The 53,615-nt window shown below is 71.1% G+C and carries 64 protein-coding genes, 1 other RNA gene and 1 pseudogene; 46 read left to right on the top strand and 20 right to left on the bottom strand.

The features are described from left to right. Positions 1 to 122 precede the first annotated feature (122 nt). From VGK78_RS07705 to VGK78_RS07680, 6 genes are read left to right on the top strand one after another with little or no spacing between them, the layout of a single operon-like run. A complete protein-coding gene (locus VGK78_RS07705) occupies positions 123 to 2,381 on the top strand; it encodes a GAF domain-containing protein (protein ID WP_331527005.1) in 2,259 nt (752 codons plus the stop codon). 4 nt (positions 2,382 to 2,385) lie between these two features. Next, positions 2,386 to 2,766, top strand: a complete 381-nt coding sequence (locus VGK78_RS07700) for a response regulator (protein WP_331527004.1) — start codon at positions 2,386 to 2,388, stop codon at positions 2,764 to 2,766. Further along, positions 2,763 to 3,902 (top strand): response regulator, encoded by a 1,140-nt coding sequence (locus VGK78_RS07695; RefSeq protein WP_331527003.1) that lies wholly within the window; start codon positions 2,763 to 2,765, stop codon positions 3,900 to 3,902. The genes VGK78_RS07700 and VGK78_RS07695 overlap by 4 nt, the downstream gene beginning before the upstream one ends. After that, on the top strand, positions 3,899 to 5,488 hold the full coding sequence (locus VGK78_RS07690) for a peptide ligase PGM1-related protein (protein WP_331527002.1): 1,590 nt from the start codon (positions 3,899 to 3,901) through the stop codon (positions 5,486 to 5,488). The genes VGK78_RS07695 and VGK78_RS07690 overlap by 4 nt, the downstream gene beginning before the upstream one ends. Position 5,489: 1 nt before the next feature. Further along, positions 5,490 to 6,128 (top strand): histone deacetylase, encoded by a 639-nt coding sequence (locus VGK78_RS07685; protein ID WP_331527001.1) that lies wholly within the window; start codon positions 5,490 to 5,492, stop codon positions 6,126 to 6,128. After that, complete coding sequence (locus tag VGK78_RS07680; protein ID WP_331527000.1) at positions 6,106 to 7,488, top strand: NAD(P)-binding protein; 1,383 nt, start codon at positions 6,106 to 6,108, stop codon at positions 7,486 to 7,488. The genes VGK78_RS07685 and VGK78_RS07680 overlap by 23 nt, the downstream gene beginning before the upstream one ends. A gap of 21 nt (positions 7,489 to 7,509) precedes the next feature. Here VGK78_RS07680 and VGK78_RS07675 read toward each other — a convergent pair whose 3' ends face one another. Further along, positions 7,510 to 8,391: a LysR family transcriptional regulator gene (locus VGK78_RS07675; RefSeq protein ID WP_331526999.1), complete on the bottom strand. Its 882-nt coding sequence runs from the start codon at positions 8,389 to 8,391 to the stop codon at positions 7,510 to 7,512. A gap of 74 nt (positions 8,392 to 8,465) precedes the next feature. Here VGK78_RS07675 and VGK78_RS07670 point away from each other — a divergent pair, with 74 nt between their 5' ends. The 5 genes from VGK78_RS07670 to VGK78_RS07650 all read left to right on the top strand — a co-directional run bounded on the left by VGK78_RS07670 (position 8,466) and on the right by VGK78_RS07650 (position 12,957). Further along, the gene (locus VGK78_RS07670) at positions 8,466 to 8,978 is read left to right on the top strand and encodes a cysteine dioxygenase family protein (protein ID WP_331526998.1); all 513 of its coding nucleotides are present in this window, start codon (positions 8,466 to 8,468) and stop codon (positions 8,976 to 8,978) included. Positions 8,979 to 9,068: 90 nt separating this feature from the next. Then, positions 9,069 to 11,861 (top strand): LuxR family transcriptional regulator, encoded by a 2,793-nt coding sequence (locus VGK78_RS07665; protein ID WP_331526997.1) that lies wholly within the window; start codon positions 9,069 to 9,071, stop codon positions 11,859 to 11,861. A 106-nt stretch (positions 11,862 to 11,967) separates the two neighbouring features. Next, entirely contained in the window at positions 11,968 to 12,249 is a 282-nt protein-coding gene (locus VGK78_RS07660) for a hypothetical protein (RefSeq protein ID WP_331526996.1), read from the top strand. Beyond that, positions 12,249 to 12,656 carry a hypothetical protein gene (locus tag VGK78_RS07655; protein WP_331526995.1) on the top strand — a complete coding sequence of 136 codons (408 nt, stop codon included), beginning with the start codon at positions 12,249 to 12,251 and terminating at the stop codon, positions 12,654 to 12,656. Before VGK78_RS07660 ends, VGK78_RS07655 begins: the two co-directional genes overlap by 1 nt. Before the next feature lie 55 nt (positions 12,657 to 12,711). Further along, positions 12,712 to 12,957 (top strand): hypothetical protein, encoded by a 246-nt coding sequence (locus tag VGK78_RS07650; protein ID WP_331526994.1) that lies wholly within the window; start codon positions 12,712 to 12,714, stop codon positions 12,955 to 12,957. A gap of 30 nt (positions 12,958 to 12,987) precedes the next feature. Here the strand turns inward: VGK78_RS07650 and VGK78_RS07645 are convergent, their stop codons facing one another. Then, the gene (locus tag VGK78_RS07645; protein ID WP_331526993.1) at positions 12,988 to 13,395 is read right to left on the bottom strand and encodes a GFA family protein; all 408 of its coding nucleotides are present in this window, start codon (positions 13,393 to 13,395) and stop codon (positions 12,988 to 12,990) included. Then, complete coding sequence (locus VGK78_RS07640) at positions 13,379 to 13,810, bottom strand: VOC family protein (RefSeq protein ID WP_331526992.1); 432 nt, start codon at positions 13,808 to 13,810, stop codon at positions 13,379 to 13,381. The genes VGK78_RS07645 and VGK78_RS07640 overlap by 17 nt, the downstream gene beginning before the upstream one ends. A 306-nt stretch (positions 13,811 to 14,116) precedes the next feature. On the opposite strand from VGK78_RS07640, the gene VGK78_RS07635 reads away from it, so the two are divergent. From VGK78_RS07635 to VGK78_RS07605, 7 genes are read left to right on the top strand one after another with little or no spacing between them, the layout of a single operon-like run. Beyond that, the gene (locus tag VGK78_RS07635) at positions 14,117 to 15,370 is read left to right on the top strand and encodes a CpaF family protein (RefSeq protein ID WP_331526991.1); all 1,254 of its coding nucleotides are present in this window, start codon (positions 14,117 to 14,119) and stop codon (positions 15,368 to 15,370) included. Next, a complete protein-coding gene (locus VGK78_RS07630; protein WP_331526990.1) occupies positions 15,370 to 16,224 on the top strand; it encodes a type II secretion system F family protein in 855 nt (284 codons plus the stop codon). Before VGK78_RS07635 ends, VGK78_RS07630 begins: the two co-directional genes overlap by 1 nt. Next, positions 16,221 to 17,162 (top strand): type II secretion system F family protein, encoded by a 942-nt coding sequence (locus VGK78_RS07625; RefSeq protein ID WP_331526989.1) that lies wholly within the window; start codon positions 16,221 to 16,223, stop codon positions 17,160 to 17,162. The genes VGK78_RS07630 and VGK78_RS07625 overlap by 4 nt, the downstream gene beginning before the upstream one ends. A gap of 47 nt (positions 17,163 to 17,209) precedes the next feature. Further along, entirely contained in the window at positions 17,210 to 17,404 is a 195-nt protein-coding gene (locus VGK78_RS07620; RefSeq protein WP_331526988.1) for a hypothetical protein, read from the top strand. Between the two features lie 3 nt (positions 17,405 to 17,407). Next, on the top strand, positions 17,408 to 17,791 hold the full coding sequence (locus VGK78_RS07615) for a TadE/TadG family type IV pilus assembly protein (protein WP_331526987.1): 384 nt from the start codon (positions 17,408 to 17,410) through the stop codon (positions 17,789 to 17,791). Continuing rightward, the gene (locus VGK78_RS07610; RefSeq protein WP_331526986.1) at positions 17,788 to 18,246 is read left to right on the top strand and encodes a hypothetical protein; all 459 of its coding nucleotides are present in this window, start codon (positions 17,788 to 17,790) and stop codon (positions 18,244 to 18,246) included. The genes VGK78_RS07615 and VGK78_RS07610 overlap by 4 nt, the downstream gene beginning before the upstream one ends. Beyond that, positions 18,227 to 18,670: a pilus assembly protein TadG-related protein gene (locus tag VGK78_RS07605; protein WP_331526985.1), complete on the top strand. Its 444-nt coding sequence runs from the start codon at positions 18,227 to 18,229 to the stop codon at positions 18,668 to 18,670. Before VGK78_RS07610 ends, VGK78_RS07605 begins: the two co-directional genes overlap by 20 nt. A 12-nt stretch (positions 18,671 to 18,682) precedes the next feature. Here VGK78_RS07605 and VGK78_RS07600 read toward each other — a convergent pair whose 3' ends face one another. Next, on the bottom strand, positions 18,683 to 18,874 hold the full coding sequence (locus tag VGK78_RS07600) for a hypothetical protein (protein WP_331526983.1): 192 nt from the start codon (positions 18,872 to 18,874) through the stop codon (positions 18,683 to 18,685). Between the two features lie 130 nt (positions 18,875 to 19,004). On the opposite strand from VGK78_RS07600, the gene VGK78_RS07595 reads away from it, so the two are divergent. Continuing rightward, complete coding sequence (locus VGK78_RS07595; RefSeq protein ID WP_331526982.1) at positions 19,005 to 19,211, top strand: hypothetical protein; 207 nt, start codon at positions 19,005 to 19,007, stop codon at positions 19,209 to 19,211. A 65-nt stretch (positions 19,212 to 19,276) separates the two neighbouring features. Continuing rightward, the gene (prfB, locus tag VGK78_RS07590) at positions 19,277 to 20,392 is read left to right on the top strand and encodes a peptide chain release factor 2 (RefSeq protein WP_331526981.1); all 1,116 of its coding nucleotides are present in this window, start codon (positions 19,277 to 19,279) and stop codon (positions 20,390 to 20,392) included. A gap of 103 nt (positions 20,393 to 20,495) precedes the next feature. Here prfB and VGK78_RS07585 read toward each other — a convergent pair whose 3' ends face one another. The 4 genes from VGK78_RS07585 to VGK78_RS07570 all read right to left on the bottom strand — a co-directional run bounded on the left by VGK78_RS07585 (position 20,496) and on the right by VGK78_RS07570 (position 24,627). Further along, positions 20,496 to 21,200 carry a hypothetical protein gene (locus tag VGK78_RS07585; RefSeq protein ID WP_331526980.1) on the bottom strand — a complete coding sequence of 235 codons (705 nt, stop codon included), beginning with the start codon at positions 21,198 to 21,200 and terminating at the stop codon, positions 20,496 to 20,498. After that, positions 21,193 to 21,696 (bottom strand): SigE family RNA polymerase sigma factor, encoded by a 504-nt coding sequence (locus tag VGK78_RS07580; RefSeq protein WP_331526979.1) that lies wholly within the window; start codon positions 21,694 to 21,696, stop codon positions 21,193 to 21,195. The genes VGK78_RS07585 and VGK78_RS07580 overlap by 8 nt, the downstream gene beginning before the upstream one ends. An 85-nt stretch (positions 21,697 to 21,781) precedes the next feature. Next, positions 21,782 to 24,205, bottom strand: a complete 2,424-nt coding sequence (locus tag VGK78_RS07575; RefSeq protein ID WP_331526978.1) for a hypothetical protein — start codon at positions 24,203 to 24,205, stop codon at positions 21,782 to 21,784. Next, positions 24,205 to 24,627: a cyclic nucleotide-binding domain-containing protein gene (locus VGK78_RS07570; RefSeq protein ID WP_331526977.1), complete on the bottom strand. Its 423-nt coding sequence runs from the start codon at positions 24,625 to 24,627 to the stop codon at positions 24,205 to 24,207. The genes VGK78_RS07575 and VGK78_RS07570 overlap by 1 nt, the downstream gene beginning before the upstream one ends. Positions 24,628 to 24,742: 115 nt before the next feature. On the opposite strand from VGK78_RS07570, the gene ftsE reads away from it, so the two are divergent. From ftsE to VGK78_RS07525, 9 genes are all read left to right on the top strand, one after another. Then, positions 24,743 to 25,432: a cell division ATP-binding protein FtsE gene (gene ftsE, locus VGK78_RS07565; RefSeq protein WP_331526976.1), complete on the top strand. Its 690-nt coding sequence runs from the start codon at positions 24,743 to 24,745 to the stop codon at positions 25,430 to 25,432. Positions 25,433 to 25,491: 59 nt separating this feature from the next. After that, the gene (ftsX, locus tag VGK78_RS07560) at positions 25,492 to 26,400 is read left to right on the top strand and encodes a permease-like cell division protein FtsX (RefSeq protein ID WP_331526975.1); all 909 of its coding nucleotides are present in this window, start codon (positions 25,492 to 25,494) and stop codon (positions 26,398 to 26,400) included. 56 nt (positions 26,401 to 26,456) lie between these two features. Further along, on the top strand, positions 26,457 to 27,734 hold the full coding sequence (locus VGK78_RS07555; RefSeq protein WP_331526974.1) for a peptidoglycan DD-metalloendopeptidase family protein: 1,278 nt from the start codon (positions 26,457 to 26,459) through the stop codon (positions 27,732 to 27,734). Positions 27,735 to 27,783: 49 nt separating this feature from the next. Then, the gene (gene smpB, locus VGK78_RS07550) at positions 27,784 to 28,263 is read left to right on the top strand and encodes an SsrA-binding protein SmpB (RefSeq protein ID WP_331526973.1); all 480 of its coding nucleotides are present in this window, start codon (positions 27,784 to 27,786) and stop codon (positions 28,261 to 28,263) included. Between the two features lie 13 nt (positions 28,264 to 28,276). Beyond that, positions 28,277 to 29,161 carry an amidohydrolase family protein gene (locus VGK78_RS07545; protein ID WP_331526972.1) on the top strand — a complete coding sequence of 295 codons (885 nt, stop codon included), beginning with the start codon at positions 28,277 to 28,279 and terminating at the stop codon, positions 29,159 to 29,161. Positions 29,162 to 29,216: 55 nt separating this feature from the next. Beyond that, positions 29,217 to 29,586: a transfer-messenger RNA gene (ssrA, locus tag VGK78_RS07540) on the top strand. A gap of 159 nt (positions 29,587 to 29,745) precedes the next feature. After that, positions 29,746 to 30,189: a YciI family protein gene (locus tag VGK78_RS07535; RefSeq protein WP_331526971.1), complete on the top strand. Its 444-nt coding sequence runs from the start codon at positions 29,746 to 29,748 to the stop codon at positions 30,187 to 30,189. Between the two features lie 2 nt (positions 30,190 to 30,191). Next, positions 30,192 to 31,397 (top strand): RNA polymerase sigma factor, encoded by a 1,206-nt coding sequence (locus tag VGK78_RS07530; protein WP_331526970.1) that lies wholly within the window; start codon positions 30,192 to 30,194, stop codon positions 31,395 to 31,397. A gap of 37 nt (positions 31,398 to 31,434) precedes the next feature. Further along, entirely contained in the window at positions 31,435 to 31,857 is a 423-nt protein-coding gene (locus tag VGK78_RS07525; protein WP_331526969.1) for an HIT family protein, read from the top strand. A 6-nt stretch (positions 31,858 to 31,863) separates the two neighbouring features. Here the strand turns inward: VGK78_RS07525 and VGK78_RS07520 are convergent, their stop codons facing one another. Genes VGK78_RS07520 through VGK78_RS07505 form a run of 4 tightly spaced genes read right to left on the bottom strand, consistent with a single transcriptional unit; the run spans position 31,864 to position 34,111 of the window. Then, a complete protein-coding gene (locus tag VGK78_RS07520; RefSeq protein WP_331526968.1) occupies positions 31,864 to 32,334 on the bottom strand; it encodes a hypothetical protein in 471 nt (156 codons plus the stop codon). 11 nt (positions 32,335 to 32,345) lie between these two features. Continuing rightward, positions 32,346 to 32,927 (bottom strand): hypothetical protein, encoded by a 582-nt coding sequence (locus tag VGK78_RS07515; protein WP_331526967.1) that lies wholly within the window; start codon positions 32,925 to 32,927, stop codon positions 32,346 to 32,348. A gap of 30 nt (positions 32,928 to 32,957) precedes the next feature. Further along, positions 32,958 to 33,593 (bottom strand): zf-HC2 domain-containing protein, encoded by a 636-nt coding sequence (locus VGK78_RS07510; RefSeq protein WP_331526965.1) that lies wholly within the window; start codon positions 33,591 to 33,593, stop codon positions 32,958 to 32,960. Further along, positions 33,590 to 34,111, bottom strand: a complete 522-nt coding sequence (locus VGK78_RS07505) for a sigma-70 family RNA polymerase sigma factor (protein ID WP_414690647.1) — start codon at positions 34,109 to 34,111, stop codon at positions 33,590 to 33,592. The genes VGK78_RS07510 and VGK78_RS07505 overlap by 4 nt, the downstream gene beginning before the upstream one ends. 112 nt (positions 34,112 to 34,223) lie before the next feature. Here VGK78_RS07505 and VGK78_RS07500 point away from each other — a divergent pair, with 112 nt between their 5' ends. The 5 genes from VGK78_RS07500 to VGK78_RS07480 all read left to right on the top strand — a co-directional run bounded on the left by VGK78_RS07500 (position 34,224) and on the right by VGK78_RS07480 (position 37,680). Beyond that, complete coding sequence (locus tag VGK78_RS07500) at positions 34,224 to 34,433, top strand: RNA polymerase subunit sigma-70 (RefSeq protein WP_331526963.1); 210 nt, start codon at positions 34,224 to 34,226, stop codon at positions 34,431 to 34,433. Positions 34,434 to 34,483: 50 nt separating this feature from the next. Further along, the gene (locus tag VGK78_RS07495) at positions 34,484 to 35,206 is read left to right on the top strand and encodes a Clp protease N-terminal domain-containing protein (RefSeq protein ID WP_331526962.1); all 723 of its coding nucleotides are present in this window, start codon (positions 34,484 to 34,486) and stop codon (positions 35,204 to 35,206) included. Positions 35,207 to 35,293: 87 nt separating this feature from the next. Continuing rightward, complete coding sequence (fabG, locus tag VGK78_RS07490; protein WP_331526961.1) at positions 35,294 to 36,064, top strand: 3-oxoacyl-ACP reductase FabG; 771 nt, start codon at positions 35,294 to 35,296, stop codon at positions 36,062 to 36,064. Next, entirely contained in the window at positions 36,054 to 36,569 is a 516-nt protein-coding gene (locus VGK78_RS07485) for a hypothetical protein (RefSeq protein WP_331526960.1), read from the top strand. Before fabG ends, VGK78_RS07485 begins: the two co-directional genes overlap by 11 nt. A gap of 97 nt (positions 36,570 to 36,666) precedes the next feature. Further along, on the top strand, positions 36,667 to 37,680 hold the full coding sequence (locus VGK78_RS07480; protein ID WP_331526959.1) for a DUF3048 domain-containing protein: 1,014 nt from the start codon (positions 36,667 to 36,669) through the stop codon (positions 37,678 to 37,680). On the opposite strand, the gene VGK78_RS07475 is transcribed toward VGK78_RS07480, so the two are convergent. Continuing rightward, positions 37,670 to 38,365: a TetR/AcrR family transcriptional regulator gene (locus VGK78_RS07475; RefSeq protein WP_331526958.1), complete on the bottom strand. Its 696-nt coding sequence runs from the start codon at positions 38,363 to 38,365 to the stop codon at positions 37,670 to 37,672. The genes VGK78_RS07480 and VGK78_RS07475 overlap by 11 nt on opposite strands. Positions 38,366 to 38,446: 81 nt before the next feature. On the opposite strand from VGK78_RS07475, the gene modA reads away from it, so the two are divergent. Continuing rightward, complete coding sequence (gene modA, locus VGK78_RS07470) at positions 38,447 to 39,202, top strand: molybdate ABC transporter substrate-binding protein (RefSeq protein ID WP_331526957.1); 756 nt, start codon at positions 38,447 to 38,449, stop codon at positions 39,200 to 39,202. Positions 39,203 to 39,244: 42 nt separating this feature from the next. Then, positions 39,245 to 39,625 carry a TOBE domain-containing protein gene (locus VGK78_RS07465; protein WP_331526956.1) on the top strand — a complete coding sequence of 127 codons (381 nt, stop codon included), beginning with the start codon at positions 39,245 to 39,247 and terminating at the stop codon, positions 39,623 to 39,625. 88 nt (positions 39,626 to 39,713) lie between these two features. On the opposite strand, the pseudogene VGK78_RS20335 reads toward VGK78_RS07465, so the two are convergent. Continuing rightward, positions 39,714 to 39,830 (bottom strand): annotated as a pseudogene (locus VGK78_RS20335) (hypothetical protein); the annotation flags it as partial. On the opposite strand from VGK78_RS20335, the gene VGK78_RS07460 reads away from it, so the two are divergent. Genes VGK78_RS07460 through VGK78_RS07440 form a run of 5 tightly spaced genes read left to right on the top strand, consistent with a single transcriptional unit; the run spans position 39,829 to position 43,991 of the window. Then, on the top strand, positions 39,829 to 40,362 hold the full coding sequence (locus VGK78_RS07460; protein WP_331526955.1) for a hypothetical protein: 534 nt from the start codon (positions 39,829 to 39,831) through the stop codon (positions 40,360 to 40,362). The pseudogene VGK78_RS20335 and the gene VGK78_RS07460 sit on opposite strands and share 2 nt — an antisense overlap. Positions 40,363 to 40,400: 38 nt before the next feature. Then, positions 40,401 to 40,958 (top strand): YqgE/AlgH family protein, encoded by a 558-nt coding sequence (locus VGK78_RS07455; RefSeq protein WP_331526954.1) that lies wholly within the window; start codon positions 40,401 to 40,403, stop codon positions 40,956 to 40,958. A gap of 14 nt (positions 40,959 to 40,972) precedes the next feature. Continuing rightward, positions 40,973 to 41,248 carry a DUF3039 domain-containing protein gene (locus VGK78_RS07450; protein WP_331526953.1) on the top strand — a complete coding sequence of 92 codons (276 nt, stop codon included), beginning with the start codon at positions 40,973 to 40,975 and terminating at the stop codon, positions 41,246 to 41,248. Next, positions 41,245 to 43,035, top strand: a complete 1,791-nt coding sequence (locus VGK78_RS07445; RefSeq protein WP_414690645.1) for a DEAD/DEAH box helicase — start codon at positions 41,245 to 41,247, stop codon at positions 43,033 to 43,035. The genes VGK78_RS07450 and VGK78_RS07445 overlap by 4 nt, the downstream gene beginning before the upstream one ends. A gap of 26 nt (positions 43,036 to 43,061) precedes the next feature. Next, complete coding sequence (locus tag VGK78_RS07440; protein ID WP_331526952.1) at positions 43,062 to 43,991, top strand: helix-turn-helix domain-containing GNAT family N-acetyltransferase; 930 nt, start codon at positions 43,062 to 43,064, stop codon at positions 43,989 to 43,991. Here the strand turns inward: VGK78_RS07440 and VGK78_RS07435 are convergent. Next, the gene (locus tag VGK78_RS07435) at positions 43,933 to 44,400 is read right to left on the bottom strand and encodes an Lrp/AsnC family transcriptional regulator (RefSeq protein ID WP_331526951.1); all 468 of its coding nucleotides are present in this window, start codon (positions 44,398 to 44,400) and stop codon (positions 43,933 to 43,935) included. The two genes, VGK78_RS07440 and VGK78_RS07435, sit on opposite strands and share 59 nt — an antisense overlap. Before the next feature lie 81 nt (positions 44,401 to 44,481). On the opposite strand from VGK78_RS07435, the gene hppD reads away from it, so the two are divergent. Beyond that, a complete protein-coding gene (hppD, locus tag VGK78_RS07430) occupies positions 44,482 to 45,708 on the top strand; it encodes a 4-hydroxyphenylpyruvate dioxygenase (protein ID WP_331526950.1) in 1,227 nt (408 codons plus the stop codon). A gap of 350 nt (positions 45,709 to 46,058) precedes the next feature. After that, positions 46,059 to 46,358 carry a DUF3303 domain-containing protein gene (locus tag VGK78_RS07425; RefSeq protein ID WP_331526949.1) on the top strand — a complete coding sequence of 100 codons (300 nt, stop codon included), beginning with the start codon at positions 46,059 to 46,061 and terminating at the stop codon, positions 46,356 to 46,358. A 94-nt stretch (positions 46,359 to 46,452) separates the two neighbouring features. Here the strand turns inward: VGK78_RS07425 and VGK78_RS07420 are convergent, their stop codons facing one another. Beyond that, positions 46,453 to 47,721 carry an MFS transporter gene (locus tag VGK78_RS07420; RefSeq protein ID WP_331526948.1) on the bottom strand — a complete coding sequence of 423 codons (1,269 nt, stop codon included), beginning with the start codon at positions 47,719 to 47,721 and terminating at the stop codon, positions 46,453 to 46,455. A 139-nt stretch (positions 47,722 to 47,860) separates the two neighbouring features. On the opposite strand from VGK78_RS07420, the gene VGK78_RS07415 reads away from it, so the two are divergent. After that, positions 47,861 to 49,672, top strand: a complete 1,812-nt coding sequence (locus VGK78_RS07415; protein WP_331526947.1) for a bifunctional metallophosphatase/5'-nucleotidase — start codon at positions 47,861 to 47,863, stop codon at positions 49,670 to 49,672. A gap of 27 nt (positions 49,673 to 49,699) precedes the next feature. Here the strand turns inward: VGK78_RS07415 and VGK78_RS07410 are convergent, their stop codons facing one another. Continuing rightward, positions 49,700 to 50,116: a MarR family winged helix-turn-helix transcriptional regulator gene (locus VGK78_RS07410; protein WP_331526946.1), complete on the bottom strand. Its 417-nt coding sequence runs from the start codon at positions 50,114 to 50,116 to the stop codon at positions 49,700 to 49,702. Between the two features lie 48 nt (positions 50,117 to 50,164). Between VGK78_RS07410 and VGK78_RS07405 the strand changes: the two genes are divergently transcribed. After that, positions 50,165 to 50,713 (top strand): DUF1697 domain-containing protein, encoded by a 549-nt coding sequence (locus VGK78_RS07405; protein WP_331526945.1) that lies wholly within the window; start codon positions 50,165 to 50,167, stop codon positions 50,711 to 50,713. A 15-nt stretch (positions 50,714 to 50,728) separates the two neighbouring features. Here the strand turns inward: VGK78_RS07405 and VGK78_RS07400 are convergent, their stop codons facing one another. The 3 genes from VGK78_RS07400 to VGK78_RS07390 are packed head-to-tail and all read right to left on the bottom strand — an operon-like array spanning position 50,729 to position 53,426. Beyond that, entirely contained in the window at positions 50,729 to 51,304 is a 576-nt protein-coding gene (locus VGK78_RS07400) for an isochorismatase family protein (RefSeq protein WP_331526944.1), read from the bottom strand. A gap of 9 nt (positions 51,305 to 51,313) precedes the next feature. Next, positions 51,314 to 52,090, bottom strand: a complete 777-nt coding sequence (locus tag VGK78_RS07395; protein ID WP_331526943.1) for an alpha/beta hydrolase family protein — start codon at positions 52,088 to 52,090, stop codon at positions 51,314 to 51,316. Positions 52,091 to 52,097: 7 nt separating this feature from the next. Then, the gene (locus VGK78_RS07390; protein ID WP_414690644.1) at positions 52,098 to 53,426 is read right to left on the bottom strand and encodes a nicotinate phosphoribosyltransferase; all 1,329 of its coding nucleotides are present in this window, start codon (positions 53,424 to 53,426) and stop codon (positions 52,098 to 52,100) included. Between the two features lie 6 nt (positions 53,427 to 53,432). Between VGK78_RS07390 and VGK78_RS07385 the strand changes: the two genes are divergently transcribed. Continuing rightward, positions 53,433 to 53,615: ATP-dependent Clp protease adaptor ClpS (locus VGK78_RS07385; protein ID WP_331526941.1), on the top strand; the 183-nt coding region annotated here is incomplete at its 3' end.

The following is a 53,615-nucleotide window of genomic DNA, read 5'->3' as shown; positions in this document are numbered from 1 at the left end:
GCATGGGCGCGGCTCGTGCCAGTTCCTCCGCCGGGATGGTTGCCGACCACATTCCGTGTGCGGAACACTTTGACGTTGTCGTCCCGGTGTGGGGGGCCTCGGGCGGCACGGGGAGGCAGGCGATGAGCGATCGCCCGGAGCAGGTCAGCGTCAGCCGCGAGGAGCACGAGCAGCTCCGACGGGACTTCGCAGCACTCCAGGAGCAGTTCGAGGCCGCCGACGGCGTCCTGGCGGCCATCGGTCGTTCGGGCACCGACCCCGATGCGGTGCTCAGCACGATCGTCGAGAGCGCCCGCAGTCTGTGCCGGTCACAGGCCGCCTATCTCTGCGTCCTCGAGGGTGAGTTCTACCAGCTGATCAAGTCGGTCGGGGTGAGCGAGGAGTCGATCAGGTTCATCGCCGAGCACCCGATGTCGGTCGACCGCGAGACGCTCGGCGGTCGGGTCGGACTCGAGCGACGGACCCAGCAGATCCCGGACGTGCTGGACGATCCTGACTACGGGCGGTTCGACCTCCAACGGATCGCCGGATACCGGACCACCATGGGGGCGCCGATGATCCTCGACGACGAGGTCGTCGGGACCCTGACGGTGTGGCGCAACGAGGTCAGCCCTTTCGACGACCGTGAGATGGCGATCGTCACAGCGTTCGCCGGTCAGGCCGCGATGGCGGTCAACGGCGTGAAGCTCGTGCAGCAGCTGGAGGCGCGCGGCGCGGAGCTCGCGAAGCGCGTCGACGAGCTCGAGGCCCTGCGCGCGGTGGGCGAAGCCGTGAGCTCGAGCCTCGACGTGGACCGCGTGCTCTCCACCATCGCCATGCACGCCGTCGAGCTCTCCGGCACCGACGGCGGCTCGATCATGGAGTACTCCGAGCGCGACCGCTCGTTCCGGGTCCGAAGCGTCTACCAGACCCAACCCGAGGTGGTGGAGCGACTGCGATCCGTCCGGATCGACCTCGACGCGACGCTGGTCGGGCGGGCGGCCCGGGAGCGTCGTCCGATCGTCGTCTCCGACCTGACGGCGGTCGACCTCGACCCGCACCTGCGGATCCTCCACGACGCCGGCTGGCGGTCGCTCGTCGCCGTGCCGATGCTGCGGGAGGACCAGATCGTCGGGTCCTTGATCGTGCGCCGCAAGGAGACCGGGGACTTCACCGAGGAGACCGTCGACCTCCTGGAGACGTTCGCCAGCCAGTCCGCCCTCGCCCTGCTCAACGCACAGCTCTTCGCCGAGCTGAAGGAGCAGAGCGTGGAGCTGGAGCTGGCGAGCCGGCACAAGTCCGAGTTCCTGGCGAGCATGTCGCACGAGCTGCGCACGCCGTTGAACGCCGTCCTCGGGTTCTCGGAGGTGCTGCTGGAGCGGATGTTCGGCGACATCAACGAGCGGCAGGAGGAGTACCTCCGCGACATCCACGGATCCGGCAAGCACCTCCTGGAGCTGCTCAACGAGATCCTCGACCTGTCCAAGGTCGAGGCCGGCCGCATGGAGCTCGACTACTCGACGTTCGACCTACGCGCGGTGATCGACGGTGCCGTCGCCATGCTCCGCGAGCGGGCCGCGGTCCACGGGATCGCGATGAACGTCGAGATGGGCGACGGCGTCGAGGAGGTGTACGCCGACGAGCTCCGGCTCAAGCAGGTGGTGCTCAACCTGGTCACCAACGCCGTGAAGTTCACCCCGGACGGCGGGTCGGTGACCGTCCGAGCCCTGCGCGACGGCGCCGACGTCGAGATCACGGTGACCGACACCGGGATCGGCGTGCCGGAAAAGGACCGGGAACGGATCTTCGAGTCCTTCCAGCAGGGTGGCCGCGGCAGCTCGCGCGAGGAGGGCACGGGTCTCGGCCTCACCCTCTCGCGCCGCATCGTCGAGCTGCTCGGCGGCCGGATGTGGCTGGAGACCGAGGTCGGCCGGGGGAGCACGTTCGGGTTCTCCATCCCGATCGGCACCACCCAGCAGACCTCGGCCGGGGACGACGTCGTCGCGCCGGCCGGCCGGGTCGTCGTGATCGAGGACGACCGGCCCTCGCTGGACCTGTTCGACGCCTACCTGTCGGGAGCCGCGCTCGAGGTCGTCTCCGCGCGGGACGGCCAGTCCGGTCTCGCCGCGGTACGCCGTACCCGCCCGGACGCCGTCCTGCTCGACATCCGACTGCCCGGCATCGACGGCTGGGCGGTGCTCAAGGCGCTGAAGGCGGACCGGGCGACCAGCGACATCCCCGTGATCGTCGTGTCGATCGTCGACGAGCAGATGCGAGGCGTGGAGCTGGGCGCCGCGGCGTACCTCGTCAAGCCGGTACGTCGGGAGCAGCTGCTGTCGGCGCTGGCACGTGTGGGAGCTCCGGTGCCCACCCCCACCGGACCGGGAACGGAAGGGAGCTGAGGAGATGGGCCAGGGCCGCATCCTCGTGGTCGAGGACAACCCGAAGAACCTCAAGCTCGTCCGGGATGTCCTGACCTACTCCGGCTTCGAGGTGATCGAGGCGACCTGCGGGGAGGACGGCGTCCGGCTCGCGCACGACGAGCTTCCCGACCTGATCTTGATGGACCTCCAGCTCCCCGGCATCGACGGCACCGAGGCCCTCCGCCAGATCCGGGAGTCCGACGGGCACCACGTGCCGGTGGTCGCGGTGACGGCGTTCGCGATGAACGAGGACCGCGAGAAGGCCTACCAGTCGGGCTTCGACGGCTACGTCGAGAAGCCGATCAGCGTGCGCGCCCTGCCCCAGCAGGTGCGTGACTTCCTTCAGCTCGGAGGCACCTCATGAACGACGCCACCTCGGCCAAGACCCGCGTCCTCGTCGTCGACGACCAGCCGCCGAACATCAGGCTGCTCGAGGCGATCCTCGCGCCGCGCGGCTACGACGTGCTGCCGGCCTCGTCGGGGGAGGAGGCGCTCGCTCTGCTCGAGCAGTCCGAGGTGGACCTCGTGCTGTGCGACATCGTGATGCCGGGCATGGACGGCTACCAGGTCTGCCGGGCGATCCGCGAGCGGACGGCCACGGCGTACCTGCCCGTCGTGATGGTCACCGCGAGCGGCGACGAGCAGAAGATCAAGGCGCTCGAGGCGGGCGCCGACGACTTTCTGACCAAGCCGATCAACCAGAGCGAGCTCCTCGCCCGGGTGGCGTCGCTGGCCCGGATCAAGCGCTACCAGGACACCATCAAGCGCCAGTCCGACGAGCTCTCCGCGTGGAACCAGGAGCTCGAGGCCCGGGTGGCCGACCAGGTGTCCCAGATCGAGCGGATGGGTCGCCTTCGGCGTTTCCTCTCTCCGCAGCTGGCTGAGCTGATCGTCGACTCCGGTGACGAGTCGTTCCTCGAGAGCCACCGGCGCGAGATCGTCGCCGTTTCCTGCGAGCTGCGCGGTTTCACGGCGTTCGCCGAGTCCAGCGAGCCGGAGGAGGTGATGGGGGTCCTCGAGCAGTACTTCGCGGCGCTCGGCGACCTGATCTTCCGGTTCGAGGGCACGCTCGAACGGTTCGCCGGCGACGGCCTGATGGTCTTCTTCAACGACCCGGTCCGGTGCGACGACGGTCCGGCCCGCGCGATCCGGATGGCGGCCGCGATGCGCACCCGGGTCCGCGGCCTCGCCGAGACGTGGGCTCGGGAAGGGCACGACCTGGGCCTGGGCATCGGGATCGCCCAGGGCTACGCGACCCTCGGCCGGATCGGGTTCGACGGCCGCTACGACTACGCCGCCATCGGCAGCGTCACCAACCTCGCCGCGCGGCTCTGCGGCGACGCGGAGCCGTGGCAGATCCTGGTGACCGAGCGGGTCTTCTCGGCGGCGGGACCGATCGCCGTGGGTGAGGACGCCGGCATGCGCGAGCTCCAGGGGTTCAGCCGCAGCATCCACGCCTTCGACGTCAAGGGCATCGACAACGCGCGGATCGTGTCATGACCGGCGACCTGTGGACACCGCAGGCGGAAGCGCCCGACGTCCTGTCCCGGCTCAACGAGGACGAGCGGTACCAGCGCTTCGACCGGCTCCAGAGCCGGATGGGCGGCGTCTGGGACGCGATGCGGCTCAACCACGACGACGAGTCGGTGGTCGTCGTACCCTCGATCACCCTCGACCGGGCGGTGGCGGCGAGCGGCAGCATCACGCAGGCGATGGAGGAGCGCTTCCTCTTCATGCTGATGCTCCTGCGCCAGCCGCGGCTCCGCATGATCTACGTGACGTCCCTGCCGATCGCACCGGAGATCATCGAGTACTACCTCGCCCTGCTGTCCGGTGTGATCCCCAGCCATGCCCGCGCCCGGCTGACGCTCGTCCACGTCGACGACGCCTCGCCGCGCTCGCTCAGCGAGAAGCTCCTGGAGAGGCCGCGCCTGCTGGCGAGGATCGCCGACCTGATCCCCAACCGGGAGCGTTCGCACCTGGTGCCGTACAACACCACCGAGCTCGAGCGCGACGTCGCGCTGAGCCTCGGGATCCCCTTGTTCGGTGCCGACCCGCGGCTGGCCCCATTCGGCTCCAAGTCCGGCTGTCGGCGGCTGTTCGCCGACGCGGGCGTGCCTCACCCGCTGGGCGTCGAGAACCTGCGCACGCTCGACGAGATGGCCGACGCGGTGATCGGCATGCGGGCTCAGCGACCGGCGATGGGGAGCGTGATCGTGAAGCTCAACGAAGGCGTATCCGGGGCGGGCAACGCGTTCGTGCCGCTCTCCGGGATGCCGGCGCCGGGCTCGGGCGACGAACGGGCGGCCGTCCTGGACCGGCTGCGCCACATGGAGCTCGAGTCGCCGGTCACCACGATCGACGTCTACCTCGCCAAGTTCGCCGAGGGTGCCGGGATCGTCGAGGAGCGCATCACGGGGACCGAGATCGAGAGCCCCAGCGTCCAGCTGCGGGTGCTGCCCGACGGGTCCGTGCAGCTGCTGTCGACGCACGACCAGCTGCTCGGGGGCGCGAGCGGGCAGAGCTACCTGGGCTGCGTCTTCCCCGCCTCGGCCGCCTACGCCCGCGAGATCACCCAGCACGCGGAGACCATCGGGAAACGGCTGGCCGAGCAGGGCGCGCTCGGCCGCTTCGCGGTGGACTTCGTCGTCGTCCGCGGCGCCGACGGGGAGTGGACGCCGTACGCCATCGAGCTCAACCTGCGCAAGGGTGGAACGACGCATCCGTACCGCACCCTGCAGTTCCTCACCGACGGCCGCTACGACCCCGCCACCGCGCTCTTCCTGACCCCGCGCGGCCACGAGAAGCACCTCATCGCCACCGACCACCTGGAGTCGGAGCTCCTCCGCGGGCTGAGCGTCTCCGACCTCTTCGACATCGTGGCCCGGCACGGGCTGCACTTCGACCAGTCGCGCCAGGTCGGGATCGTGTTCCACATGATCAGCTCCATCACCGAGCACGGCCGTGTCGGGCTGACCGCGGTCGGCGACTCCCCGGCCGAGGCCGACAAGCGCTACCGCGAGGCCCAGCGCATCCTGCTGGAGGAGGCGGCGGCGTCGCTCCGGGAAGTCCCGCTTCCGGTGTGAGATGACGCGGATCTGGTACGTCGCCTACGGGTCGAACCTGGCGATCGCCCGGTTCCGGTGCTACCTGTCCGGAGGCCGACCGGTCGGCGGCGCCCGTGAGTACGCCGGCTGCCGCGACCCGAACGACCCGGCCCGCGCCGAGGGGGTCGAGGTGCCGGGCGGCATCGCGTTCGCCTCCGAGTCCGGGGTGTGGGGCGGCGGGATGGCGTTCTTCGACCGCACGCTGCCCGGGCTCGCTGCCTGCCGGGCGTACCTGGTGACAGCCGACCAGTTCGGCGACATCGCGGCGCAGGAGCGGCGACGCCCCCCGGGCGGCGAGTTCGCTCGTGACCTGGCGGGGCTCCTGCCCGACGTCGAGTCCGTCGTCGCCACGGGCCCGGGGCACTACGAGACCGTGGTCAGGCTCGGTGAGCTCGACGGCTCCCCGATGTTCACGATCACCCACCACGACGTCGCGAGCCTTCCGCTCGCGGCGCCCACCGCGGCGTACCTCCAGTGGATCTCGGCCGGCCTCCGTGAGGCACACGGGTACGACGACGCCCGGATCGCCCGCTACCTGGCGGCCGCTCCCGGAGCGGCCGGCGTCTGGACCGTGACCGAGATCGAGGAGCTGAGCCGTGGCGCGCACGTTGGAGGCTGACTACCTGGTGGTGGGCGCGGGCGCGATGGGCATGGCCTTCACCGACGCCCTGATCGACCACGCCGACGTCCGCGTGGTGATGGTCGATCGCCGGCACGGTGTCGGGGGGCACTGGCTCGAGGCCTACCCGTTCGTGCGTCTGCACCAGTCCTCCGCCTTCTACGGCGTCGCGTCGACCCTGATGGGCGGCGGCCGCCTGCAGCAGCACGGCCCCGAGACCGGCCTCCAGGAGCGGGCCACCGTCTCCGAGATCCGCACCTACTACGACAAGGTCCTGACCGAGCGGATGCTCGAGCCCGGCCGGGTCGAGTTCCGGCCCAACTGTGAGTACGTCGGCGACGGCACCGTCGTCTCGCACATCTCCGGCGAGCGGTCCGTCGTACCGCCGGGCTGCCGGGTCGTCGACGCCCGCTACCTGGCCCCCGACATCCCCGAGGAGACGCCGCCGCCGTTCGAGGTCGGCGAGGGCGTGCGGGTGCTTCCGGTCAACGACCTCGCCCGGCTGACCGAGGCGCCGAGCCAGTACGTCGTGGTCGGGTCGGGCAAGACCGCGACCGACGCCTGCATCTGGCTGCTCGGCCGGGGCGTGGACCCGGACGCGATCTGCTGGGTCAGGCCCCGCGACCCCTGGATGCTGAACCGGGCGGTGGTCCAGCCCGACCCCGCGGTGTTCCTCGGCATGGCCGCCGACACGATGGCCGCCGCGGCGACCGCGGCCTCCCTCGACGACCTGTTCCTCCGCCTGGAGGAGGCGGGGATCATGCTGCGGATCGACCGCACGGTCACGCCGACGATGGCGAAGACCCCGACCCTCGCCACCTGGGAGCTCGAGCACCTGCGCAGCATCGAGCACGTCGTACGTCGTGGACACATCCGGTCGGTCCGTCCGGGCAAGATCGAGCTCGAGGACGGTGTGGTGGAGATCGCCGCGGACGCGCTCGTCGTGCACTGTGCGGCGTCAGGCCTGAAGTACCCGCCCCTGGTGCCGATCTGGGGGCCGTCGGCGATCACGCTGCAGCCGGTCCGCGCCGGCTTCCCGTGCTTCGGCGCGGCGATCACCGGATACGTGGAGGCGACACGCGCCGACGACGCGGAGAAGAACCGGCTGTGCCCGCCCTCGCCGTACGGGAACAGCCTGACCGACTGGGCGACCATGAACGTCCTCGGGACGCGGAACACGATGTCGTTCGGAGCCGAGGCCGACATCAAGTCCTGGGCCGACACCGTCGCCCTCAACCCGGCCCGCATCCCGCCGGGGCACGACGGGGGAGCCGCGTTGGACGAGGCGCTCGGGCGGCTCCAGGCCCATCTCCGCCCGGGGCTGGCGCGCCTCGCGGAACTGGGTGGCGTCCCGGACTGACGAGGCTCAAGCGGCCCGCGCCTAGGTCACGCCACTGGCGGAGACCGCGGCCTCGGCGAGTGCCTCCACGAGGGCGGCCGTCGCCGGGGGGTCGGGCGGCGCGCCGTACGTGGCGGCGTAGACGTGCCGGCGAGAGCCGGGCAGCTCGCCGGCCACGATGCCGTCGGTGTGGTGGGCGCGCAGCGCCAGCCCCGGGATCGTCGTCACCCCGAGCCCGGCCGCCACCAGCGCCTGCATCACCACCATGTCGTCCGAGACGTAGCCGATCCGCGGCTCGAAGCCCTCCTCGGCACACAGGGCGAGCAGATGGCTCCGGCACCGCTCGCAGCCGGCGATCCAGGTCGCGTCGCGCAGCGCGGCCAGCTCCACGCCCGGTGTCGTCGAGAGCAGGTAGACGGGGTCGTCGAGCAGGTGGTGGAGGCGGACTCCCTCCGGCTCGGGCTCGGTCTCGTCGTACCGGAAGATCACCGCGACCTCGATCTGCCCGGTGCGCAGCAGCTCGAGCGCCTCCGGCGGATGGGCGTCGACGAGGTTGACCTCGACGTTCCGGTGCTTCCGCGCGAGTGCCGCCAGGGCACCGGGCACGAGCGAGCCGATGACGGAGGAGAAGCCGGCCAGCCGGACCCGCCCGGCGTTCAGCCCGACGTGGGCCGACAGCTCGGCGTCGGCGGCGTCGATGCGCCCGAGGATCTCGGCCGCCCGGTCGGCGAGCAGCTGCCCGGCCGGGGTGAGCCGGACGCCGCGCCCGACCCGTTGCAGCAGCTGGGCTCCGGTCTCCGCCTCGAGCCGAGCCAGATGGTGGCTCACCGAAGGCTGGGAGTAGCTCAGCTCCTTCGCCGCCGCGGTGACCGAGCCGCAGCGTGCAACGGCGTCGATGACCCGGAGTCGGGTGAGATCCAGCATGCATCAACTCTATCTATGTGTCCGCCAGAAGATTGGCATTGGACGCATGAGCCGGTGACGACCACGCTGGAGGCATGACCACGACTCCGATTCGCCCTGCCTCCGCCCTGGCCGAGCTCGTCGAAGGAGTGCGCGCCGAGGTGGGCAAGCACCTGAGCTGGGCCGACACCGCCCAGCTCGTCGCCGAGCAGCTGCGCGAGCACCTGCCGAGCCCCGACGTCCTGACCGCCGAGCAGCGCCTCGGGTCCCCGGACGGCTACCGCAGCCACACCCTCCACGCCGAGCCGGACGGCACCTTCTCGATCATCGGGCTCGTCTGGCGGCCGGGCCAGACCACCCGCATCCACGACCACGTGACCTGGTGCGCCTTCGGCGTGGTCCAGGGTGTGGAGCACGAGGACCTGTTCGACGCCGACCTCAACCTGCTCGGGCAGAACGACAACCACGTCGGCGACGTCAGCGGCTTCGCCCCGCCCGGCGACATCCATCGGGTCCACAACATCGGCCACACCATCGCGATCTCGCTCCACGTCTACGGCACCGACGTCACTCGCATCGGCTCCAGCGTCCGCCGCTACTACGACTGACCCGGCGCCTTCCGTCCGGCGATCTCCGCGGGGTGGAGCCGCGCCGAGATCGGCAGCATCGAGCGCAAGACGGGACTAGCCTGTGGCTTTGTGAACGCGCGGCGTCGTCCGGTGTTCGTGGGGCGGGTCTCCGAGATCGAGCGGTTGAGGGCACTGGCACAGCTGGCGCGGACCGGTCGGCCCGCGGCCGCGCTCGTCGTTGCCGAGCCCGGCCTGGGCAAGACCCGGTTGCTGGCCGAGGTCGCCGCTGAGCTCGAGCTGCCGCATGTGGAGCTGCGGGGCTACGAGCTGGTTCGCGAGGTCCCGCTCGCTGCGGTTGCCGGCCTGCTGCGATTCCTCGCGGAGGTGCCCGACGCGGGAGATCGGCTCGGCGCCCTGCTGCTCGGTGAGGCAGGGGTGGGAAAGGGCCTTGACACCCTGCGGCTGTTCGAGGCCACGTTCCGCTGCCTGGCCGGGTCCGGCGCGCTGGCGGTGATCGTGGACGACCTCCAGTGGGCAGATGCGCAGTCCCTGTCGCTGCTTCAGTACCTTCTCGCCGCGGCCGCCCCGGCGGACTTCCAGCTGCTCGTGCTCTGTGCCGGCCGCCCGGGCGCCGAAGTGAGCGACTTCGGACTGGGCATCGGCCGGTTGCTCGAACCCCAGCGTTTCGCGGAGATCACCCTCGGTCCACTCGGCCGGGCCGAAGGGACCGAGCTCGCGGCTCGGCTGGCGCCCGAGCTCGAGCAGCAGGACGCCGAGCGGCTGTGGCGTCAGGCGCAGGGCTCGCCGTTCTGGCTCGAGGCCCTGGCCGGACACGATCGGGCGGGGACGGGCCCGGCCGGCCTGCTCCAAGGACGACTGACCGGTCTGGACCCCGACGCCGCCCGGCTGTTCGCGTTGCTGGTTGTTGCCGCGCAGCCGCTCGGCTTGCAGGATGCCCCGGAGCTGCTCGACTCGACGGAGGACAGGGTACGGCGGGCGGCGGCCGCCCTGGTGGACCGGGCGCTCGTCGTACAGGAGGCGGGGGAGGTGCGGGTCGCCCACGACCTGATCCGCGAGGCGGCTGCCGCGAACCTGGCCGAGGCTGAGCAGCGCCGCTTGCACCGGGTGCTCGCATCGCGGCTCGAGGCAGGAGCCGGGGGCGACATCCGCGATCTGTTCCGCGCTCTGGAGCATCAGCAGGCGGCCGGGGTCGTGGACCCGGAGCTTGCGATGCGCATCGCCGGGTCGCCGCAACGTCGCCTGCTCGGGAGCAGGGGTCTGGCGACCCTCGGTGCGATCGCCGACGTCACGACCGAGAGCTCGGCTCTGCCGGGCGAGGTCGCAGCGCTGGCCACGGAACTCGGTGAGTGGACCGTCGCACTCGAGCGATGGTCCTCCATGGCCGATCGGCTACCGGACGCGCGCGACCGGGCGCACGCCGCGCTCGCCGCCGCCACCGCGGCGTTCCGGCTCGGGCGCGCCGTTGACGTGCATGCGTTCGTCACGCTGGCTCGCGACCACGCCGGCGACGACCCGGTGGTCGCCATCGCGGCCGACGCGCAGGAGGCGGAGGCCCTGTTGTGGTTGGAGAACCTGGTGGCGCGGGCACAGCCGGTCGTCGAACGCGCTGCCCGGGCCGCGCAACAGCTGGTCGAGCAGGCCGGCGGCGTGGACGCTCTCGGTGACGCTGCGTGCGGGGCCCACGTCATGGCCCGGCGCGCGCAGTTGGACGCTGCGATCCGCCGTGCCGACGCGGCCACCGTCGCTGACTGTGCGGAGCTGATCCGCACGAGCGCCCGCGACCCCGCAGACGCGCTGGCGGCCGCCTCCGACGGAGTCTTCTCCATGCTGCAGTTCGAGGGCCTGCCCAAGGCCGCCGAGCCGCGCGCCCGCCGGATCCTCGAGGAGGCCCGGCGACGGATGCTGCCGAGCATCGAGGTGGAGGCGACCCACTGGGTCGGCTGGGTCGCTCACCACCTCGGCCGCTTGGAGGAGGCTTCGGGCTACATGGAGCAAGCCGTGGCGCTGGCGGCACGCGTGGGCCCTCCCCGTCGCTTCACGGTCACCCAGCTCCGCGCCGTGGCCTGCAGCGTCGACGCCAGCCGCATCGACTGGCGCGGCAACGTGGCCGCGATCGAGCAGGCGATCGCAGCCGAGCCGGACCCGCACTTCCGGCTGGTGATCCGGCTGCTGCACATCTGGCTGGTGGGGCGCTTCGCCGCGGTGGACCCGGTCCGGCTCGCGGCGCTCCTCGACCCGATGGCCGAGGACGCCGAGCGAGCCGGCTGCGCGCGCTGCCTGTGGGAGTCGGTGCTGCACGGCGCGGAGGCACAGGCGCGCATCGGCGACGTCGCAGGCGCCCGCGCGGCCCTCAAGCGATGGGATGCCGCTCACCCGGCTCCGTACCGGGGTCCGGGCGCCCGCCGCGCGTACGTCGCGGCACTGCTGGCCATGCATCGGGATCCGGTCGCCAGCCTGGGGCTGTTCGCCCGGGCGGCCGCGGACGCGTCGGAGGTGGGGTATGAGCTGATGAGGCTCTGGATCGACATCGACGCAGCCCACACTGCCTCTCGCATCGACCGCACGCGCGGGGTCCAGGACCTCCGCGCAGTCGTCGAGAGGGCCGAGGCGATGGGTGCGGTCAGCGAGCAGAAGCTCGTGGTGCAGCAGCTGCGCTCGCTCGGCGTACGCACCTGGCGGCGCGGTGCGGGCGCCGGTCCGCTCACAGTGCGTGAGCAGGAGATCGCCCGGCTCGTGACCGCCGGGCTCTCCAACCCGGAGATCGCCACCGAGCTGTTCCTGTCCCGCAAGACGGTCGAACGACATGTGTCCAACATCCTCGCGAAGTGCGGGGCGCGTAACCGGACCGAGCTGGGCGATCGGCTCCGCGACAGTCGGGAGGCGTGGCCGACGGCTCCCTGAGGACGGCCACCGGTGGATGGGGGAGTTCCCCGATGAACCTGCCTCGCTCCCTCCTTAGCGTCGACGTCAGCCGGCACGAGTCGGCGGATCAACCAAAGGCAGTGCGATGGGCTTGCTGCTCTTCCTCGTCGACAACGTGGACCCTGCGGCCGAGGTCGGCCCGGCGGTGGCCCAGCGACTGGCCGCCCTCGGTGTGACCAACTTGTCGGTACTGCGCGACGAGCACACGACCGCTCTTGCGCTGCAGGGCTGGACCTTCGACCCGACCCTGTCCGCCGACGCAGCCGCGCATGCCCTGTCGGCGGTCGGAGGCACGGTCCGTGTCTTGCGCCCCGTCGTCGAGTCCGAGATCCACCGCGCTCCGGAGAGCCCACGAGGAACCACCTGATGAAGAGACCACTGATGATCACGGCGCTCACCGCGACCGTCGCCCTCGCTGGACCGTTCGCACCGGCGTCGGCCGGCCCTGCGGCCGCCACCGTCACGCACTACACCGCGAGCTATCCGTGTCCGTGCTTCGGAGCATTCGACCTGACCGGCGTGCACGTGACGAACGTGCGTTTCCCGGGCTTCGACGCAGGCCCCTACGCCGCCGCGACCACCGGGGGCCGGGACAACTTCTCCGGCACGGTCACCGATCCGCCCGCCACCGAGATGGTGTTCAACGGCGCCAACTCCGGTCAGTGGTGCTCCGACTACGTCCAGGTGAGGGCCCTGTGCACCACCGAATGGTCCGAGACCGTCGAGGCCGACGGGTCGGTCACCGGGTGGGCGATCTACCCGGACGGTGCCTAGTAACTAGCGGTCCAACCATCGACTCGACAAGGAGTGTTCGAAGATGACCAAGAGAATGCTGGCGAAGATCTGTGTGGTCGCAGCGATCGGCTGTGCGCCGGCCGTGCTGTCGGCGATTCCCGCCGAGGCCGCGACCGGACCGGCGCCCGGCACCGGGCTGATCGGCGGGTGCAACATGGTCAAGGATCCGACCATGTTCACCGTAGCCATGGAGCACGCCTCCTCCATGGGCGACGCGGGCATGTTCGTCGGCGTGGCGGCATCCGGCGACCCCGGCTGTCAGACCTCCCTCGGCGGCTGAGCCGCGAGCGCTCGCTCTGGCATCGCGCGGTCACTCGGTCGCGTGCTCGGTCAGATCCGGCCGTCGGTGGTAGTCGCTCGCCTCGCTCACCCACCACGCCTCGGTCGTGGTCAGGTGCGTGGGCGGGTCGAGCGTGCCGGCGCAGATCGACCAGCGGTCCGGCCGGCCGCCGGCCTGCCAGAACAGGCTCGAGCCGCACTCCCGGCAGAACCCGTACGCCGCGTGTTCGTCGGGGCGGTACCACGCGAGCAGTGCCTCGCCTTCGAGCACGATGTCGCTGACCGCGGCCGAGGTCGCCGCCATGTGGTGCCCGGTGAACCGACGGCACCGGTGGCAGTGGCAGTTGATGACGTCGCGCAGCGGCCCGGACACGGCGTACCGGATGCCGCCGCACAGACATCGCCCCGCCCGGGATGCCGTCCTATGACCCTGCGTCATCGCCGGAACCACCGAGCTCCTGGAAGAGCGTGAGATGGACGCCGCCCGGGGCGTCCAGCCTCGCGTTGAGCGAGTCCCACGGCGTCCGGGTCGGCGGCGCGACCGGCTCTGCCCCGCCACCCACCGCGGCATCGTTCGCGGCCGAGGCGTCACCGACCTCGAGAGCCACCCGAAAGTGCGGTGCCACCCGGCGACCGACCTCCACGTCGTCGATCATCTCGACCTGCGCGGTGTTGGCGATCTCCAGCGTCGCCCGGCCCGCCCCGAGGATCGTGACCTGGGCGCCGCCGTCGCCGGCGTACGCCTCCTCCTCGGGCATGCCGAGCACGTCACGGAAGAACCGCAATGCTCCCTCGTAGTCCTCGGCGTGGACCACCAGCCGCAGCTGGCGGATTCCCGTGTCGTGATCACTCACAGAGGACAGATACCACAGCCGCAACGACAGTCGCTTTGGCCGTGCCCGTCGTGAAGGGTGGATGTGGCGGGCGTGACACATCACCGGTGGCCGCTCACAGAGGTTCGTCGTGCCCGACCGCCGTTGCCGGCTTCCAGATGATGCGCGCCCTCCTTCCTCCGCGGGCTCGTCCGACGTGAGTCCGGCGAGCGACGCCGCGCCCCAGAGGTTGATCCGTCCACAGTTTCACCCCCACCCCTAGCCGTGCGGCCGCTCGTGGTCGTAGGTTGCCTGAACGGATCTCTTACTCGGGAGAGGGATCACCTGTTGTCTGTCATCGCCGCGGACGCACACGCCGACCTGGTCGAGTCGCTCGACCAGCGGCTGCGTGAGGCGGTGCGCCGCGAAGGCGTCGACCCGCAGCGCGACGCGATCGTCGTACGTCGTCTGGCCGAGTCGGTGGTCCGTGATCACGACGAGCGCAGCTTGACCGGAGTGGTCGCGCCGGTCAGCGACGTCGAGTCGATGGTCGGGGAGCTGGTCGCCCGGGTGTCCGGCTTCGGTCCGCTGCAACAGTTCCTCGACGACCCCGCGGTGGAGGAGATCTGGATCAACGACCCTTCACGGGTGTTCGTGGCGCGACGCGGGAAGCATGAGCTGACCAACCTGATGCTCACCAGCGCCCAGGTGCAGGAGCTGGTCGAGCGGATGCTGAAGGCCTCGGGACGTCGCATCGACATCTCGCGACCCTTCGTCGACGCGATGCTGCCCGAGGGACATCGGCTGCACGTCGTGCTCGAGGGCATCAGCCGCGGCTGGACGGCGGTCAACATCCGCAAGTTCATTGTGACCGCGGGGCGCCTGCACGAGCTGGTCGAGCTCGGCACGCTCACGCCCCCGGCTGCGACGTTCTTGGAGGCGTCCGTGCGCGCCGGGCTGAACATCCTGGTCGCCGGCGGCACCCAGGCGGGCAAGACGACGCTCCTGAACTGTCTGGCCGCGGCCATCCCCGGCGGCGACCGGGTGGTCAGTGCCGAAGAGGTCTTCGAGCTGCGCTTCCCCCACCCCGACTGGGTGGCGATGCAAACCCGTCAGGCGGGTCTCGAGGGCACGGGCGTGATCACGCTGCGCGACCTGGTCACGGAGAGCCTGCGCATGCGTCCGAGCCGCATTCTCGTCGGCGAGGTCCGCGCCGAGGAGTGCCTTGACCTGCTGCTCGCCCTCAACGCCGGCGTGCCCGGCATGTGCACCCTCCATGCCAACTCCGCGCGCGAGGCGCTCGTCAAGATGTGCACCCTGCCCCTTCTGGCGGGAGAGAACGTGTCCGCGCGCTTCGTGGTCCCCACGGTGGCGGCGAGTGTCGACCTGGTCGTGCACCTCGGCATCGACCAGCACGGCGTACGTCGGGTCAACGAGATCGTCGGTGTCCCCGGCCGGGTGGAGCACGACGTCATCGAGATCGAGCCGATATTCGAGCGACGCTCGGGCGACCTCCGGCGCGCCGGAGGGTTTCCACCCCGCCAGAACCACTTCGAGCGCTTGGGCATCGACGTCCAGGCAGTGCTGGCGGGGGTCGGCTGATGGGCGTCGTGCTGGGCCTGGGTCTCGGAGTCGGGCTGCTGCTCGTCTGGTCGGCATTCGCGCTGCCTCGTCGCACTCCCCGCGTACGCCGTCACCGCACGCGGGTCGTCGAGCTCCTCGCCCGAGCGGGGTTGGGGCACGTGTCGTCCTCCGCGTTCCTCACCCTCTGCGGCGTCGTCGGCTGCTCCGCGGCCCTGGTCATGCAGGTCGTGACGCGTACGCCCCCGGTGGCTCTGCTGTTCGGCGCCATGGGCGGCTACCTGCCCGTCGTGGTGGTGGCGAGCCGTGCGCGCCGCCGGCAGCGCGACTTCGCCGAGGTGTGGCCCGAAGCCGTCGACAACCTCGCCAGCGCGGTGCGAGCAGGGCTCTCCCTGCCCGACGCGCTCGGTCAGCTGTCCGTGCGTGGCCCCGAGCCGCTGCGACCGCCGTTCGCGGCGTTCGCGCTCGACTACCAGGTGACCGGGCGGTTCGGCGAGTGCCTCGACCGGCTCAAGGAACGCCTCGCCGACCCCGTCGGCGACCGCGTCGTCGAAGGGCTCCGGGTCGCCCGTGAGGTGGGCGGCGGAGAGCTGGGCCGGCTGCTGCGCAACCTGTCGGGCTACCTGCGTGACGAGGCACGCACCCGTTCCGAGCTCGAGGCGCGCCAGGCCTGGACGGTCAACGGCGCACGCCTCGCGGTCGCCGCGCCATGGCTGGTCCTGCTGATGATGAGCTTCCAGCCGAGCGTCATCCGGCGCTACGCGTCGCCGGCCGGCACCGTCGTCCTTCTCTTCTCCGCTGGGACCTGCATCGTCGCCTACCGGCTCATGATGCGCATCGGCCGCCTTCCTCGCGAACGCCGGATCCTGTCGTGAGCCCGATCGTGTCCGGTCTGTTGCTCGGTGCCACCGCCGGGCTCGGACTGGTGCTGGTCCTCGCCCGACTGCACGCCATCCACCGACCGACCCTGGCCCTCCGCGTGATGCCCTACGTCCGCGACGTCCCGAGGATCGGACGCCCAGCGCCGATGGACGAGCCCACCTCCTCGCCGCTCTCCGCGGCCGCCGGCGTCTTCGGCCCCGGTCTCCGGGCCGCCGCCGACGCGGTCGAGCGCATCCTCGGCGGCGCCTCGTCCGTACGCCGCCGGCTCGCCCGCGCCGGGCTCGACCGGACCGTCCACGACTTCCGGGTCGAGCAGGTCCTCTGGGGGCTCGGCTGCTTCGCCGTGGTCGCGGCGTACTGCCTGCTCACCGCACTCGGCGGGCGCGGCGACACCGTCGGGTCACTGCTCCTCTGCGCGGCCGGCTTCGCCACCGGCGTGCTGGCCCGCGACACCTACCTCACCTCGCAGGTCACGACCCGCGAGCGCAAGATCCTCGCCGAGTTCCCGGTGCTGGCCGAGCTGCTCGCCCTGGCGGTCGCCGCCGGCGAGAGCCCGGTCGCCGCCCTCGACCGTGTCGTACGACGCAGCGGCGGCGAGCTCTCCCACGACCTCGCGTCGGTGCTCGCCGCGGTCCGCACCGGCGAGCCCGTCGCCCGGGCCTTCGACCGCATGGCCGCCACGACCGGCGTGCCGTCGGTGGCGCGGTTCGCCCAAGGCGTCGCGGTCGCGGTCGAGCGCGGCACCCCGCTCGCCGAGGTGCTCCACGCCCAGGCCGCCGACGTCCGCGAAGCCGGTCGCCGCGAGCTGATCGAGGTCGCCGCGCGCAAGGAGATCTTCATGATGGTGCCGGTCGTGTTCCTCATCCTTCCCGTCACCGTCCTGATCGCCTTCTGGCCCGGGGTGATCGGGCTGCACCTGACCACGCCGTGACATCCGAGACCACTGGTGACGACCCGACCCGCAGAGAAGAGGAACCGATGTACCCGCTGACCCGCCTCCTGACCCACTGCCTCCTTCTCGTCACGACCCCTCGCCGGCGTGACGAACGCGGGGACGTGCCGGGCTGGGTGCTGGTCACCGTGATGACCGCCGGGCTGGTCGGTGCGCTCTACTCGCTGGCGAAGCCCCAGCTCAGCGACATCCTCACCTCGGCACTCAACAGCGTGCACTGAGCCGTGCCCGCCCGGCACGGCCAGCGCGGAGCGGCGGTCGTCGACTTCGTCCTCGTGCTCGTCCTGCTCGTCCCGGTGTTCCTCGGGGTGCTGCAGGTCGCCCTGGTGCTCTTCGTCCGCAACACCCTCACCGCGGCGGCCTCCGAGGGAGCCCGGTACGCCGCCACGCTCGACCGCGGTCCCAGCGACGGAGCCGCCCGCACCCGCCGCCAGATCGACGGTGTCCTGGCCGGCCGCTACGCCAAGGGCGTGACCGCGCACGAGATCACCATCAACGGCGCGCCGGCGGTGGAGGTCACCGTCCACGTCGTCGTGCCCGCGCTCGGCATCGGCGGTCCCGCGGTCGTGCTCTACGTCTCGGGACACGCCGTCGAGGAACAGCGGTGAGGCGAGGGCGCGACGACCGGGGGAGTGCCCTCGTCGAGCTGTCCTGGCTGGGCATCCTGCTCGTGCTGCCGGTGCTGTGGATCGTGCTCTCGGTGTTCCAGGTCCAGCGCGGCGCCTTCGGGGTCTCCACCGCAGCGCGTGCCGCCGCCCGCGCCTACGTGCTCGCGCCCGACGACGCCTCCGGCCTGGTCCGTGCGCGGACGGCGGCCCGGATCGCTCTCGACGACCAGGGTGTTCACGGCGTCGTGCCCGAGGTCCGCGTGACCTGCACGCCGTACCCCGCCGACTGCCACCAGGGCTCCTCGGTGATCACGGTCTCGGTGCACTCACGGGTGGTGTTGCCGATGATGCCGAGTGCGTTGGGCAGCAACCGGCCGAGCTTCGCGCTGGACGCGACCCAGACCGTGCCGAGCGGACAGTTCCAGGAGATCAGCAGTGGTACGCCAGCGGAATGAGCGCGGGCAGACGACGCTGCTGATCATCGGCCTCGCTGTCGTGCTGCTGATGATGGCCGCGGTGGTGACCGATGCCTCCGCGGCGTACCTCCAGCGGCAGGGGCTCGACACGCTCGCCGACGGCGCCGCCCTCACCGCCGCCGACGCCGGCGCGTCCGGCGACGAGGCCTACGGCAACGGCCTCGACGTCGACCTCCACCTCGACGCCGACGTGGCTCGCGCCGCGGTGCTCAGCTACCTGCACCGCGTCGGCGCCTACGACCGCTACCCGGGGCTGAGCACGCGGGTCTCGGTGGACTCATCGACGCAACGGGTGATCGTCGAGGTCCGCGCCCCGATCCACCTGCCGCTCCACGTCCCGGGCTCGCCGGAGCACGCCGACGTCGCCGCCGTCAGTGCCGCGACGGTGGGCGTGGACGAGTAGTTCCCCCCTGGTTCAGACCTCGACGACTGTCTGGTCCACGGTGACGCCGTGGTCGTCGACGATCGTCGTGGTCGCGAGCATCTGGCGTTCGTCGGACAGCACGAACTCGACGCTCACGACAGCCCCGAGACGGACCAGGTCCCAGATGCGCTCATAGGTGTCGTCCCCATGCACCTGCACGACCCTGCGGTGCTTGCCCGCCATCCGACCCTCCTCCGGGTGGTGTGCTTTCCATCTCAACAGGGGGGAAGGAGACCAGGCTACGTCCTCAGAGACCGCCTGTCGGGTAAAGATTTCGCGTCCCTGGGCTGGGCGTGTCGGAAGGTGAGGGGCGATGAGCGTTGCGATCAGCCCTGGCAGACGGGCCGACAAGCCGGCCGGCCTCCACGGCAAGGTGGCGATCGTCGCCCAGCACCCGATGGGCCGGATCGGTGAGCCCGACGAGGTCGCCACGGCGATCGTGTTCCGGCCTCCGACGAGGCCTCGTTCATCGCCGATGCGGTGCTGCCGCCCCGTCGACGGCGGATTCCTGGCCCGCTGAGCAGGTCCCCGGGCCGGCTGTGCGGATGCGGTTCGGCCATCGCCGGTGCCGTAACCTTGCTCCTCGTGGCCGGCATCGACTTCGACGTGGAGATCAAGCAGCTCCGGGCGACGATGAGGACCATCGGCCAGGTGCTCGATCTCGACGGCATGCGTGCGGAGATCGCCGACCTCGGCACCCAGGTCGCGGCCCCCGACCTCTGGGACGACCAGGAGAACGCCACGCGGGTCACCGGCCGGCTGTCGGCGCTCCAGGGTCAGCTCGACCGATTCACCTCGCTCGACTCGCGCGTCGACGACCTCGAGGCTCTCGTCGAGCTGGGTCAGGAGGCGAACGACGCCTCCACCCTCGACGAGGCGGAGGCCGAGCTGGGCAAGATCCACGCGGCGGTCGAGGCGCTGGAGGTCCGCACGCTGCTCTCCGGTGAGTACGACGAGCGCGAGGCGCTGGTCACGATCCGCTCCGGGGCCGGTGGCGTCGACGCCGCGGACTTCGCCGAGATGCTGATGCGGATGTACACGCGCTGGGCCGAGCGCAACAAGTACAACGTCGAGGTCTTCGACACCTCCTTCGCCGAGGAGGCCGGCATCAAGTCGGCCACCTTCGCCGTGCACGCGCCGTACGCCTACGGGACGCTGAGCGTCGAGGCCGGCACGCACCGGCTGGTGCGGATCAGCCCGTTCGACAACCAGGGCCGCCGGCAGACGTCGTTCGCGGCGGTCGAGGTCGTGCCCGTGCTCGAGCAGACCGACGACATCGAGATCCCCGAGGAGGAGGTCCGCACCGACGTCTACCGCTCGAGCGGGCCCGGCGGGCAGAGCGTCAACACGACCGACTCGGCGGTGCGGCTCACCCACATCCCGACGGGCATCGTCGTCTCCTGCCAGAACGAGAAGTCGCAGCTGCAGAACAAGGCAAGCGCGATGGTGATCCTCAAGGCGAAGCTGCTCGCCCTCAAGAAGGCCGAGGAGCGCGCCCAGCTCGACGCCCTGCGCGGCGACGTGGCCGCCAGCTGGGGCGACCAGATGCGCAGCTATGTGCTGAACCCCTACCAGATGGTCAAGGACCTCCGCACCGAGTTCGAGGTCGGCAACCCCCAGGCCGTCTTCGACGGCGACATCGACGGCTTCCTCGAGGCCGGCATCCGCTGGCGCCGCTCCACCGAGGCCGCCGCGAGCTAGCTCCGGCCGGCGTCGTGCGACGCCGAGCGTGCTCGACGAAACCGAGCATCGCCGACCCGATCGCGGTCGGGGCCGCCGCGCGGGGGAGGCGTTTCCCCATCCATCATCGGGGGAACTCGACCGACCGCAGCATCCGCAGGAAGGCAACGTGATCTGATCCATCCAGGGCGGGCTCGTTGCCTGGATCGAACAAGAACCAGTAGGCGACCCCGTCCTTGACGGTGACGGCGATGTTGATCAGGACGTCGCAGTTGTACTCGAGCAGCAGGCCGGGGCTGCCGCCGATGGCGACCGGCTTCTCGAGCGCCGGCTTCGACGGGCAGTAGGGGTGCGTGCGCGCCTGCCACGCGACCAGGGACGTGACGTACGCCGCAAGGCCGCGCCGCCAGCTCCTCGCGACTGCGAACGAGTTCGCGGTCGTGGTTCCGGTGAACCTGTCGACTTCGGGGGACTCGGACAAGAGAACCGTTCTCCCGTCCCACCTCTCGGACGCCTGTGCAGCCGTCCATCCGGCCGGGACCTTCAGGGTGTACCCGTATGTCGTGGAGGTGAAGCTCTGGCGCACGGCCGGGGCCGGGATCGGGCGCGTGGGCGGCGGTTCGACATCTGATCCGGTGCGTCCGTGGAGCCCGACCGCGCTGCCGGCGACGACCAGCGCGGCGACCGCCGCGACGCCCCACCGGGTCTGGCGACGTCGTCGCGCCGTGGTGATCGCGGCGCCGGCACCGCGGGGGGCGGAGATGCCGGCGATGTCCTGTTCGAGGCGGCCGAAGGCGGCGTCGAGGTCGAAGCTGTCGTGCTCAGGCATGGGTCGTCTCTCCGTTCGGGGTGCCGCCGAGCAGGGGAACGAGGGCGGCCCGGCCGCGCGCGAGGCGGGCCTTGACCGTGCCCTCCGGACACCGTTCGGACGTGGCGATGTCGGCGACGCTGAAGCCGGCGAGGTGGTGGAGCACGAGCGCCCGGCGCTGCGCCTCCGGCAGCTGCTTCAGCGCGGCGACGAGCGCAACCGTGTTCTCGTCGGGTGGTGGTGCCGACTCGGGCGGACCGGCGGCCGAGAGGTGCCTGGTGGCAGTACGCCGGCGGCGCCAGCCACTGATCGCCCCGCGGGTGGCGACCTGGCGCACCCACGCGCCGGGGTCGTCGTACGACGCGAGCTTCGTCCAGCGTGGCCAGGCCTTCGTGTACGCCTCCTGGGCGGCTTCCTCCGCGGCGCCGAGGTCACCGAGGACTGCGTACGCGCACGCGACGGTCCGCCGCCATGTGGCGTCGTAGAACGCCGCGAAGTCGTCTTGACTCGTGCCCACGGGCCCTCCTCGGAGTCCGCCGACCGATCCGGCCGGCTCATTGGACCAGACACGCGCAGGTACAGGGCTCGGTTGCACGGAGTTGTCAGGAAGGCCGATGTTCTCGGGGCCTGACGGTCGAGAGCACCCACCGTGCCGTCTCGGCGACGACCGGGTCGGGGTCGTCGAGCCAGCGCCGGGCCAGCTCGGCAGCACGGTCACCGAGCACGGTGGGCGCGGCGTACAGCCCGCAGACCCGCAGCCACGGCTCCCGCCAGACCAGGTCCGGGTCGTCGACCAGGTCCGCCAGCCAGTCGGCGACCGGCTCCGGTCTGTCGGTCCCCGGCTCACCGTCGGGGTGCAGGAGGCCCAGCACCAACGGTGCCTGGATGTGCCCGACCGTCACCTCGAGAGCCTCGTGGGCCAGGGCCCGCTCCGCGGGGTCGGCGGAGTCGAGGTCGCGTACTGCGCGCGCCAGGCCGCGTTGACCAGTGGCCAGCTCGAGCAGCGTCGTGGTCTCGGCGGCCAGGCCGGCGAGCTCGTCGTGCAGGGCCCGCCGCAACGGATCGAGGGGCGGGGAATCGTCCAGGTGGACCAGTGCGGCGCGGGCGCGAGTGGACCGGACCTGCTGGCCGTGGAGCGCCGCCCCGACGTCGATGCTGACGGGAGCGACGCGTCCACCGGCGGCGCTGACGGCGCGGGCGAGCCGTTCACGGACGCGCCGGCTCCCGGTCCGGTCGACCAGCATCGTTCCCAGTGCGGTGCCGAGGTGCTCGGCGTGGGCGGTCAGTGCCTGGGCGACCGCGGTCGCCGGGACCCGCCGCCCGGCGGCCTCCACCAGGTGGGGCACGAAGAACGGGCTCGGCGAGAAGGCCGCCGCGCGGAGCGCGCTGCCGACGAGGTCCGGGCTCTCGGCACCGACCAGCGACGCCCAGACCGTCCGCGCCCGCTCACCCAAGGTCCCCGGGGCGTCGACGAGCGCGGCCCCGGCGGCCGATCTGACCCCGGGGTCCGGATCGTCGAGCAGGCGGCCGAGCTCGGGTCGAGCCGTCACGTCACCGCTGACCAGCGACGCGCGCGCCGCCGTCGCACGGACCGCGGCCGGCGTCTCGTTCGACAGCAGGGCGCCGACCTGGGCCGCGAACGCCGGGCTGTGGGAGTCCGCGAGCGCGTCCAGCCCGACCTCGACGTCGCGCGGGTCATCGCTGGCCAGCAACCGCTGGACCGCGCCGAGCCCGGCATCGCCCTGGATGTCCAGGGCAGCCGGCTCCCAGGCGCGCGTGCTGACCAGTCCCCGCAGACCGACGCCGTACTCCCGGTAGGCGACCAGGGCCAGCACCAGCCAGACCACCGAGATGAACAGGCTGACCAGCTCCACGACCCGCACCTCGAGGCCCAGCGCCCGCAACAGCAGCAGCAGCGCGCCGACCAGGCCCAGGGCCAGCGGCACCCCGGCGCCCTCGACCATGGTCTGGGTGCGCAGGCGCTCGTCCGCGGGCAGCGCCTGGTACGTCGTGTTGATCGAGGCGCGCGTCAACCCGTCTGTCATCGAGATGTCGCCGATCTGCTGCGCGCACGCCACCAGCAGGAAGACCAGGCCGGCGACGCCCGCGGACCAGCCGACCAGGTTGCCCACCACGAGCAGCACCACCACGACCGCAGGGTTCGCGGCGAGACCCAGGCCGACGCCGTACCGGCCCAGCAGCCGTCCCGCGAGCAGCACCACGAACGCGATGGCCACGATGTTGATGGCCGCGCCGTAGAGCCCCTGGAAGCGCGCCAGGTCGCCGGCATCCGGGTAACGGGCGGCGGCGCGCTCCCAGACGATGTAGTCCAGGAGCTGGGTCGCCGCCGCGGAGAGCACCTGGTAGCCGAAGATCGTCACCACCAGGGCGTTCAGCGGGATCCGCCGTGGTATCGGCTGATCGCCACGCACCCGCGGAGCGGCCGGAGGGGGGACCCGCATCTGCTCGGGGAACTGTCGTGCCGTCTCGACGACCAGGAGGAGCATCGCCGCGGCGAACACGAGGTCGATCAGGAGCAGTCCTTCGGGTCCGCCGAGCACGTGGACCAGCCACGCCGCGAGCAGTCCACCGACCGCGAAGCCGACCGAGAACCCGCCGACGATCCTGGGGAAGTACTCCTTCATCTGCCGTACGTCGAGCACCCGCCCGCCCTGTGCCCCGACGAGCACGAAACCCACCGGGATCGCCAGTGGGAAGAGCACGACCAGCGGGAACGACACCCACTCGACGTCGGTGGTGGCGAGCACGACGTACCCGGCCGCCACCAGCACGACGTACGCCGACAACACCGAGATCGCCAGCGCGGCCAGGCTGAACCTCGCCTGCGCGCGATGCATGGTCCACGAGACGAGGACCCCCGAGACCGCGACGACGAGGTAGACGTACGGAAGTGTCCGGGCGCCGTAGGTGTGCAGCAGAAGAGCGCTGGTGGGCACCACGAGGAACGCGACCGTGAGCCCGAGTGCCAGCGTCTGGCCACCCAGCAGGAGCAGCCGGGCGCGCATCAGGAGGGCGGCTTCTCGTGCGACTCTCGCAGCCGGCGCACCAGCTCGGTGATGACGCCCATCGCGATCTCGGGCTGACTCTCGACGGCCTCCTGGAACGCCTCTCGCCGTAGCCGGAACGCGACGACGGGACTGAGGGCGGTCACTGTCGCCGAGCGGGGCTGTGGGTCGAGCACCGCGAGCTCGCCGACCACCGTCCCGGCGCCGAGCGTGACCCGACGGTCGCTCCGGAACACCTCGACCTCGCCCTCGACGACCACGAACATCCAGTCCTCGACGGCGCCCTCGCGCATCAGGTCGTCCCCCGCATCGAACCCGACCTCGTCGAGCACGGACGCGACTCCGGCCAGCACCCGGTCGGGCGTCCCCGAGAAGAGCTCCACATGACGGAGCAGGGCGACGCGCTCCACTGTGAGGAGCATCGCCCGAGCATAGGTGTGGTCCTGGCCACCCGGCCAGGGCGGAACGGGCCACGGGAGGCAGACGCGCGCCGCGCGAATACCGGACCCGTTGCCCGGCTCGGCTAACCTCCCTTCAGTGATTCGCTTCGAAAAGGTCACCAAGACCTACCCCGGCGGGACCCACCCGGCCCTCGACAACGTCTCGATCGACGTCGAGAAGGGAGAGTTCGTCTTCCTGGTCGGTACGTCGGGGTCCGGCAAGTCGACCGCTCTGCGGTTGGTGCTGCGCGAGACGCGGTGCACCAAGGGGCGGGTCTACGTCGCCGGCAAGGAGATCAACCGGCTGGCCGGGTGGAAGGTGCCGCGGCTGCGTCGCCAGATCGGCACCGTCTTCCAGGACTTCCGGCTGCTCCCCAACAAGACCGTCTCCGAGAACGTCGCCTTCGCCCTGCAGGTGATCGGCAAGTCGCGCGGTGAGATCCGGCGAACGGTTCCCGAGACGCTGGAGCTGGTCGGCCTCGACGGCAAGGGCGACCGGATGCCCGACGAGCTCTCGGGTGGCGAGCAGCAGCGGGTGGCGATCGCCCGCGCGTTCGTCAACCGGCCGATGATCCTGATCGCCGACGAGCCCACCGGCAACCTCGACCCCGCCACGTCGGTGGGCATCATGAAGCTGCTCGACCGGATCAACCGCACCGGCACCACCGTGGTGATGGCGACGCACGACGCCGGTGTGGTCGACCAGATGCGCAAGCGGGTCATCGAGCTGGCCGAGGGCAGCATCATCCGCGACCAGGCCCAAGGCGTGTACGGCTTCCAGCACTGACCGACGACCCGCGTCGTCCACCGACCCCCGACGAGTAGCACTCCGGAGAGAACCGTCCCATGCAGCTGCGTTACGTCTTCACCGAGCTCGGCATCGGCCTGCGCCGCAACCTGTCGATGCACGTCGCGGTGATCCTCACCCTGTTCGTGTCGCTGAGCCTGGTCGGGCTCGGCGTGCTGCTCAACCAGGAGGCGAAGAAGGTCTCCGACCAGTGGGGCAGCCAGCTGACGGTCACCGTCTACCTCTGCAGCCGCAACGACGGCAACCCGGCCTGCACCGGCCAGGTCACAGACTCCCAGCGGAGCGCGATCCAGAAGGTGATCGACACCAACTCGCAGGTGGACTCCACCGAGTTCATCTCCCAGCAGCGGGCGTTCCAGACCCTGCAGGAGCAGTTCCCCGGCAAGTACGACGGCCCGAACTCGCCGATCACGGCCGCGGACATGCCGCAGTCGATCCGCATCACGCTCAAGGACCCGAACCAGTTCCGAGACGTGGAGAGCGCCGTCGTGGGCCTCGACGGGGTGTCGAGGGTCCAGGACGTGCACAAGCTGCTCGCCCCGATCTACAACACGATCTCGCGGCTCAAGTGGGGTGGCTGGGGCACCGCCATCGTGCTGGTGGTTGCGGCGCTCCTGCTGGTGGCGAACACCATCCGGCTCGCAGCGTTCGCCAGACGCCGGGAGATCGGCATCATGCGTCTGGTCGGTGCCTCGACCCTCTATATCGCGCTGCCCTTCCTCCTGGAGGCGTTGGTCACCGCTGTGATCGGGTTCGCCCTGGCGGCCGGTGCCTTGGCGGCGTTCATGGAGTTCGTGGTCAAGAGACAGCTGAGTCACGACCTGAGCTTCATCACGTGGGTGGGGCACAGCGACTACACGTGGGCGCTGATCTGGATCGCGGTCCTCGGTCCCCTCCTGACGCTGATCCCGACACTCGTACTGACCCGCAAATACCTCAAAGTGTGAGTCGCGTCCGTTAGCGTCCTCGTGGCCGGTATTCCCCGACACGCGAAGGCTCATCGGTGCGACTCTTCCCCGCCACCGCCCGCCAGCGCCTGGTCGTCGCCGTCACGGCGGGCGCCCTGAGCGCCGGTGTCCTGACGACCCCCGTCGGTCCCGCCGCCTGGGCGGACATCAAGCACCTGCGTCACGAGCACTCGCAGGCGCAGCACTCGGTCCGGCACGCCAAGGCCGACTTGGACGAGTCGAGCAAGCAGACACGGCGCGCGTTCGCCGCGCTGTCGCGGTCCCGGGCCGATCTCCGGGTCGCTCGACACGACCTGCAGGTCGCCCGCGCCCACGTCGAGGCGGCGCGGGAGCGGCTGGCCAGGATCCGACAACAGCTCGACCACGCCCGGGCGAGGCTGCAGCGCGCGGAGGCCAACCTGGCGCGCGAGCAGAGGGCGGCCGCCGACCAGCACGAGCAGCTGGTGAACACCGTCACGTCGTTCTACGAAGGCGGGGACCCACAGCTGGTGGGGATGCTGTCGTTGCTCGGCACCACGACCACCGCCGAGCTCACCGACAAGCAGGCCAACAACAGCCTCGTGCTCGACTCGCAGAACCAGATCCTCGACAGCCTGAAGGCGACAGAGGTGCTGCTCCAGGTGCAGACCGACGAGAGGACCAAGGCGCGCGACCAGGTGGCTCGGAAGAATGAGCAGGCTGCCGCCAACCTCGAGCTCGAGCGCCGCTACCGGCAGCAGGCGCTCGACGCCAAGCGGCGCGTGTGGAAGAACGTGAAGGCGAAGCGGCGCGCGTGGGCGATGGCCCGCAAGGCGCGTGCCCACGACCGCGCAGCCCTGGCCCGGACGAAGCGGCACGAGGCCCGCATCCAGCACCTGATCCAGCTCGCCAGGCTGCGGGCGGCCCGGCGCGGGAGCGGCTATCGCGGGACCACCGGCGGGCTGCTGATGCGCCCTGTGAACGGTCCGATCACCTCGCCGTACGGCTGGCGGATCCACCCGATCTACCACTACTGGGGCCTGCACGACGGCGACGACTTCGGCGCTCCCTGCGGCGCCCCTCTGTACGCCGTGGCCCGCGGCACCGTGATGTCGGAGTACTACTCCGCGGTCTGGGGCAACCGCCTCTACCTCAATCTCGGCTCGATCAACGGCAAGAACGTCACGGTCATCTACAACCACCTGTCGGCCTATCGCAGCCACGTCGGCGAGCACGTCTCGCGCGGCCAGGTGGTCGGTCTGGTCGGTACGACGGGCTGGTCCACCGGCTGCCACACCCACTTCACAGTGATGGTCAACGGCCAGCCAGTGGACCCCACCCCCTGGTTCAGCTGACCGATGACGTGGGAGTTTCCCGGTTGACCGCTGCTGGGAGAATGTCGGGATGGCCAGGGAGCAGGGGCGCAAGCTGATCGCGTCGAACCGCAAGGCGCGACACGACTACCACGTGGAGGACACGTGGGAGGCGGGGCTCGTCCTGATGGGCACCGAGGTGAAGTCGCTGCGGCAGGGCCGCGCCACGCTGGTCGACGGCTTCGCCGAGGTCGACGGCCACGAGGTCTGGTTGCACGGTGTCCACATCCCGGAGTACACCCAGGGCACCTGGACCAACCACTCCGCCCGGCGCCGCCGCAAGCTCCTGCTCAACCGCTCCGAGATCGACAAGATCGAGCGCAAGATCACCGACAAGGGCTACACGCTGGTGCCACTGTCGCTGTACTTCAAGGACGGCCGGGCGAAGGTCGAGATCGCCCTGGCCCGCGGCAAGAAGAGCTACGACAAGCGACACGCGCTCGCCGAGCGCCAGGCCAACCGGGAGAAGGAGCAGGCGGTCGGACGCCGGCTCAAGGGACTCCCGGATTGATCCGGCCGCACTGATGCCGGGCCTCGACCCGGCGGGCTTCGCCGCCGACCTCGGGCTGCCCGGGCTGTTCGACGTGCACACCCACTTCCTGCCGCCACGCGTGATGGCCAAGGTGCGCCACCAGTTCGACTCCGCCGGTCCGCTGATCGGCAGCACCTGGCCCCTGGAGTACCGCGGGCCCGACGAGGAGCTGGTCGCGACGCTTCGCGGATTCGGCGTACGCCGCTTCTCGTCCCTGCCGTACGCGCACAAGGCGGGCATGGCGGAGTTCCTCAACGACTGGTCCTTCGGCTTCGCCGACCGGACGCCCGGCTGCCTGCGCAGCGCGACGTTCTACCCCGAGCCGGGCGCGCCGGCGTACGTCGCGAGCCGGATCGCGTCGGACGCGGAGATCTTCAAGATCCACGTCCAGGTCGGCGCCTTCGACGTGCGCGACCCACTGCTGTCAGAGGTGTGGGGGCTGCTCGAAGACTCCGGCACCCCGGTCGTCCTGCACGCCGGCTCGGGCCCGGTCGTCACGGCGTACACCGGACCGGGCCCGGTCGCCGACCTCTTGGCGACCCATCCTCGACTTGCGCTGGTGATCGCCCACCTCGGCGCCCCGGAGTACGCCGAGTTCCTGGCGCTGGCCGAGTCCTACGAGCAGGTCCGGGTCGACACCACGATGGTGTTCACGCCGTTCTTCGACGAGCTCGGCGCGGCGTTCCCGACCGATCTGGTGCCCAGGCTGCGTGACCTGCAGCCCAAGGTCCTGCTCGGCTCGGACTTCCCCAACATCCCGTGCCCGTACGCCGAGCAGCTGGCCGGCCTGGCCAACCTCGACCTCGGCGACGACTGGCTCCGCGACGTCTGCTGGCACAACGGCGTACGTCTCTTCGGCGGCCCTGCCGAGGAATGAGAGTCGTCGCCGGAGCGTTCATCCCCGTAGACTGACCACGTTGACAACTCAACAGGGGGCTGATCGGTTTCGACTTGGGACGTCAGTTCCAGGGGAAGCGGGTCGAGAAGCCGGCGTCATCTCGTAAACGTTCGCCGGAAACCTATAAGTGCCAACGCTAAGCGCACTGACTTCGCTCTCGCCGCCTGAGCGGTGACCGAAGGGTCTGACCGGGTGATTGCCTTCGACCCGGACCCAGGCCTCATCTAGAAGGCTTGCTGCTCATCTCCTGTCAGGAGGGGTGAGCGGGACTTTTCCCTGACTGGGCCTGTCGGTGACGTGTCAGTGCGAGCACCGGGGCCGAGAAAACGACATCGCTGACTGCACCCGGAGAAGACCTGGTTCGACGCTCGAGGACGCGGGTTCGATTCCCGCCAGCTCCACAGCGATCAACACCCGAGATCCCGGTGTCGGCGACGTACGACGTGCGTCACCGACACCGGGATCTCGCACGTCCTGGCCGTGGTCCGATGTCGAGAACGACGGATCGGCTCCGTTCCCCTCTCGAACGGCGCCAGGCCGGCGCCCGAGAGGAAGGCAGAGTCATGGCGAGGTACCTGATCGGAGTCGACTTCAGCCCCGGTGACGACGAGACGCCGATGGAGGAGTGGACGCGCGACGAGGTGGCCGCCCACCTCAGCTACTACGAGGCTCTCACCCGAGAGCTGGTCGCCAGCGGGGAGCTGGTGGGGTCGACCATCCTGACCGGCCCCGACCTGGCGAAGATCGTCCGCTCCGACGGCCGCGGCGCGCCGGTCGTGACGGACGGCCCGTTCCAGGAGTTCAAGGAGTGGCTGGCCGGCTTCCAGATCGTCGAGGTCGAGAGCGAGGAGCGTGCCGTCGAGATCGCGGCGCGCGTCTCCGCGGTCCCCGGGCGCAACGGCGTCCCGACCGGACAGCCGATCCACGTCCGCCGGGTGATGGACGAGGAGGGACCGTTCGGACCCGACGAGATGGAGGACTACCTCCGCCATGCGACCCGGGCCTGACGGTGGCGGGCGGGCGCGTCGAGGACCTGTTGCGCGAGCTCGCGCCGCAGGTGCTCGCCGTCCTGACCCGGCGGTACGGCGACTTCGCGGCCGCCGAGGACGCCGTCCAAGAGGCGCTGCTCGCCGGCCATCAGCACTGGGCCGACGGGCCGCCCGAGCATCCCTTCGGCTGGCTCGTGCAGACCGCCTCGCGGCGGTTCCTCGACCAGCGCCGGAGTGAGGCGTCGCGCCGCGACCGCGAGCAGCGGTTCCAGCGTGAGCAGCCGCCGGCGTACGACGTCGTCGACCGCGACGACTCGCTCGCCCTGCTCTTCCTGGCCTGTCACCCCGCCCTGACGCCGGCGTCGGCGATCGCCCTCACCCTGCGCGCGGTCGGCGGCCTGACGACGGCCGAGATCGCCCGCGCCTTCCTGGTGCCCGAGCCGACGATGGCGCAACGCATCAGCCGGGCCAAGCAGACGATCCGGGCGGCCGGAGCCCGTTTCGAGCCGCTCACGCCGGCCGAGCAGACGGAGCGCCTACCGGTCGTGCTCCACGTCCTCTACCTCGTCTTCAACGAGGGGTACGCCGCCACCTCGGGTGACGACCTGAACCGCGTCGAGCTCTCGGCCGAAGCCATCCGGCTCACCCGGATGCTCCACCGGAGCCTTTCCGACGAGCCCGAGGTCAAGGCGTTGCTCTCGCTGATGCTGCTCCTCGATGCCCGGCTCCCGGCACGGACCGACGACGCAGGCAACCTCGTGACCCTGGCCGAGCAGGACCGCGGCAGGTGGGACCGTGACCTCATCGCCGAGGGCTTGCGCCTTCTCGACGAGGCGATGGGCACCGGGCGCGTGGGGGAGTACCGCATCCAGGCGGCGATTGCAGCTGTGCACGACGGCGCCGACAGGGCCGAGGACACCGACTGGCCGCAGATCCACGCGCTCTACGGGCTCCTGGAGGTCCTCACCGACAATCCCGTCGTGACGCTCAACCGTGCGGTCGCGCTGGCCATGGTCGACGGGCCGCTCGCGGGCCTCGCACTCGTGGACTCGGTCGCCGACCGCCTGCCGGACCATCCACGCCTGCTCGTGGTCCGCGCCCACCTGCTCGAGCAGAGCGGTGACGGCGAGGCCGCACGCCGGCTGTTCCGGCGCGCCGCCGACCTGGCCACCAGCCGCCCGGAGCGCGAGCGGCTGCTCATGCTCGCCGCGCGACACCCCTCGTGACCTCGGCCACCGGCGGCGGAGCCCCTACGGTGACCCCATGGCCGCCGGCTGCGTGTTCTGCTCGATCGTCGCGGGGGAGACCTCCGCCGAGATCGTCCTCGACGAGCCCGACCTCGTGGGCTTCCTCGACGCGCGTCCGGTGTTCAAGGGACACGTCCTGCTGGTCCCCCGCGAGCACATGGTGACGCTCCTCGACCTGCCGGGCACCCTCCGCGACCCGTTCCTCGAGGCGGCGCAGCGACTCGCCCGCACGATGGTCGACGGGCTCGGTGCCCAGGGGAGCTTCGTGGCCATGAACAACGTCGTCAGCCAGTCGGTCGCCCACCTGCACCTGCACGTCGTACCCCGCACCAAGGGCGACGGCCTGCGCGGCTTCTTCTGGCCACGCACCAAGTACGCCGACGGTGAGGCGCCCGAGTACGCCGCGCGGTTGCGGGCGGTACTCGCGCCGCGTGCCTGACCCCGCTCACCCCGACCGGTCCGCCGCGCTCCGGGCTCGCCACCATGCCGTGAGCAGCCCGAGGCCCGCGGTGACGACGGCCAGGCCCTCCGCGACGCCGGTCGCCGCCTTCTCGCGGAACCACAGCGGCTCGTACATGTCCGGCAGCGGGCCGAGCTCGCCGGGGTCGTGGTAGCGGTACAGGAGCAACGCCCCGACCGCCGATGCCGCCACCAGCCAGGCCACGACCCAGACGAACCACCGGCCGCTGACCAGCAGCGCCAGCGCGACGACCGCGGAGACGACGGCCTCGATCCGGAACAGGTCGCCCTGGCTGAGCGGACCGGTTCCCTGGTTCGGGTCGTAGCGTCCCACCAGGTCGTTGTGCACGAACGCGTCGACCGCGAGTGCGGCGGCGGTGACCAGGCGCAGGACCCACCCCGCGATCTGCCATCGCGCCCTCGGAGGTGCGGCGCGCTGCTCGATGACGTCGTACATGACCGGCCCCATCAGTAGCTGTAGCCGCCGCCGTTGCCGTACGGCGACGAGGAGGACGGGGAGCCCGACGGCGAGCCCGGTGCTGCCGCGGTCCGGCCGGAGGGCGTGGCCACGTGCCAGGTGAAGTCCGTCCCGTCGAAGCTGTCCTTGGTCCCGTCCCCGTTGACCTCGCCTGCCGAGTGGTCGAACGAGAAGGTGTACAGGGGCCGGTGGCCGAGGGTGACCTGGGTGCTGCCGTCCGGACGAGCCACGGTGCCCAGCTTCTGGGCCAGAGCAGACGGAGCGGTGAGGCCGCTCGTGCTCGACACCGTCAGCGGCGTCCAGATGGCACCGCACGCGCCGCTGGTGCACAGCACCTGACCGTTCTTCTCCTGGTCGCTCGTGTACAGGGCCTTGCCGGCCGCGTCGACGAGCACGCTGCGACCGCTCGCGTCGCTCACGGTGACGACCTGGCCGGAGCCCTGACCGCCGTCGTTCGCGGTCGTCGAGCCCGAGCCTCCGTTCGACCCGCACCCGGCCAGGGCCAGGACGGCGACGGTGACCAGCGGCAGGGCCGCGGCTCGCCACGAGGTGGGTGTGGTGGGGAATCTCATCTGTCTTCTCTCCTGTCGGTCGGACGTGGTTCAGGTGTGCGGCATCGGAATGGCCACGAGCACCGCCCCGGTGTCGGTCACGACGTCGAGCTCGCTGAGCCGGTCGGCCGGGATGGCCGTCATCCCGTCGACGTCGGCCGACCCCCGCGCGTCGGCGCGCCACGTGGCCGCGATGTCCTGGTGCCCGTCGCTGGAGCGTGCGACCAGCGAGCACCAGCCCTTCGGGTACGCCCCGGTCAGACCGAGCCGGAGCTGGGTCCCGTCCGGCCGGGCGCTCACCGACACCGCTGCCCGCACGCGGGTCGCGGGGTCGACGGCGTGGACGACGGTCGCGGCGGTCGGTGTGTGGTGGTCCTCGAACGTCCGCGGCACGAGTGCAGTCGCAACCGTGAGCACCGCCGCGGCCAGCAGGAGCAGTGGCCGGTGGACCTTCCGCGACGGTGGTACGTCGTGCCGCTCGGCTTCGCGCTCGGATGCGGTGTCCTCGAACCGGGCGAGGTCCTCGGCCGAGAGGAGCGACAGCAGCGACGCCGTGAACTCCAGCTCGCGGAGCTCCTCCTGGCACTGGTCGCACCCCTCGAGGTGCTGCTCGACCGCCTCGGCCTCGTCCTGCTCGAGGGCGTGGAGCACATACGCCCCGAGCTCGACGTTCATCGCACAGGTCATGGTCCGTTCACCCCTCGTTCCTGCAGCGCCAGCCGGAGAGCCCGTAGCGCGTAGTGCATCCGCGACCGCACCGTCCCGGGCGGGATCCCGCGCGCCAACGCGATCTGTCGCGCCGTCCGCCCCTCGTAGAAGGACTCGAACAGCACCGACCGGTGCTCGGCGCTCAGGGTCTGCAAGGCATCTGCCAGCAGCACCGCGTCGAGCGCCGCGTCGAGGCCGTGGTCCTCGGCGGAGATCTCCAGCAGCTCGGCAGCCACCTCGGGCGGGCGTGACCTCCGAGCTCGGTAGGCGTCGATCACCAGGCGTCGTGCGGTGACGAACAGCCACGGCCGCCGCGACTCCGGCGGCACGTCGCCGCCGCGGCGCCAGGCCCGTAGCAAGGTCTCCTGGACGATGTCCTCGGCCAGCTGACGGTCACCGTGCATCAGCCGCTGCACATAGGCGAGCAGGTCCTCGGCGTGCTGCTCGTACAGCACGCGTGAGAGGTCCTCCTCGCGACCCACGTGCGATCCGCCCATACCAGTGACGACGTACGCCGGAGGGGTATTGCTCAACCGTCACTCGAGTTGCTACCTCCGGACGTGTCAGGAAAAGTTGACAAACGGCGATGTGTCAGGTTCACTTGACACGGTGAACGACGCCGCAGACCTCTCCGAGCAGGCCGCGAGCAACGACCCCGAGCAGGGACTCGCCGCCGTCCGGGCCCTCCGCGCGCTGGCCGACCGCCTCGAGGCGGTGCAGGTCCGCAACGCGCGGGACCAGGGCTGGAGCTGGCAGGCGATCGCCGGCGTGCTGCAGCTCAGCCGCCAGGCGGTTCACCAGAAGCACTCCCGGAGCTGACACCGGGGCCATCCAGGGTCATCCAGACCCCCAGACGTAGGAGAACACCCATGCACACCCGATTCGACACCGAATCCCGGATCGCCGTCGCCCAGGCGGCGGACATCGCCCGTGAGCTCGGGCACCGCGAGGTCGGCCCCGGCCACCTGCTGGCGGGCCTGCTCGCCAACCCGCGGGGCACGGCGTACGCCGCGCTCCACGACCACGGACTCGACCTCGACACCGCCCGCGACCTGGTCGCGGCCCATCACGTCGACGCCGAGCCCGAGACCGAGGCGGACCCGAGCGGGCACGCCGCGGGGTACGACGAGGACCGCGACGCGCTCGCGGCCATCGGCATCGACCTCGACCGCGTCCGCGAGGCGGTCCGCGCCAACCTCGGCGCCGATCTCGCCGACGGCTGGGCCGACCGTCCCCGGCCCGAGCGCGGCCGGGGCCGCCGTGGCGGCCGGCGCCACGGCCATCATCCCGAGCACGGCGAGGGGCAGCGTGGCCGCGGCCGCCGCGGTCCCCGGAGCCGTCGCGAGGGTCCGCAGTTCTCGACCGAGATGCGTGCGCTGCTGCGCGACGTACGCCGCGCGGTCCTGCGCGACCGGCTCGACGCCGACGACCGTGCCGACGCCCGCCGGGTTCCCGGACTGACCGGAGCGCGGCTGCTGCTCGCCCTCACCCGGTCCGACGACGCGGCTGTCCGGGCCGTGCTCGCGACCGCGACCGGCATCGAGGGCCTGCGAGCACAGGCAGAGGCGGCCGTCGCGCCCGGCTCCAGCTGACTTCCGGGCGGCCTCTACAGTGGCCGGGGGTCGAGCCGGAGCGCGCGACCACCGGTCACCGACCGCAGAGCCGCACGAGGAGTAGGAATGGGTCGCTTCGACGGGCGCATCGCCGTCGTCACCGGAGCCGCACGAGGGATCGGGCTGGGCATCGCCACCCGGTTCGCCGACGAGGGCGCATCGGTGGCCGTGCTGGACCTCGACGAGGGCCAGGCCTCCGAGGCCGCTGCCGGTCTGGCGAGCGGCGACGGCCGGCGACACCTCGGCATCGGCTGCGACGTCAGCGACAGCGACTCGGCCCGGTCCGCGATCGAGCGGGTGGCCGCCGGGCTCGGCACCGTGCACATCCTGGTCAACAACGCCGGCGTGACCCGCGACAACCTGCTGTTCAAGATGAGCGACGACGACTGGGACGCCGTGATCGGTGTCCACCTGCGCGGGGCGTTCCTGATGACCCGGGCCGCGCAGAAGCACTTCGTGGAGCAGAAGTACGGCAAGATCGTCTGCCTCTCCAGCGTCTCGGCTCTCGGCAACCGCGGCCAGGCCAACTACGCCACCGCGAAGATGGGGCTCCAGGGCTTCGTCCGCACGCTCGGCATCGAGCTGGGTCCGTTCGGCGTCAACGCCAACGCGATCGCGCCAGGCTTCATCGCGACCGACATGACCGACGCGACGGCCGCGCGGGTGGGCATGCCGGTGGCGGAGTTCCGCCAGGCCGCGGCCGATCGCAACCCGGTCCGCCGCGTCGGGTACCCCGAGGACATCGCGGCCGCCGCCGCGTTCCTGTGCAGCGACGAGGCGTCGTACATCACCGGCCAGACGTTGTACGTCGACGGGGGCGCCAAGCTTGTCTCCTGACTACGTCCACCGGACCGGCGCGCCACCGGGCTTCAAGCCGGTTCACCTGCTGGTCGGTGTCGTCGTGTTCGTCGCGTGGTTCGCCGTGCTCGGCTTCGTGCTGACCCACGGCCGCGACCACACCTCGTCGGTCGACGTCTACTCCGAGCTGCCGTCGGGCTTCACCGGCGCCCTCGAGGCCCAAGGAGTCACCTACCAGGGGCTGTCGCCGGTCGACAACGGCACCCAGCAGCAGGCGCTCTCCCACCTGCCGGCGCTGGGCAACGACAACGGCGGACAGCCACTCGTCTTCCGGACGTCGTTCACGGTGGCCAAGAAGGGCGGCCGACCCGGCCCCGCCACTCCGGCCCTGATGGTCGTGATCCCCGACCCGCAGGGGAGCGACGTCCACGTCGAGTTCGTCGACCCGACCACCTTCAAGCCGCTGGAGACCGTGGAGTACGGCGCCTCGTCGCCCGGGACGTCCTCGTCCTCTCCGACCACCTCGTCGGCCCCGTCCGGGTGACCCCGGTCACAGCCCCGGCGTGGCCTGCCCGGCACCGCTTGGTCGATCGTTCACACTGTTGCGGATCCCTGGAGCTAGACCCTGTGATGGAGAACCCGTGCGACGCCTTGCCCTGACCCTGTCCGCCCTGACCGCGACCGGTCTGATGCTCACCGCGTGCGGCGGGTCGAGCAGCTCGACCCCGTCCGCCGGCGAGAGCACGCAGAAGGTCCAGGGCGGCCAGTCGATCCCCCAGTTCTGGCCGCTGACCGGCCTCAAGGTCCCGTCGAACAAGTCCGCCTCGCTCGACCACCCGGTCCTGGTCGCGAAGATGGACAACACGTTCTCCAGCCAGCCCCAGGTGGGGCTGTCCAAGGCCGACATGGTCGTGGAGGAGCTGGTCGAGGGCGGGCTGACCCGGCTCGCGGCGTTCTACTACTCCGACATCCCCGGCAACGTCGGCCCGATCCGCTCCATGCGCGCCAGCGACATCGACGTCGTCTCGCCGGTGCACGCGTCGATGGTCACCAGCGGCGCCGCCGGCAAGACGATCGCGCGGATCAAGAAGGCGCACATCCCGTTCTACGGCGAAGGCTCCAAGGGGATGTACCGCTCCTCGAGCCGCGCCGCGCCGTACAACCTCTTCGTCCACCTGAACGAGGTCGCGAGCACCGCCAAGACGAAGGCAGCGACGCCACCGGACTACCTCCAGTGGGGCTCCAAGGACCTGCCGAAGGGGCGGAAGATCACCACGATCAACGCTCGGTTCTCCGGCGGCCATACGACCGAGTGGAAGTTCGAGAACGGCAGCTACCACAACCTGAACAGCAACGCGCCGGCCGGCGACCAGTTCCCGGCCACCAACGTGCTGGTGCTGCGCGTGCGCGAGGGTGACGCGGGCTACCTGGACCCGGCCGGCAACCACGTCCCCGAGACGTTGCTGACCGGCAAGGGCAACGCGCTGCTCTTCCACGACGGGCGCATGTTCGTGGCCACCTGGCACAAGGGGAACGCCGCCGCCTCGCCGATCACCCTGGCCACGAAGAAGGGTCAGAAGCTCGAGGTGCCCCCGGGCCACACCTGGATCGAGCTGGTGCCGGTCAACGGCGGGAACGTGGGCTTCAGGAAGTAGGAGTGTCCGGAAGCCCGGACAGCCGGGTGCCCTGCTCGGAGAGGGCACGCAGGCCGGACAGGATGAAGCCGATCGCGAGCTCGACCCGCTCGGCCTCGGTGTCCGCGTCGTCCGCGGTCGACACGCTGGTACCGGCCGACGACATCGCGCCGAAGAAGATGCGGGCGAACGTGCCCTCCATCGCCCGGTCGACGTCCCACTCGCCGGCGCCGAGCACCGCCCGCACGATGTCGCGGACGTTGGCGAAGGTCGAGCGCTCCTCCTGCTCGCGGAACCGTTCGTAGCCCAGGACCGACGGGCCGTCCTGCACCACGATCCGGCTGTACGACGGCTGCCGCACCACGTCGAGGAAGGCCCTGAGGCCGGCGATCGCCTTCTCCCACGGGTCGCGCTGCTCACGGAGCGTCGCCTGCACGGTCTGCGCGCCAGCGGCCTCGACCTTCTCGAAGACGGCCTCGAACAACGCCTGCTTGCCGGAGAAGTGGTGGTAGAGCGCGCCCTTCGTGACGTCGGCCCCGGCGACGATCGCGTCCAGCGAGGTGGCGGCGTACCCGTGCTCGGCGAACAGCCGCTCGGCGACGTCGACCAGGGCGCGCCGGGTCGAGGCGGAATACTGCGCCCGGCGGCTGGTGCCGGGCACGTGCGACACCGTGGCGGCCAGCCGGGCGCGCGCGTTCCTGGTCACCGGCGCAGTCTAGGGCGCGCCGCGCGTCGCCCTCCGCACATACCTAGGTAATACCTAGGCGCGCTGTGCTAGAAACGACCCGTGCCTCGACCCACCAGCCGCCCGGCCCTCGTGGCGGCCGCCGTGCTGGCGCTCCTCCCGCTGAGCGCGTGCGGCGGCGGGGACGGTGACATAACGATCACGGTGCTCGCCGCCTCCTCGCTCACCGGAACCTTCACGGAGCTCGGTCAGCAGTTCGAGGCGGAGCACCCGGGCGTGAGGGTGAAGTTCGCGTTCGACTCCTCGGCCACGCTGGCGCAGCAGGCGACGCAGGGTGCGCCGGCGGACGTGCTGGCGACGGCCGACACGACCACGATGGACAGCGCCGGGGCGGCCCAGGCGACGAAACCCGAGGTGTTCGCGACGAACGTGATGGTGCTCGCGACACCGGCGGCCAACCCAGCTCACGTCTCCTCGTTCTCCGACCTCGACCGATCGTCGGTGAAGTTCGTGATGTGCGTGACCACGGCGCCCTGCGGCAAGGTGGGTCAGGCACTGCTCGACCAGGACCACATCACGGGTACGCCGGTCAGCCAGGAGATCGACGTGAAGTCGGTGCTGGCCAAGCTGACCGAGGGGGAGGCCGACGCGGGTCTGGTCTACACCACCGACGCGGTGGCGGCCGGTGACCAGGTGAAGGCTCTTCGCATCCCCGGCAGCGGCAAGCAGGTCACGTCGTACCCGATCGTGACGCTCACCCAGTCGAAGCACCCCGACCTGGCCCAGCAGTTCGTCGACCTGGTGACCGGCGCGACCGGCCGGCGGACGCTCGTGAAGGCGGGGTTCGGCAGGCCCTGAGCCGCGCCCGCGAGCCGTCCCTTCCTGGCTACCCTGAGCCTCGTGGTCGACTACCTGCGCATCGGCGAGGTGGCGCAGCGGCTCGGCGTCAGCGTCGACACGCTGCGGCGCTGGGAGTCGGAGGGCCGCATCTCCTTCGAGCGGCGCGGCAACCAACGGGTGCTGCCCGCCACGCAGCTGGCCGGGCTCCTCACCACGCTGGCCGGCGCAGACCGGACATCGAGCGCACGCAACCGACTCACCGGTGTCGTCGTGTCCGTCGAGCGTGACGGCGTGATGGCCAAGGTGGAGCTCGCCTGCGGCGACTACCGGGTGGTGTCCCTGATGAGCCGCGAGGCCGCCGACGAGATGGAGCTCGCCCCGGGCGTCGCCGCCACGGCAGTCGTGAAGTCGACCAACGTGATGGTTGAGAGAGGACGTTAGGACGCGGCGGAGCCGAGGTCTTACGTCGCAGCGAACGCCGCTGCGAGCTTCCTCGCAAGGCGGTCTGAACCTGGCGCCGCAGCGTGCTCCGGCTCACGCGGGAACAACTTGCGTACCCCCGGTCGTTTACATACTCTGAGTACGTACCAACGGTATGCGAACCGGAGGCGCACCGTCTCCGGGCACCCAGAGAGGGGATGGCCATGACCTGGACCACCTTCCACCGCCGCGGAGAGGTCCTCCGCACCGTGATCGAGGCGGCCGACGCGCGCCGCGACGGCCGGCTGCCGACGGACCTGCCCGGCGTCACCGAGACCTTCGACGACGAGCTCGCCCTGCTCGGCGCCCTGCAGCTGCGCTGGCACACCCGGCTGTCGGGTCACCTCGAGCGCGCCCTGATGCAGCAACCACTGGACATCGACGGGGCCGCGGTCGCGGCCTGGCACGCGACCGCCGAGGAGCTGCCCGGTGTCCGGATGGTCCTCGACCGCTACCGTGCTGAGCCCCTCGACGAGCGGATGGGGGCGGCGCTCGCCACGTCGGCTGCGAAGGAGCACGTGCTCCTCGCCGCGATGGCCGGCCGCGCGGGCACCACGACTGCGGCGACGGCCGCCGCCGGCCGGCTCCTCGAGGAGCGCGCTCGTGTCACCTACCGGCCGGCGCCCCCGCCGAAGCCCGTGGCCGGCCACCGCGGCGGCGGGCTGTTCGCCCGGGTCCGGGCACGCGTCGCCGCCTGACCGACACCTTCCGGCTGCGGGACGGGCAGAATGGAGGCATGGCGGAGATTCGGGCGGGGATGCTGCTCCTGGCGTCGCCCGAGCTGCTGGACCCGAACTTCGTCGACACCGTCGTGCTCCTTCTCGACGCCGACGACGACGGCGCGATGGGCGTGGTGATCAACCGCCCGTCACCCGTCCCGGTGATCTCGGTCCTGGCCGAGTGGGGGGACGTCGTCGCCGAGCCCGAGGTGCTCTTCCGGGGCGGGCCCGTCTCCCCCGAGGGGGCCCTTGCGGTCGCGCTGATCCGCGATCCGCACGCCGTACCGCCGGGGCTACGACCGGTCACCGACCGGCTCGCGATCGTCGACCTCGAGGGCGAGGCCACCGACCTCGACGGGGTCGTCGACGGCATCCGCATCTTCGCGGGGTACGCCGGATGGGGCGCGGGGCAGCTCGAGGGCGAGATCGAGGGCGGCGACTGGTACGTCGTGCCGTCGCTGCCACCCGATCCGTTCCAGGCCGACCCGAGCGACCTGTGGCGCGAGGTGATGCGGCGCCAGCCCGGCGAGCTCGCCTGGCACGTCAACCGGCCGGCGGACCCGGAGCTCAACTGACGTAGGGTGGAACGGTGGTTCCCACCGGTTTCTCCCCCCTGACCGAGACCGCCGTCGACGAGCGGGTCGAGGAGCGCACGGTCCCCACGGACGAGGGTGACCACGAGCGTTTCAGCCATTACGTCGACAAGCACAAGCTGACCGAGGCGATGGTGATGGGGACGCCGGTCGTGGCCCTGTGCGGCAAGGTCTGGGTGCCGAGCCGAGCGCCGGAGAAGTTCCCGGTCTGCCCCGAGTGCAAGGAGCTCTGGGAGTCGTTCAAGCCCGGTGGCGGTGACGACGGCGAGTGACCTCCCGGCCCTCTCCTGACGGGGAGGCCGTCCCACCGTCGTCCGCGCTCACTCCGGCCTGGCCGGAGCGCGCGGCCTGGGGCACGGCCACCTCTCTGCGCGCCTGGCAGACCGCCGCGCTCACCGAGTACTTCGCGCGATCGCCGCGTGACTTCCTCGCGGTCGCCACGCCGGGCGCGGGCAAGACGACGTTCGCCCTCTCCGCCGCCGCGGAGCTGCTCGGTCGGCGGGTCGTCGACCGCGTCATCGTGGTCGCGCCGACCGAGCACCTCAAACTCCAGTGGGCCGAGGCCGCGGCGCGTGCGGGCATCCCCCTGGACCCGACGTACTCCGCGGGCTCGGGCAAGACCTCGACGGACTACGTCGGCGTCGCCGTGACGTACGCCGGGGTAGCGGTGAACCCGCTCGCGATGCGGATCCGCACCGAGCGGTTCAAGACGCTGGTGATCCTCGACGAGATCCACCATGCCGGCGACGCGCTGTCGTGGGGTGAGGGCGTCCGGGAGGCTTTCGAGCCGGCGACCCGACGCCTCGCGCTGACCGGCACGCCGTTCCGCTCCGACGTGAACCCGATCCCCTTCGTCAGCTACGCGCCGGGCGCCGACGGTATCCCGCGTTCGGTCGCGGACTTCACCTACGGCTACGGCCACGCGCTCGCCGATCACGTGGTGCGGCCGGTGCTGTTCCTGGCTTACTCCGGCGACCTGAGCTGGCGCACCCGGGCAGGGGACGAGATCTCGGCGCGGCTCGGGGAGCCGTTGACCAAGGACCTGACCGCGCAAGCCCTGCGCACCGCGCTCGACCCGTCGGGGGAGTGGATCCCGTCCGTGCTGGCCGCGGCCGACCGCCGTCTGACGGAGGTGCGTCGACACGTACCCGACGCAGGTGGACTGGTGATCGCCAGCGACCAGGACGCCGCGCGGGCGTACGCCGCCATCCTGAGGAGGATCAGCGGCGAGCCGCCGGTGGTCGTCCTGTCCGACGAGAAGGCCGCGTCGAAGCGGATCGCGGCCTTCACCGAGGCCGAGAAGCGCTGGATGGTCGCGGTCCGGATGGTGTCGGAAGGGGTCGACGTACCCCGGCTGGCGGTCGGCGTCTACGCCACCAGCACCTCGACGCCGCTGTTCTTCGCCCAGGCGGTCGGGCGCTTCGTACGGGCTCGGGCGCGGGGGGAGACGGCCTCGGTCTTCGTGCCGTCGGTGCCGACGCTGCTCGGGTACGCCGCCGAGATGGAGGTCGAGCGCGACCACGTCCTCGGCCGCACCATCACCGACGAGGACGACATCTTCGCCGCCGAGCAGGAGCTGCTGGAGCGGGCGAACGCCGACGTCGGCGCGTCCGACGAGCTGCTCGGGTCCTACGAGGCGCTCGGCTCCCAGGCGCGCTTCGACCAGGTCGTGTATGACGGAGCCGCGTTCGGCCACGCCGGCGAGGTGCATGTGGGGTCGGACGAGGAGATGGACTTCCTGGGCATCCCCGGTCTGCTCGAGCCGGACCAGGTCCGCGAGCTGCTCCACCACCGCCAGCGTTCACGCCGTCCCACTGCGGCCGCGCACGAGCCCGTTCCCGACCGGCAGCCCTCCACGCACGAGCAGCTCGCCGTGCTCCGCCGTGAGCTGAACGGGCTGGTGGCGGCCTGGCACCACCGCACCGGCCAGGCCCACGGCGTCACCCACGCCGCCCTGCGCAAGGAGCTCGGTGGCCCCGCCGCCGCGATCGCGAACGCCGAGCAGCTCCACGCCCGCATCAACCGCCTCCGCGAGTGGGCCGCCAAGCCCTCGCGCTGACGCCGGTCCCTGACTACAGTCAGAGAATGAGCGACACCGAGGTGCTGCGGCGGTTCAACCGGTCCTGGAGCCGGCGGATCGGGGTTCTGGAGGAGTCCTATCTGGGACAGGGGCGGAGCCTGGGAGCGTCCCGGCTGCTGTTCGAGATCGGGTACGCCGGTTCCGGGGTGCTCGACCTGCGGCGGCGCCTCGGACTGGACTCCGGCTACCTGAGCCGGCTCTTGCGTGCCCTCGAGGATGAGGCGCTGGTCGACGTACGTCCCGATCCCGACGACCAGCGGCGACGTGTGGTCGTCCCCACCGCCAAGGGTCGACGCGCGATCGAGCGCCTGGAGCAGCGCTCGGAGGAGCGTGCTCGTTCCCTGGTCGCGCCCCTGGGGGCGTCGCAGCGGCGCCGGCTCGAGGAGGCGCTGGCGACCGCCGACCGGCTCATCCGTGCCGCCACGTGCGACATCCAGGTGGTCGACGCGGGCTCGGACGAGGCGAGGTCAGCCGTGGGGCGGTACGCCGACGAGCTCGCCGAACGCTTCCCGGCCGGCTTCGAGCGCGGCGACGTCGCGGGCGAGGTCCGGGCGATGAACCCGCCCGACGGTCGGTTCCTGGTGGCCCGCGTGGAGGGCGCGGTCGCCGCGTGCGGCGGCGTACGACGCCTCAGCCGGACCCGCGCCGAGATCAAGCGGATGTGGGTCGACGGGGCGTGGCGCGGCTGCGGCCTCGGCGGCCGGATGCTCACCGCGCTGGAGGACGCCGCCCGCGATCTCGGCTACCGCGAGGTCTACCTGGACACCAACGGCACGCTCATCGAGGCGATCGCGATGTACGACCGGGCCGGCTACCGCCGGATCGAGCGGTACAACGACAACCCGTACGCCGAGGCCTGGTTCGCCAAGCGGCTGACTACCCCGAGTGGGCCAGCGGCAGCACCCGGTAGGGGATCTGGGTCGCCAGCGCGATGACCGTGGACGACCGAACGATCGCGGGATCCTTCAGCACCAGGTCGATGACCCGCTGCAGATCGGAGTTCGAGCGGGCGACGACCCGCGCCCACAGGTCTCCGGCGCCGGTGATCGTGTGAGCCTCCAGCACCTCCGGGATCGTCGCCAGGTGGCGGGCGACGGCGTCGTGGCCCCCGTGCTCGGCGGCCTCCTGCCGGATCTCGAGCGTCAGGAACGCCGTCACCGGGAAGCCGAGGGCCTCGGGGGAGAGGTCGGGCCCCCACCCGGTGACCACGCCGGAGGCCACGAGCTTGTCGAGCCGCGCCTGCACGGTCCCGCGGGCCACTCCGAGCTCGCGGGAGGCCTGCAGCACGCCGATCCGAGGCTCGTCGGCGAAGAGGGCGAGCAATCTGCGGTCGAGTTGGTCCATGGCTGCTCCTGAGGTGGACAGTTTGCACAGCGATTCGCCGTACTGTTGCGCAGGTTGTCGCCACCCGGCAAGGTGAACGCCATGACGACGACCCACGAGACCCCTTCTACCGGCGGCGCGCTCACCGCCGACGAGCTCAAGGCCGACCTCACCGTCGACCAGCTCAAGCAGCTGGTCGGGCTGGTGGAGTACGACGCGAGCTCCGACCCGTTCCCGGTGACCGCGCAGGACTACGTGGGCTTCGTGGTGGGCAACGCGACCCAGACCGCGCAGTTCTATCAGCTGGCGCTCGGGATGGACCTCGAGGCGTACTCCGGCCCCGAGACCGGCAACCGCGACGCCAAGTCCTACGTCCTCCGCTCGGGCAGCGCCCGCTTCGTGTTCAGCGGCGGAGTGGCGACCGACAGCACGCTCCTCGACCACCACCGCAAGCACGGCGACGGCGTCGTCGACCTGGCGATGGAGGTGCCGGACGTCGACAAGTGCATCGAGCACGCCCGTGCGCAGGGCGCGACGATCCTGGACGAGCCGCACGACGTGTCCGACGAGCACGGCACCGTCCGGCTCGGAGCCATCGCGACGTACGGCGAGACCCGGCACACGCTGATCGACCGCTCGCGCTACTCCGGCCCGTTCCTCCCGGGGTACGTTGCCGCCACCACCAAGGTCACCCGTCGCGAGGGCCACCCCAAGCGGCTCTTCCAGGCCATCGACCATTGCGTCGGCAACGTCGAGCTCGGCCGGATGGACGAGTGGGTCGAGTTCTACAACCGTGTCCTCGGCTTCACCAACATGGCGGAGTTCATCGGCGACGACATCGCCACCGACTACTCGGCGCTGATGTCCAAGGTCGTCGCCAGCGGCAACCACCGGGTGAAGTTCCCCCTCAACGAGCCGGCGATCGCGAAGAAAAAGTCACAGATCGACGAGTACCTCGAGTTCTACGACGGCGCCGGCTGCCAACACATCGCGCTGGCCACGGGCGACATCCTGCGCACCGTCGACCTGCTCCGCGACAACGGCGTCGAGTTCCTCGACACGCCCGACACCTACTACGACGACCCCGAGCTGCGCGCCCGGATCGGCGAGGTGCGGGTGCCGATCGAGGAGCTCAAGCGGCGCAAGATCCTCGTCGACCGCGACGAGGACGGCTACCTGCTGCAGATCTTCACCAAGCCCATCGGCGACCGCCCCACCGTCTTCTACGAGTTCATCGAGCGGCACGGCTCGCTGGGCTTCGGCAAGGGCAACTTCAAGGCCCTCTTCGAGAGCATCGAGCGCGAGCAGGAGCTCCGCGGCAACCTCTGAGCGCGGCGGCCGAGCTCGCGAGGACGCCGATCAGCGAAGAGATTGAGGAGCGTCGGCGGGGACCGTCGCTTGCGACGGGCGGCGCGACGCGTCTCGAAATCTGAGCCCGGTCGTCTCGGGCAGCGGGGCACCGTCGCAGCAGTTCGCCTTCATGTGGCAGTGCGGGCACAGCCAGCGCGTGGCGATCGGGTCGAACTCGACGCCGCAGTAGTCGCAGGGCACCCTCCCGACGGTACGACGTCCCGGAGCGCGCGGGCCGGCGGCCACGCCGCGTGGCCCGGATGAGTCATGCGCGAAGCCCGGCCGGGGTCTAGCGTCGATGGATTCCCCACCTGGAAAGGAGTCCGCACATGAAGTACGCCGTCACCTGGGAGCTCCGCCCGAATGTGACTGAGGAGGCGGCCAAGCGCTCCCTCACGGTGTTCGGCAAGTGGTCGCCGGCGCACCCCGAGCACTTCCACGCCTTCCTCGGCCGCATCGACGGCAACGGAGGCTTCGCGGTGGTCGAGACCGACGACGCCACCGAGATCGCCAAGGACACCGCTCCCTTCACGCCGTGGTTCGAGTTCCACGTCTACCCGTGCCTGGAGATCGCCGACCTGGCTGCACTCCAGGGCGAGGGTCTCGCCTTCCTGGAGTCGGTGAGCTGAACCTGCCCACCGGACACGACACCTGACACGACAGAGGACGTCATACGAACCGCGACCCATGGGGTCACGACTCGTATGACGTCCGGCGCCAGGCTCAGTCCAGGTCGCCGACCAGCACGGCCTCGGCCTCGTCCGCCCGGCTCTCGTGCGTGCCCTCGAGGGCCCGCGTCAGCACGCCGGCACCGGACGCGATGATCGCGACACCGATGGCGACCATCACCGCGCCGAAGACGAACGGCGCGTGCACGTGCACGTGTGGCGGCAGCCCGAACAGCTTGAGCGCGACGTAGGGGCCGATCGCGCCGCCGCAGAAGCGGACGAAGGAGTACGCCGCGGAGGCCACCGGCCGCTCGACCGGCGCGACGCCCATCACGGCCTCGGTGATCAGCGTGTTGTTGTTGCCGATGAACGCACCGGAGAGCACGATCCCGACGATCACGACGGCCTGGTGGTCGGCGAAGACCGCCATCACCAGCAGGTCGAGCATGAACAGCACGAGCGTCCCGACCACCGCCGGGATGGTCCCGACCCAGCGCTGGACCCGCGGCGCCACGAACACCGACACCACCGCGACCAGCACGCCCCAGCCGAAGTAGATCCAACCGATCTGGATGATGCCGGCATCCGGCAGGGCGAACGGGCCGGCGGCCAGGATCGTGAAGAAGCCGATGTTGTAGAAGACCGCGGTCAGGCCGGTCAGCAGCAGCGGCCGGTGCCGCAGCGCCCGGAACGGGTCGGCCAGCGAGGTACGGCGTCCGGTCGGCGGCGTGGAGGGAAGGAAGAACGCCGTCGCGACGAGGGCGATGGTCATCAGCGTCGAGACGCCGTAGAACGGCGCGCGCCAGGACTGCTCGCCGAGCAGACCGCCGACCAGCGGCCCGGAGGCGATGCCGATGCCGAGCGCGGCCTCGAACAGGATGATCGCCTGCGCCGTCCCGCCGGTCGCGGACATCACGATGGTGGCCAGCGCGGTGGCCACGAAGAGTGCGTTGCCGAGACCCCATCCGGCCCGGAAGCCGACGACCGCGCCGACGCTGTCGGAGGAGCCAGCCAGCCCCGCGAAGACGATGATCAGGACCAGACCCGACAGCAGCGTCCGCTTCGGGCCGATCCGGCTGGAGACCACGCCGGTCACCAGCATCGCCACGCCCATGATCGCCATGTAGCTGGTGAACATCAGCGAGACCTGGCTCGGCGTCGCGTCCAGCTTGACCGCGATGTCCTTGAGGATCGGGTCCACCAGGCCGATGCCCATGAACGCGATCACACAGGCGAAGGCGACCGCCCACACCGCGCGGGGCTGGGAGAAGAAGGAGCCGGACCGGACCGGCGCGTCGTGTGACTGGTGGACGTGCGTGGACAAGGGCACCTCTCTGGGGATCGACTCGACATTCTACATAGGTAACCTATGGATCTGCTCCGACATTCCGGTGAGCCGCATCACGTCGGCGGGGGGCGGTGGAGTAGACATGCCTTCTCACGTCTCGGAAGGGATCTCGGACATGCCCACAGCCACCCCCTCGCGCCGCGGAGTCCTCACCGGCGCCGCCGCCCTCGCCGCCGCCGGATACGCCGCACCGGCCGCGGCCTCCACCGGCCACAGCGGATCCACGGCCCGGTTGACCGTCCTGGGCACCACCGACCTGCACGGCCACGTCTTCAACTGGGACTACTACAAGAACGGCGAGTACGACGACAGCGCGCACAACGACGTCGGCATCGCCAAGGTGCAGACCCTGATCAAGGCGCTGCGCGCCGAGCGGGACGACGAGCCGTTGCTGATGCTCGACGCGGGCGACACCATCCAGGGGACGCCGCTGTCCTACTACTACGCGAAGGTCGAGCCCATCACCTCCGGCGGCTCTCACCCGATGACCAACGCGATGAACCTGATCGGGTACGACGCGGCGGCGCTCGGCAACCACGAGTTCAACTACGGCATCCCGCTGCTCCGGGCCTGGGAGAGGCAGCTGAACTTCCCGCTGCTCGGCGCCAACGCGGTCGACCCGGCGACCGGGATCCCCGTGTTCCGCCCCTACATCATCAAGACCCTCCCGGTGCCCGGCGGCCCGGACCTGACCGTCGGTGTCCTCGGACTCACCAACCCCGGCATCGCCATCTGGGACCACGCCAACGTGGCCGGGAGGATCGACTTCCCCGGCCTGGTCGAGCAGGCCAAGGTGTTCGTGCCCGAGCTGAAGGACCTCGGGTGCGACGTGATCGTGGTGGCCGCGCACTCGGGCGCCGACACCTCCTCGTCGTACGGCGATGCCCTGCCGTATCCCGAGAACGCCTCGTCCCTGGTCGCAGCCGACGTGCCCGGCATCGACGCGATCCTGGTCGGCCACGCCCACGTGGACATCCCGCAGCGCTACGTCACCGTCAAGGGGAGCCGCAAGCAGGTGCTGCTCTGCGAGCCGGACTACTGGGGCATGCGCCTGGCCGTGATGGACCTGATGCTCGAGCGCCGCGGCGACCACTGGACGGTCACCGGCGCGACGTCCCAGACCCTGAACTCCAACGAGGCCGCCGAGGACGCGGAGGTGGCCGACGCGGTACGTGCCCAGCACGAGCAGGTCGTCACCTACGTCAACTCCGTGATCGGCTCCTCCGTGCAGGAGATGACGGCCGCGCGGGCGCCCGTCGAGGACGTGCCGATCATCGACTTCATCAACTACGTGCAGGCCGATGCCGTCAAGCAGGACCTCACCGGGGCGGACGCCGCCCTGCCGGTGCTCTCGATCGCGGCGCCGTTCAACCGGTCGGCGTCGTTCCCCTCGGGCGACGTCACGCTGCGCGACGTGGCCGGCCTCTACATCTACGACAACACCCTGCTCGCGGTGAAGGTGACCGGGCAGCAGGTCAAGGACTACCTGGAGTACTCGATGCGGTACTTCAAGCAGGTCCCGGGGCCGGGCACCTACACCATGGACCAGGTCACCAACGCGGTCACGCCCACGGCTCCCAACGGCACGCCGGACTACAACTTCGACACCATCGCGGGGCTGGACGGCCGACTGACCTACGACGTCGACATCGCCAAGCCGGTCGGGTCACGCGTCACGAACCTCCAGTACGCCGGTGACCCGATCGACCCCGCCAGGGAGTTCGCGATGGCGGTCAACAACTACCGCCAGGGCGGCGGCGGGGGATTCCCGGCCGTGAAGGACGCACCCGTCGTCTACAACCGCCAGATCGACATCCGGCAGCTGCTGATCGACTGGGTGACGGCCCACCACGTCATCGATCCGGCGCAGTTCGCCACGGTCGACTGGCGGTTGGTCGCCGACGGTCAGGCGATCACGGTGTCGTGATCAGGATGTCCTGAACCCGGGGCCGGCTCAGAGCCGCTCGGCCATCACGTTGCGCAGCACGGCGACGGCGTGCGCCACGTCATCGGCGGTGTGCCCGGTGCGGGCCAGCCGCTCGGCGACGGCCGCGCCGTTGTCGCGCCGCGCCTCCGCCAGGCGCTGCCGGCCCTGAGCCGTCAGCCGGACGAGCGAGCGGCGCGCGTCGGTGGGGTCAGGCTCCTTGGCCACCCACCCCTCGTCGACCAGGTGCCGCACCGCGCCGGAGATGGTGGGCTGCGACGAGCGGTCGGCCTCCGCCAGCGCGGTCACCCCCATCGGCCCGAGCTCGTCGAGCACGGCCAGGATCCGGATGCCGGCCGGCTGCCCCATGCGCCGGCGTACGGCGCGCACGAGGCGGGCAGCCTGCACGACGAGCTCGCTGCTCTGCACCTCGAGGTCGGTGGGCACGCGGGAAGGATACAAAGAGTCGGGCAGGGCTCGGGCAGGATGAGCGGCATGCCGACGTACATCGCGTTCCTCCGTGCCGTCAACGTCGGGAAGCGGAAGTTCGGCAAGGAGGCCATCGTGCGGGCGTGCGAGGCGGCCGGCTGCACCGACGTCGCCACCTACATCAACACCGGCAACGTCCGCGTGACCTCGCCGCTGCGCAGCCGGGCCAAGGTGGAGGCAGCCCTGGAGAAGGCGTTCGAGGCCGAGGCCGGCTTCGAGGTGCGGACGATCGCCTTCACCCCGGCCGAGCTCATCCAGGTCCTCGCCGACGCCACGGAGCTCGCCGGTGAGCTGCCGGGGGCGGAGGCACAGTACGTCTCGGTGCTGAAGGAGGAGCCGGCTGCCGACGTCGTACGCCGGACGGAGGAGGCGGCGAGCGCCCAGGACGGGGAGAAGCTGTTCGTCCGGGGGCGGGCCGCCCACCTGCTGCGCAAGGAGCTCGCGGGCTACCACTCGTCGCGGCTGGGGAACGACTGGGTGGAGCGGCGCCTCGGCGTGGCCACCAACCGCAACCTGACGGTGATCCGCACCCTAGCCGAGCGCTGGGGCGCGTGACCGCCGTGGCGCCGGTCAGGCGACGGTGACCCCGGCCGCCTTCATCTGGGTCAGTGCCTGCTCCGTCGTCTCTGGTGCGACCCCAGCGCACAGGGCGGTGAGGAGGCGGGTCTCGAAGCCCTCCATGCGCGCATCGAGCGCCGTGGCGCGCACGCAGTGGTCGGTGGCGATGCCGCACACGTCGAGCTCGTCCACCTTCTTCGCGCGCAGCCAGTCGGCGAGCGCGTGGCCGTCGACGGTGCGCCCCTCGAACGCGGAGTACGCCGCCTGGTGCTCGCCCTTGAGGAAGATCGCATCGAACGGCTGGGGGTCGAGGTTGGGGTGGAAAGCCTCGCCGTCGGTGCCGACCCGGCAGTGGACCGGCCAGGACTCGACGAAGTCCGGCTCGCCCGACCAGTGACGCCCCGGGTCGACGTGGTGGTCCTTGCTCGCGACCACCACGTCGTACGACGGGGCGCGGTCGTCGCCGCGGGTCCAGTGGTGGAGCAGCTCACCGATGTCGCTGGCCACCCGGGCCCCGCCCTCGACGGGCAGCGAACCGCCCTCGCAGAAGTCGTTCTGCACGTCCACGACGATCAACGCGCGGGTCATGCGGCGAGCCTATCCGGCCCGAGGATCGGGCGAGCGGCGCAGCGGGAGCCAGGCGATGACGTCCTCGATCATCGCGTCCCAGAGCCTCCACTCGTGCGCGCCGCCGCGGAGGTCCACGGTGACGTCCACGCCGGCCGCGGCGGCGGTCTCCGCGAACCGCCGGGTCCACGGGAGCAGCGGGTCCTCGGTGCCACAGCCGAGATAGAGCGGTGGTACGTCGGGGGCCCGGTCGAGCAGGGTGAAGATCTCGTCGTCGTCCCCCACCTCGCCGGCGAAGACCCGGTCCAGGATCTCGCCGCGGGCCGGCTCCGCGAGGAGCTCGCGGAGGTGCACGGCACCCGACAAGGACGCCGCGGCGGCGTACCGGTCGGAGTGGGTGAGCGCGAGCTTGAGCGCGCCGTACCCGCCCATCGAGAGTCCGGCGACGAAGGTGTCGGCGGGCTCGTCCGAGACCCGGAAGAACGACCGCACGATCGACGGCAGCTCCTCCGAGACGTAGGTCCAGTAGCGGTGTCCGTGCGCCTCGTCGGCGTAGAAGCTCCGGCCGGCCGAGGGCATCACGACCGCGAGCCCCGCTGCCTCGGCGTACCGGCCGATCGCGGTGTAGCGAGCCCAGGCGGTGTGGTCGTCGGACAGGCCGTGGAGCAGGTAGAGGACGGGAGGGGGACCCGACCCGGCTCCGGCGTCGACTCCCACCTGGCCCTCCGTGGCCTGGGGGAGCACGACGCTGACCGACGTCCCGACCTCGAGCGCGTCGGAGAAGAAGTCACAGGTCAGGAACGCCACGCGTGACTCACAGGTGGATGGTCGGGATGACCGGCTCGCCCCGCGACATCTGCTGGGCGGCCCGGGGCAGCTCGGCCCGCGACGCCAGGTGCCGGGCTCGGGCGTCGTCGAGGGCCTCGCGCCCCACGACCTCCCCGTCACGCACGAGTGGCACGAGCAGGGGCCGGTCGTCGCCATCGTCAACGGGCGCCTTCCCGATCCCCACCACCTCCGCCTCGGCGACTCCTTCGGGGGATCGCCGGCGCAGCGCGTACTTCCGCCCACCGACGGAGACCTTGTCGGTGCTCTTCTTCGCGACCGAGACCAGCTCGCCGTCGTCCCCCTCGCGCGCGACCAGCTTGTACACGAACCCGCAGGTCGGGTGGCCGGACCCGGTGACCAGCTGTGTGCCGACGCCGTACGCGTCGACGGGCGCGTTGGCCAGGGCGGCGATGGCGAACTCGTCGAGGTCGCTGGTCACGATGATCCTGGTCCCGGTGGCGCCGAGCGAGTCGAGCTGAGCCCGCACCTCGCCGGCGAGGACCCCGAGGTCGCCGGAGTCGATCCGCACCGCGCCGAGCTCCGTCCCCGCGATCTCGACGCCGAGCTCGACGGCCCTGCGGATGTCGTAGGTGTCGACCAGCAGGGTGGTGCCCTTCCCGAGCGAGGTGACCTGCGCCTGGAAGGCGTCGGCCTCGGTGTCGTGGAGCAGCGTGAAGCTGTGCGCGCTGGTGCCGGCCGAGGGCACGCCGTACCGGTCGCGGGCGGCGAGGTTCGAGGTGGTGGCGAACCCCGCGACGTACGCCGCCCGGGCGCTGGCCACGGCCGCCTCCTCGTGCGTGCGCCGCGACCCCATCTCGATGCACGGCCGGTCGCCGGCGACCTGGGTCATGCGTGAAGCGGCCGACGCGATCGCCGAGTCGTGGTTGTAGATCGACAGCATCAGCGTCTCGAGCAGCACGGCCTCGGCGAACGTGCCCTCGACGATCAGCAGCGGCGAGTACGGGAAGTAGGCCTCGCCCTCGGCGTAGCCGAAGACGTCGCCGGAGAAGCGGTACGTCGAGAGCCACTCCCGGGTGGGCTCGTCGACGACGTCTTCCAGGGCGCCCAGCACCTCGTTGTCGAACCGGAAGTCCTCGAGCGCGTCCAGGGCCCGGCCGACCCCGGCCACCACGCCGTACCGGCGTCCCTCGGGGAGCCGGCGCGGGAACAGCTCGAAGACCGAGCGCCGGTGTGCCGTGCCGGACCCCAGGGCAGCCTGGAGCATCGTGAGCTCGTAGTGGTCGGTCAGGAGGGCCGTCGACGCGCGCACGGGGCCAGCGTAGGGCGCGGGACGTCGGCCCCTCTGTGGGACCATGGGCGGATGGCGACCACGAGCCCGGTCGAGGTCGAGCCGGACCTCACTCCCGACGAGATCACGCTCACCGCCAAGCCGTGGGTCACGCTGGTGTGGAACGACCCGGTGAACCTGATGAGCTACGTGACGTTCGTGTTCCGTCAGTACTTCGGCTACGACCAGAAGAAGGCCGAGAAGCTGATGCTCGAG

The organism is Nocardioides sp., from assembly GCF_036503465.1.
Taxonomy (GTDB): Bacteria; Actinomycetota; Actinomycetes; order Propionibacteriales; family Nocardioidaceae; genus Nocardioides.
This window is presented reverse-complemented; position numbering and strand designations above follow the sequence as displayed.

What these genes read in the sequence shown, in the direction of transcription:
- VGK78_RS07600 (WP_331526983.1), bottom strand. Translation starts at nt 18,874, where the DNA reads ATGGCGGGCAAGCACCGCAGGGTCGTGCAGGTGCATGGGGACGACACC.
- VGK78_RS07425 (WP_331526949.1), top strand. Translation starts at nt 46,059, where the DNA reads ATGAAGTACGCCGTCACCTGGGAGCTCCGCCCGAATGTGACTGAGGAG.
- VGK78_RS07675 (WP_331526999.1), bottom strand. Translation starts at nt 8,391, where the DNA reads ATGCTGGATCTCACCCGACTCCGGGTCATCGACGCCGTTGCACGCTGC.
- VGK78_RS07595 (WP_331526982.1), top strand. Translation starts at nt 19,005, where the DNA reads ATGAGCGTTGCGATCAGCCCTGGCAGACGGGCCGACAAGCCGGCCGGC.
- VGK78_RS07650 (WP_331526994.1), top strand. Translation starts at nt 12,712, where the DNA reads ATGCTGGCGAAGATCTGTGTGGTCGCAGCGATCGGCTGTGCGCCGGCC.
- VGK78_RS07695 (WP_331527003.1), top strand. Translation starts at nt 2,763, where the DNA reads ATGAACGACGCCACCTCGGCCAAGACCCGCGTCCTCGTCGTCGACGAC.
- hppD (WP_331526950.1), top strand. Translation starts at nt 44,482, where the DNA reads ATGACGACGACCCACGAGACCCCTTCTACCGGCGGCGCGCTCACCGCC.
- VGK78_RS07510 (WP_331526965.1), bottom strand. Translation starts at nt 33,593, where the DNA reads ATGACCTGTGCGATGAACGTCGAGCTCGGGGCGTATGTGCTCCACGCC.
- VGK78_RS07415 (WP_331526947.1), top strand. Translation starts at nt 47,861, where the DNA reads ATGCCCACAGCCACCCCCTCGCGCCGCGGAGTCCTCACCGGCGCCGCC.
- VGK78_RS07645 (WP_331526993.1), bottom strand. Translation starts at nt 13,395, where the DNA reads ATGACGCAGGGTCATAGGACGGCATCCCGGGCGGGGCGATGTCTGTGC.
- VGK78_RS07670 (WP_331526998.1), top strand. Translation starts at nt 8,466, where the DNA reads ATGACCACGACTCCGATTCGCCCTGCCTCCGCCCTGGCCGAGCTCGTC.
- VGK78_RS07525 (WP_331526969.1), top strand. Translation starts at nt 31,435, where the DNA reads ATGGCCGCCGGCTGCGTGTTCTGCTCGATCGTCGCGGGGGAGACCTCC.
- smpB (WP_331526973.1), top strand. Translation starts at nt 27,784, where the DNA reads ATGGCCAGGGAGCAGGGGCGCAAGCTGATCGCGTCGAACCGCAAGGCG.
- VGK78_RS07505 (WP_414690647.1), bottom strand. Translation starts at nt 34,111, where the DNA reads ATGGGCGGATCGCACGTGGGTCGCGAGGAGGACCTCTCACGCGTGCTG.
- VGK78_RS07460 (WP_331526955.1), top strand. Translation starts at nt 39,829, where the DNA reads ATGACCTGGACCACCTTCCACCGCCGCGGAGAGGTCCTCCGCACCGTG.
- VGK78_RS07435 (WP_331526951.1), bottom strand. Translation starts at nt 44,400, where the DNA reads ATGGACCAACTCGACCGCAGATTGCTCGCCCTCTTCGCCGACGAGCCT.
- VGK78_RS07440 (WP_331526952.1), top strand. Translation starts at nt 43,062, where the DNA reads ATGAGCGACACCGAGGTGCTGCGGCGGTTCAACCGGTCCTGGAGCCGG.
- VGK78_RS07390 (WP_414690644.1), bottom strand. Translation starts at nt 53,426, where the DNA reads ATGGTCCCACAGAGGGGCCGACGTCCCGCGCCCTACGCTGGCCCCGTG.
- VGK78_RS07585 (WP_331526980.1), bottom strand. Translation starts at nt 21,200, where the DNA reads ATGCCTGAGCACGACAGCTTCGACCTCGACGCCGCCTTCGGCCGCCTC.
- VGK78_RS07495 (WP_331526962.1), top strand. Translation starts at nt 34,484, where the DNA reads ATGCACACCCGATTCGACACCGAATCCCGGATCGCCGTCGCCCAGGCG.
- VGK78_RS07400 (WP_331526944.1), bottom strand. Translation starts at nt 51,304, where the DNA reads ATGACCCGCGCGTTGATCGTCGTGGACGTGCAGAACGACTTCTGCGAG.
- VGK78_RS07570 (WP_331526977.1), bottom strand. Translation starts at nt 24,627, where the DNA reads ATGCTCCTCACAGTGGAGCGCGTCGCCCTGCTCCGTCATGTGGAGCTC.
- VGK78_RS07405 (WP_331526945.1), top strand. Translation starts at nt 50,165, where the DNA reads ATGCCGACGTACATCGCGTTCCTCCGTGCCGTCAACGTCGGGAAGCGG.
- VGK78_RS07620 (WP_331526988.1), top strand. Translation starts at nt 17,210, where the DNA reads ATGTACCCGCTGACCCGCCTCCTGACCCACTGCCTCCTTCTCGTCACG.
- VGK78_RS07705 (WP_331527005.1), top strand. Translation starts at nt 123, where the DNA reads ATGAGCGATCGCCCGGAGCAGGTCAGCGTCAGCCGCGAGGAGCACGAG.
- VGK78_RS07535 (WP_331526971.1), top strand. Translation starts at nt 29,746, where the DNA reads ATGGCGAGGTACCTGATCGGAGTCGACTTCAGCCCCGGTGACGACGAG.
- VGK78_RS07685 (WP_331527001.1), top strand. Translation starts at nt 5,490, where the DNA reads ATGACGCGGATCTGGTACGTCGCCTACGGGTCGAACCTGGCGATCGCC.
- VGK78_RS07630 (WP_331526990.1), top strand. Translation starts at nt 15,370, where the DNA reads ATGGGCGTCGTGCTGGGCCTGGGTCTCGGAGTCGGGCTGCTGCTCGTC.
- VGK78_RS07515 (WP_331526967.1), bottom strand. Translation starts at nt 32,927, where the DNA reads ATGAGATTCCCCACCACACCCACCTCGTGGCGAGCCGCGGCCCTGCCG.
- VGK78_RS07575 (WP_331526978.1), bottom strand. Translation starts at nt 24,205, where the DNA reads ATGCGCGCCCGGCTGCTCCTGCTGGGTGGCCAGACGCTGGCACTCGGG.
- VGK78_RS07660 (WP_331526996.1), top strand. Translation starts at nt 11,968, where the DNA reads ATGGGCTTGCTGCTCTTCCTCGTCGACAACGTGGACCCTGCGGCCGAG.
- VGK78_RS07520 (WP_331526968.1), bottom strand. Translation starts at nt 32,334, where the DNA reads ATGTACGACGTCATCGAGCAGCGCGCCGCACCTCCGAGGGCGCGATGG.
- VGK78_RS07545 (WP_331526972.1), top strand. Translation starts at nt 28,277, where the DNA reads ATGCCGGGCCTCGACCCGGCGGGCTTCGCCGCCGACCTCGGGCTGCCC.
- VGK78_RS07455 (WP_331526954.1), top strand. Translation starts at nt 40,401, where the DNA reads ATGGCGGAGATTCGGGCGGGGATGCTGCTCCTGGCGTCGCCCGAGCTG.
- VGK78_RS07700 (WP_331527004.1), top strand. Translation starts at nt 2,386, where the DNA reads ATGGGCCAGGGCCGCATCCTCGTGGTCGAGGACAACCCGAAGAACCTC.
- fabG (WP_331526961.1), top strand. Translation starts at nt 35,294, where the DNA reads ATGGGTCGCTTCGACGGGCGCATCGCCGTCGTCACCGGAGCCGCACGA.
- VGK78_RS07690 (WP_331527002.1), top strand. Translation starts at nt 3,899, where the DNA reads ATGACCGGCGACCTGTGGACACCGCAGGCGGAAGCGCCCGACGTCCTG.
- ftsX (WP_331526975.1), top strand. Translation starts at nt 25,492, where the DNA reads ATGCAGCTGCGTTACGTCTTCACCGAGCTCGGCATCGGCCTGCGCCGC.
- VGK78_RS07655 (WP_331526995.1), top strand. Translation starts at nt 12,249, where the DNA reads ATGAAGAGACCACTGATGATCACGGCGCTCACCGCGACCGTCGCCCTC.